The sequence below is a fragment of the Stutzerimonas sp. LR2 genome, assembly GCF_055755175.1.
In genome coordinates this window covers 1-56,300 of sequence record NZ_JBVTRR010000001.1, presented here as the reverse complement: position 1 = coordinate 56,300, position 56,300 = coordinate 1, and the positions used below count along the sequence as shown (strand labels likewise).

Sequence of the window (56,300 nt, the reverse complement as noted above, 5' to 3'; positions counted from 1 at the left end):
TCTGGTTGGCGAATTGGCTCTGTTGCAGCTCGAACGGTTGGTCCGGTAGTGCCTCGGACTTGCAGCGCCCGCAGCGTGGCGCGTCATGTACACGCGCGGCAGGGATGCGGTTGAGGCTGGCGCACTGTGCGCAGGGAACGATCAACGAATCGGTCATGGCGAGGCTCCACGGCGGTATGCCGATAATGTGGAGCCTCGCCGGCGGATATCAAGCCGCGGGCGCTTTCAGCCCCTGGATGCGCTCAGCGCCTGGGCCAGGTCGGCAAGGATGTCGTCGATATGCTCGATGCCGATGGACAGCCGGATCAGATCCTGCGACACACCGGCGCGGGCCAGCTCCTCGGCATTCAGCTGGCGGTGCGTGGTACTCGCCGGATGGCAGGCCAGGGACTTGGCGTCGCCGATGTTGACCAGGCGCACCACAAGCTTGAGTGCATCGATGAACCGTGCGCCGGCCTCCATGCCGCCTTCGATGCCGAAGCAGAGGATCGAGGCCGGCGTACCACCCATGTAGCGGCGTGCCAGTTCGTGTTCGGGATGATCCGGCAGGCCGGCGTACTTGACCCAGGCTACCTGCGGATGGGCCTGGAGGAACTCGGCGACCTTCAGCGCATTCTCGCAATGACGCTCCATGCGCAGCGCCAGGGTTTCCAGCCCCTGCAGGATCAGAAACGAGTTGAACGGGGAAATCGCTGCGCCCATGTTGCGCAGCGGCACCACGCGGCAGCGACCGATGAAGGCGGCCGGGCCGAAGGCCTCGGTGTAGGTGACGCCGTGGTAGGACACATCCGGCGTGTTCAGCAGGGCGAAGCGCTCCTTGTGCTGTGCCCATGGAAATCTGCCGGAGTCGACGACGATGCCGCCGATGCTGGTGCCGTGGCCACCCATGTACTTGGTCAGTGAATGCACGACGATGTCGGCGCCATGCTCGAACGGCCGGCAGAGCATCGGCGTGGCGACTGTGTTGTCGACGATCAGCGGCACACCGTGGCGGTGCGCGGCTTCGGCCAGGGCGGCGAGATCGATGACATTGCCCGCCGGGTTGCCGATGGATTCGCAGAACACCGCCTTGGTGCGATCGTCGATCAGCGCTTCCAGGGCTGCGATGTCATCGTGGGCGGCGAAACGCACCTCGATGCCCTGGCGCGGCAGGGTGTGGGCGAACAGGTTGTAGGTGCCGCCATAGAGTTTGGCCACCGAGACGATGTTGTCGCCCACTTCGGCGATGGTCTGGATGGCGTAGGTAATCGCCGCCATGCCCGAGGCTACGGCCAGTGCAGCCACGCCGCCTTCAAGCGCTGCGACGCGCTGTTCGAGCACGTCGGTGGTGGGATTCATGATGCGCGTGTAGATGTTGCCCGGCACCTTCAGGTCGAACAGGTCGGCGCCGTGCTGGGTGTCATCGAAGGCGTAGGAGGTGGTCTGGTAGATCGGCACCGCCACCGCCCTGGTGGTGGGGTCTGGGCTGTAGCCAGCGTGGATGGCGAGGGTTTCCAGTTTCATGGCGCGCTCCTTTTTCTTGTTCGTCATGGCAAAGGCCCGAGAGCATGAAACTGAACACCTGACCGGTCAATGATCCAGCGCAAGCCTTGCCGTCAAATCGGCGTGAGTGGCCAGAACAGCGGGATCACCAGCGTTCCGACCAGCCAGAGCAGCAGGTTCAGCGGGATGCCGATCTTGAGAAAGTCGGCGAAGCGATAGCCCCCGGCGTTGTAGACGAAGGTATTGGTCTGGTAGCCGATCGGTGTGGCGAAGCTGGCGCTTGCTGCGAACATCACCGCCACCACGAAGGCGCGCGGGTCGACGCCCAGGTGCTGCGCCAGGCCGATGGCGATGGGGGTGATCAGCACCGCCACGGCGTTGTTGGACAGCATCTCGGTGAGCAACGAGGTCAGCAGGTAGATGAACGACAGCATGAACAACGGCCCGGCCCAGGGCGTCACGGTGGTCACGTTCTGTACGATCAGCTGTACCAGACCTACCTTGTCCATGGCGATGCTGATGGCCAGCATGCCGAAGATCAGGCTGAGGATCTTCCAGTCCACGGCCTTGTAGGCGTCCTCGACATCGAGGCAGCGCGTGGCCAGCACCGTGGCGGCGCCGATGATCGCCAGGCCTTCGATCGGCATTACGCCGAAGGCGGCGAGCCCCATCACTGCCAGCGTGGCGATGATGGCGATCGGCGCCTTGTCACGGCGGAACGCGCGTTCCTGTACGGCGTTGAGGCTGATCAGCTCGCCGTTGTCGGCGAAACGCTTGATCTGCGCCGGCGTGCCTTCGACCAGCATGACGTCGCCGAACTGCAGCTGGAAATCATCGAAGTTGCCCTGAATGTTCTCATCCTGGCGGTGCACCGCAAGCACGCTGATGCCATAGCGGGCGGACAGGTCGAGGTCGCGCATCGGCCGGTGGCTGTAGCGCGACCCGCGGCCGACAATGGCTTCGGCGAGAATCACGTCTTCGCTGCTGATGGTCTCGAAGGCATCGCCGCGGTTGAAGGTCAGGTGGCCGCTCTCGCGCAGCTCCACCACATCCTTGACCTGCCCGTGGATCATCAGCAGGTCGCCGGCGCTGAGGACGAAGTCGTGCTCCGGGCGGCTGAACAGCTGGCTGTCGCGGTTCACCTGCAGCACCTGCAGGCCGCTGCCGCCGTTCAGGTTGGCCTCGGCGATGGTCTTGCCGATCACCGGGGAGTTGAGCGGCACGCGCAGTTCGGTCATGAAATTGCGATCCAGGCGCGGGCCGAGCAGTTTGGACAGGGTGTCGCGCTCCGGTAGCAGATGCCTGCCGACCGTCAGCAGGTAGATCATGCCGGCAGCTGCCATGATCAGGCCGGCCGCAGTGATCTCGAACATGCCGAACGGCGCCAGGCCGGCCTTGCGCGCCACGCCATCGACGAGGATGTTGGTGGACGTGCCGATCATGGTTAGCGTGCCGCCGAGAATGGTCGCGTAGGACAACGGAATCAGCAGCTTCGACGGCGTGGTGCCGGCGCGCTTGGCTAGCGAAATCGCCACCGGCGTGAGGATTGCGACCACCGGCGTGTTGTTCAGGCAGGCGGAAATCACCAGCGCGGTGATCGTCAGGCCGAACAGTACGCGGGTAGGGCTGGTGCCAACCAGGTCGCCGAGCCAGGTGCCCAGGGCATCGATACAGCCGGTGCGCTCCAGCGCCGCGGAGATGATGAACATGCAGGCGATCGTCACTGGCGCCGAGTTGGACAGCACGCCGAGCACCTCGCCCGGTGTCAGCAGCTGGGTGGCCAGCAACACCGCCACCGCGATTGCGACGACGATATCCGGGCTCCAGCTCTCCCTGATGAACGCCACCAATACCCAGATCAGCAAGGCGCAGACGAACAACAGCGGCAGCGATTCGGGAAACATGGACATCCTTAAGGTGGCGACGAAGAAGAGCCGAACAGCGGCCCCGCGCGCACGATAGAGAGGTCAGCTTAGAGAGTCCAGAAACCTTTCCTGCTGTTTATATGCGATCTGGTTATTAGCAGGCGGTGGCAGTAGCCGGCACTGCAGCGCGACAGCTGTAGGGCAGACCTGGTGTCCTGCACAAATGAAAAAGCCGCGCAATGCGCGGCTTTGAAGGTGGTGGGCCCACACGGACTCGAACCGTGGACCAAAGGATTATGAGTCCTCTGCTCTAACCAACTGAGCTATAGGCCCCCAGAAGGCCGGCGGATTATAACGGCGGATGACAGTGGCGCCAATCGAAGCGCCCTGTTTGATAGGCATTGGTGAAAAAAGAAACCCCCGGCATGCCGGGGGTTCTGGTCTCACTCGTCGAGGAAGGAGCGCAGGTGCTCGCTTCTCGTCGGGTGGCGGAGCTTGCGCAGCGCCTTGGCTTCGATCTGACGAATGCGCTCGCGGGTGACATCGAACTGCTTGCCGACTTCCTCGAGGGTGTGGTCGGTATTCATGTCGATGCCGAAGCGCATGCGCAGTACCTTGGCTTCACGGGCGGTGAGACCGGACAGTACTTCGCGGGTGGCTTCCTTGAGGCTTTCCACGGTGGCCACGTCGATCGGTGACTGCATGGCCGAATCTTCGATGAAATCGCCCAGGTGCGAGTCTTCGTCGTCACCGATCGGCGTTTCCATGGAGATCGGCTCCTTGGCGATCTTCAGTACCTTGCGGATCTTGTCCTCGGGCATTTCCATGCGCTCGCCAAGCTCTTCGGGCGTGGGCTCGCGGCCCATTTCCTGCAGCATCTGACGGGAGATGCGGTTGAGCTTGTTGATCGTCTCGATCATGTGTACCGGGATGCGGATGGTCCGCGCCTGGTCGGCAATGGAGCGAGTGATCGCCTGGCGAATCCACCAGGTGGCGTAAGTCGAGAACTTGTAGCCGCGGCGGTATTCGAACTTGTCCACCGCCTTCATCAGACCGATGTTGCCTTCCTGGATCAGGTCGAGGAACTGCAGGCCGCGGTTGGTGTACTTCTTGGCGATGGAGATCACCAGGCGCAGGTTGGCCTCGACCATCTCCTTCTTCGCACGGCGGGCCTTGGCCTCACCAATGGACATGCGGCGATTGATGTCCTTGATGTCGGCGATGGCGAGTTCGCACTGCTGTTCCAGTTCGATGAGCTTCTGCTGGCAGCGCTGAATCTCTTCCTTGCGGTTGCCGATGGCTTCGGCGTACTTGCTCTTGCCTGCAGCCAGTTGCTCGGCCCAGTCGAGATTGGTCTCGTTGCTCGGGAACTGACGCAGGAAGTCGGCGCGCGGCATGCGGGCATCACGCACGCACAACTGCATGATGGCGCGTTCCTGAGCACGGATCTGGTTCAGGGCATCACGCACGCGCTCGACCAGGGCATCGTACTGCTTGGGCACGAGCTTGATCGGCATGAACAGGGTGGCGAGGGCTTCGAGCTCCTCGGTGGCCTGCTGGCTGGCGCGGCCGTGCTTCTTAAGGGCCTTGTTGGCTTTCTCAAGCTGTTCGGCGACCGCGCCGAAGCGCACGCGCGCAACTTCCGGATCGGGCCCGCCGTCGCCTTCTTCTTCCTCGGTATCCGACTCTTCTTCTTCGTCGTCGTCCTTGTCGTCGACTACCGGCTTGGCCGTGGTCTGCGGCGTTTCCGGCTCGACTTCCTGCGGTGCGGCAGCACCGTCGTCGTCGGGGTCGATGTAGCCGCTGAGGATGTCGGACAGGCGACCGCCTTCGTTCGTCACGCGCTCGTAGTCGGCGAGGATGCTGTCGACGGTGCCAGGGAAGTGGGCGATCGCGCTCATGACTTCGCGAATGCCTTCCTCGATGCGTTTGGCGATTTCGATCTCGCCTTCGCGGGTCAGCAGTTCGACGGTGCCCATCTCGCGCATGTACATGCGCACTGGGTCGGTGGTGCGGCCGATATCGGTCTCGACCGCGGCGAGTGCGGCTGCGGCCTCTTCGGCTGCGGCTTCATCGGTATCGGCTTCGGCCAACAACAGGGCATCGGCATCCGGAGCGGTCTCGAATACGTTGATGCCCATGTCGTTGATCATGCGAATGATGTCTTCCACCTGTTCCGGATCGGAAATATCCTCCGGCAGGTGGTCGTTGACCTCGGCGTAAGTCAGGTAACCCTGCTCACGGCCACGCTGGATCAACTCTTTGAGGCGGGACTGCTGTTGCGCTTTTCCGGACATATAACCCTATCCACTGAAGGTTCTGGCGGGCTGAAAACAAGCTGAGCATTATAGCCGAGCTAGGACCTCACGCGCCAGTTGAGGTCGGTGTAGCGGGTATTGCGTTGCGGCTCAATAGGTTACGCAGTTGGTCTTTTTCCTCTGCGCTGAGTTCACCCTGGCGAGCCTTGCGCAGCAGGCTTTCGAGGCGCCGTTCCCGCTGTCTGGCGGCAAGGCTATTAATGGTGTCGAAAAACTGCTGTTCAAGGTTATCGGCAGAGATCAGCCATTCTTTCTCTGCAAGTGCGCGTAAAAGTCGTCCCTGATCGGTGCCGTGCCACCTAGCGATCAGCTGCAGGCTGCGCAGCTTGGGGTTTTTCTGCAGGGTGCCGAGCAGCGCTACCAGCAGTTGGGCATAGGTATCGTCTTCTGCGGCGAAATGGCTGACGTCTTCGACCTTTTGCGCCAGCTCCGGGTGGTGCAGCAGGGTGCGCAGGGTGGTCAGTGCCGGAGGCTCGACCGTGGCGGGTGTGCGCGGCCCGCGTGGCATTAAGTCTGGACCCTGGCCGTTTTTTTTCCAGTCCTTTTTCCACTCTTTCTTGCCTGGCTTGCCTGGCTTGCCGTTGCGCGGTTGCGGCTGCACGGGTTCCGGTGGCTCGAAGTGGTCGGGCTCGCCGTAGGCCGGGCTGGCGTCGTAGTAGGTGTAGTCGTCGGAGGTCGGCGTGCTGCTGGGCGCGGATGCGGGCGCGGCGGCCATGTGCTGCAGCGCCTCGCCGTTGAGCCCGGTGATCTCGGCCAGGCGCTGACGCATCAGTGCGCGTAGGTTGTTGCCCGGTATCTTTTCGATGAGCGGTGCGGCCAGTGTCGCCAGATGCGCCTTGCCTTCCAGGGAGCGCGGATCGGCTTCTTCACTCAGCTGCTGGAAGAAATAGTCGGCCAGTGGTTGCGAGTGCTGCTGTATGCGGGCGCGAAAGGCGTCGGTGCCCTCGGCGCGGACCAGGGTGTCCGGATCTTCGCCGTCCGGCAGGAACAGAAAGCGGGCGCGGCGCCCGTCCTGAAGGTTCGGCAATGTAGCCTCCAGTGCGCGCCAGGCAGCCTTGCGTCCGGCGGCGTCCCCGTCGAAGCAGAACAGCACGCTGGGAACGATGCGGAACAGGCGTTTGAGGTGTTCCTCGCTGGTGGCGGTGCCCAGGGTGGCGACGGCATTGCGCAGACCTTGCTGGGCCAGGGCAATGACGTCCATGTAGCCCTCGACCACCATGATCTCGTCGAGATCGCGGTTGGCCTGGCGCGCTTCGTAGAGGCCGTAGAGCTCCTGACCCTTGTGGAATACCGGGGTCTCCGGCGAGTTGAGGTACTTGGGCTTGTCGTCGCCCAGCACCCGACCGCCGAAGGCGATCACCCGACCACGGCTGTCGCGGATGGGAAACATCACGCGGTCGCGAAAGCGGTCGTAGCGCTTGCCGTTCTCGGCGTTCTCGATCAGCAGGCCGGCATCGATCAGCGCCTTCTGCTGAAGGGCGTCGCCGCCGAGGTGCTTCATCAGGTTGTCCCAGCCGGGCGGTGCGAAGCCCAGGCCGAAGTCGCGGGCGATGACGCCGGACAGCCCGCGTCCCTTGAGGTACTCCACCGCGGCCTTGCGCGTCGGATGGCTTTTCAGCGCCTGGCGGTAATAGTCGGCGGCGGCGGCGAGCAGTGGGTAGAGTGGCGAATCGACCGGCTGGCGGGGCTTGTGCTTGCGCCCACTGTCCTCGCGTGGAACTTCCATGCCGGCGCGCTTTGCCAGCTCTTCGACCGCCTGGGGGAAGTCCAGCTGGTCGTGGTCCATGACGAAGCCGAGGGCGTTGCCGCCGGCACCGCAGCCAAAGCAGTAGTAGAACTGTTTGTCCGGGCTGACGCTGAAGGACGGCGTCTTTTCCTTGTGGAACGGGCAAAGGGCGCTGTAGTTCTTGCCGGTCTTCTTCAGCTGGATGCGCGAACCGACCACTTCGACGATGTCGGAGCGGTTGAGCAGGTCATCGATGAACGATTGGGGGATCAGTCCGGCCATAGGGGTATCAGATTACGCTCGCAAAGCATGCGCCGGAAATGAAAAAACTCCGGCCTTTCGCCGGCTGGCGAAGCGGAGTCTGCATGCAATGCAAAACCCGGCCGAAGCCGGGTTTGATGCGACGTCAGCTGTACTGGATCAGTACAGGCGGACGCTACGGCGCTGCTCGCGCTGCACTTTCTTGGCGTGACGCTTGACTGCGGCAGCAGCCTTGCGCTTGCGCTCGGCAGTCGGCTTCTCGTAGAACTCGCGCGAACGGACTTCGGCCAGAACGCCGGCTTTTTCGCAGGAGCGCTTGAAGCGACGCAGTGCTACGTCGAAGGGTTCATTCTCTTTAACTTTGACAGCGGGCATCCAGGACTTACCTTCACTTGATTACCGGTGGCAACGCGCTTCGGCAATGACTCGCAAGCACGCTGGTTTTAAGGGTTGCGGATGTTACCCGCTCCAATGGCGGAATGCAAAGCCCCTGATCGAAAAGCGCTGGTCGGTCGGACGGCCCGACGATTAATATGCACGGCTTCATTCGCCTTCCGGAAGGTTGAACCCATGCTGGTGCTGGGGTTGGAAACGTCCTGCGACGAAACGGGTGTCGCGCTTTATGACAGCGAGCGGGGCCTGCTGGCCGACGCGCTATTCAGCCAGATCGACCTGCATCGCGTCTATGGCGGCGTGGTGCCGGAGCTGGCTTCCCGTGATCACGTGAAACGCATGCTGCCGCTGATCCGTCAGGTGCTGGCCGAGGCCGGCCGCGAGGCGGGGCAGGTCGACGCGGTGGCCTATACGGCCGGCCCAGGCCTGGTCGGTGCCCTGCTGGTCGGTGCGTCCTGTGCTCAGGCGCTGGCGCTGGCCTGGGGCGTGCCGGCGGTCGGCGTGCATCACATGGAAGGTCATCTGCTGGCGCCGATGCTCGAAGCGCAGCCTCCGGCGTTTCCGTTCGTCGCCTTGCTGGTGTCTGGCGGGCATACGCAGCTGGTGCGTGTGGATGGCATCGGCCGCTACGAGCTGCTCGGCGAATCGGTGGACGATGCCGCTGGCGAGGCGTTCGACAAGACCGCCAAGCTCATGGGCCTGCGCTACCCGGGCGGACCGGAGATCGCACGGCTGGCCGAGCAGGGCACGCCGGGACGCTTCGTCTTCCCGCGCCCGATGACCGACCGGCCGGGGCTGGACTTCAGCTTCAGTGGGTTGAAGACCTTCACGCTCAATACCTGGCAGCAGTGCCGCGATGCCGGCGACGACGGCGAGCAGACTCGCTGCGACATCGCGCTGGCCTTCCAGCAGGCGGTGGTGGAGACGCTGACCATCAAGTGCCGACGGGCGCTGAAGCAGACCGGGCTGAAATCGCTGGTCATCGCTGGAGGGGTCAGTGCCAACCAGTCGCTGCGTCAGTCGCTGGAAGCGATGCTTGCCGAACTCAAGGGGCAGGTGTTCTATGCGCGGCCACGTTTCTGCACCGACAACGGCGCAATGATCGCCTACGCTGGCTGTCAACGCCTGCTGGCGGGCCAGCATGATGGGCCGGCGATCGCCGTGCAGCCACGCTGGTCAATGGAGACGCTGCCGGCGATCTGAACGGCATCGACCTAGAAGTGCCTCTCCCGGCCAGCGAACAGATCGCGCACATTGCTGCGGTGACGCCAGACTATCAGCGTTGCCAGCAGGCTCATCGGCAGCAGCGCACCGGGCTGCTGCCAGGCCAGCAGCGGCAGGCAGAGCGGCAGGGCGATCAGGGCTGCCAGCGAGCTGGTGCGGGTCATGCGGAATACCAGGAGCCAGGCGGCGATGGCCAACAGCGCGGCCGGCGGGTAGAGCGCGAGCAGGGCGCCGGCGGCGGTCGCCACGCCCTTGCCGCCGCGAAAACGGAAGTACAACGGATAGAGATGGCCGCATACCGCCGCCAGACCGATCCAGGCCTGCTGCTGGACGCTCATGTCCAGCGAGGCGGCCAGCAGGACGGGCAGCAAGCCCTTGAGCAGATCGCCGAACAGCGTGCAGATCGCCAGGCGCTTGCCTGCCAGACGAAGCATATTGGTGGCGCCGGGATTACCGGAGCCGCCGGCACGTGGGTCGGGTATTCCGGCCAGGCGGCTGAGCAGTATGGCGAATGACAGCGAGCCGATCAGGTACGCGAGCAAGGTCAGCAGCCAGAACATGGAATCCATCCGGGGCAGGGAGTCCCTGAGTCTAACGGCGCGTTTCGAGCTTGTCGTGCCGCAGGAGAACGTTGCGTGGATACAGTCTTCATCGAAGGCCTGGAAGTGGATACGGTGATCGGCGCCTATGATTGGGAGCGCGGCATCCGGCAGTGCCTGCAGTTGGACCTGACGCTGGGCTGGGACATCCGTCCGGCGGCGCGGAACGACGAGCTGGACAAGGCGTTGGACTATGCCAAGGTCGCGGCGGCCATCGATCAGTTCGCCGCCGAGGCGCGCTTCGAGCTGGTCGAGACCTTCGCCGAACGCCTGGCGCAGCGCCTGATGAGCGAGTTCGGCATTCTCTGGCTGCGCCTGCGGGTCACCAAGCCCGGCGTCAATGCGCGCGCCCGTGCGCTGGGCGTGGAGATCGAACGCGGATGTCGCTAACTCCGGTGCTGCTCGGCCTGGGCAGCAATGTCCAGCGTGAGCCCCATCTGCATGCCGGCCTCGATGCGCTGGCCGAGCTGCTGGTGAACATGCGTTGTTCGCCGGTGTTCGAGAGTCTGGCTGTGGGCTACAAGGGCGACAACTTCTACAACCTCGTGGTCGCCGGCGATACCGAGCTGCCGCTGACCGAACTGGACCGGCGGCTCAAGTTCATCGAGGCGGACAACGGGCGTTACGCGCCGGATCGCAAGGGATTGCCACTGGATATCGACGTGCTGCTCTATGGCGAGCTGGTCGGCAATTTCCACGGTTTGCTGCTGCCGCGTGCGGAGATTCTCAAGAACGCCTTCGTGCTCTGGCCGCTGGCGCTGCTGGCCCCGACCGTACGGCACCCGGCCGCGGACGCCAGCTTTGCCGAGCTGTGGGCGCAATCGACCATCGACCAACAGCTCTGGCCGGTGCCCTTCCAGTGGCGCGGCGCGGAGCTCACGCCCCCGGAGCTGGTCCGCGCCCACCCGCCGCGTTGTGCCTGACTAGCCGTTATTCGCGTTCTGCTGGCAATGCCGCCGCAGCGCCTCGAGTCGGGCAGCGGCGAGTGCCTTGCCCAGTTCGGCGCCCTGGTGGCCTTGTTCCAGCAGCGGTTTGATCGCGACGTCACGAGCTGTTTTCGCCGCCGCCCGCAGGTAGTCGACCTGGGGTAAGGGTTGCGCGGCGCCGTCTGCCGGGGCGGTCATTTCGCAGGCCGCGATGAAGTGCTCGAAGCGTTCCGGGCGGCGATAGATATCGAAGTGCTGCAGCATGTCTAGCAATGCCTCTGCGGGCAGCGTGCGTGCATCGAGTGCGTCCTGATGGTAGCGGCCGAACAGCATCGCCAGTTCCTGGCAATCCCGCGGCGCCTTGCAGCGCTGGTTCAGGGCGGCGATGGCCTGCAGGCGTGCCTCCTGGCTGGCGGCTGGTCCGGCGCTGCCGAGCAGCAGGCAGGCCCAGCGTACCGGCAGTGGCTGGGCGTGCTTCGCACAGCGCCGCAGTGCGCCGAGCAATGCTTCGCCATATGCGCTCTGCTCCTCGAAACTGGCAGCCAGTTCGGGGAACAGCTCCGGTAGGGCGTGACAGGCTTGCAGTACCTGAATGAAGACATCCGGGCGCGGCTCCATCAAGGCGCGGGAGATCTCCTTCCAGCTGCGTTCGGCGGTGAGTGCCGACAGCTCGCCGGAGCGCGCCAGCTGACGCATCAGCTCAAGGGTTTCGTCGGCGATGCGGAAGCCGAGCTCGGCGTAACGCGCGGCGAAGCGCGCCACGCGCAGCACTCGCAGCGGGTCTTCGGCGAAGGCCGGCGACACGTGGCGCAGCAGTCGGGCCTGCAGATCACGCTGGCCGCCGTAGGGGTCGATCAATTGCCCCTGCTCGTCTTCGGCAATGGCATTGATGGTGAGGTCGCGTCGCTGCAGATCCTCCTCGAGGGTGACCTCGGGGCTGGCATGGAAGGTGAAGCCGCCATAACCGCGGCCGCTCTTGCGCTCGGTACGGGCCAGGGCGTACTCCTCGCCGCTCTGCGGATGCAGGAACACCGGAAAGTCTGCGCCCACCGGGCGAAAGCCCTGGGCCTGCATTACCTCCGGGGTGGCGCCGACCACCACCCAGTCCACTTCACTGACCGCGCGCCCCAACAGGCGATCACGCACCGCGCCGCCGACTTTGTAGATCTGCATAACCACCTCCGTAGGCGCGGAGGATAAAGGATATCGGCCGTATGGCCACAGATTGGTGCTGAGGAAGGGGCCGCGGGCGTTGCCCGCGACGTCGGTCAGGCGAAGTTCATGCCGGGGAAGCGGCTGTCGGTCTCCGCCTCGTTGCTGGCGCGAGGGGGCATGTGATGGGTGTTGACCAGCTTGTCGTCCTGCATCGATTGCAGGTGCACGTCGAACCCCCACAGCCGGTGCAGATGCTTGAGTACCTCGTCGGTGGATGCGCCCAGCGGCTTGCGGTCATGCTGCATGTGACGCAGGGTCAGCGAGCGATCACCGCGGCGATCGACGTTCCACACCTGCACGTTGGGCTCGCGATTACCGAGGTTGTACTGCGCCGCGAGCAGTTCGCGAATGGTGTGGTAGCCACTTTCGTCGTGGATCGCCGGCACCAGCAGTTCGTCCTTGCGGTCGTCGTCGAGAATGCTGAACAGCTTCAAATCGCGGATCACCTTGGGCGAGAGGAATTGCAGGATGAAGCTCTCGTCCTTGAAGTTGTTCATGGCGAATTTCACCGTGGTCAGCCAGTCGCTGCCGGCGATGTCCGGGAACCAGCGCTTGTCCTCTTCGGTCGGGTTCTCGCAGATCCGGCGGATGTCCTGGTACATGGCGAAGCCCAGGGTGTAAGGGTTGATGCCGCTGTAGTAGGGGCTGTCGAAGCCGGGCTGGTAGATGACGCTGGTGTGCGACTGCAGGAACTCCATCATGAAGCCGTCGGTGACCAGTCCTTCGTCGTAGAGGTCATTGAGCAGGGTGTAGTGCCAGAAGGTAGCCCAGCCCTCGTTCATCACCTGGGTCTGGCGCTGCGGGTAGAAGTACTGCGCGATTTTGCGCACGATGCGCACGATCTCCCGCTGCCAGGGTTCCAGCAGCGGCGCATGCTTCTCGATGAAGTAGAGGATGTTCTCCTGCGGCTCCGCCGGGAAGCGCTGGTTCCCGGCCTGCCCGTCGCCCTTGTCGGCGCCCTTGGGAATGGTTCGCCAGAGATCGTTGATCTGCCGCTGCAGATGCTCCTCGCGGTCCTTCTGCCGGCGCCGTTCTTCCTCGGCAGAGATGGGGTAGGGGCGCTTGTAGCGGTCGACGCCGTAGTTCATCAGCGCGTGGCACGAGTCGAGCAGGTCTTCCACCGCATCGATGCCGTGGCGTTCCTCGCACTGCATGATGTACTGCTTGGCGAACACCAGGTAGTCGATGATCGAGCTGGCGTCGGTCCAGGTGCGGAACAGGTAGTTGCCCTTGAAGAAACTGTTGTGGCCGTAGCTCGCATGGGCAATCACCAGTGCCTGCATGCACATGGTGTTCTCTTCCATGAGGTAGGCAATGCAGGGGTCGGAGTTGATCACGATCTCGTAGGCCAGCCCCATCTGGCCACGCTTGTAGTGCTTTTCGGTATGCAGGAACTGCTTGCCGTAGGACCAGTGGTGATAGCCCAGCGGCATGCCCACCGACGCATAGGCGTCCATCATCTGCTCGGCGGTAATCACCTCGATCTGGTTCGGATAGGTATCCAGCGCGTAGCGTTCGGCGATGCGGCCGATCTCGCGGTCGTACTGCCGGATCAGGTCGAAGGTCCATTCCGAGCCGGTGGAAATGGGCTGTCGTTTCATGCTGCACACCTCAGCTGGTCATGCGCCGCTGGAAGAGTTCGCGGAACACCGGATAGATGTCCGCGGCGCTCACCAGTTGCTGTTGGGCGAACGCATCGGAAAAGGCTTCGGCGACTTGGTTGTATTCGTACCAGAGCGCCTGGTGTTCGCGCGGGGTGATTTCGACGTAGGTGAAGTACTGCACGAACGGCATGATCTGGTTGATCAGGATATCGCGGCACAGCGGCGAATCGTCGTTCCAGTTGTCGCCGTCGGAAGCTTGCGCGGCGTAGATGTTCCATTCGTTGGCCGGATAACGCTCGGCCATGATCTCCTGCATCATCTTCAGCGCGCTGGAAACGATGGTGCCGCCGGTTTCGCGTGAGTAGAAGAACTCTTCCTCGTCCACTTCCTTGGCGCTGGTGTGGTGGCGAATGAATACCACGTCGATCTTGTCGTAGTTCCGCTTGAGGAACAGGTACAACAGGATGAAGAAGCGCTTGGCGATGTCCTTGGTGGACTGGGTCATCGAACCGGAAACGTCCATCAGGCAGAACATCACCGCCTTCGAACTGGGGTTGGGATGCTTGACCAGCAGGTTGTACTTGAGATCGAAGGTGTCCAGAAATGGCACGCGGTTGATGCGCGCCTTGAGCCGTTCGATCTCTTCTTCGGCAGCCTTGATGTCGCCGAAATTGTGCGGCTCCTCCAGGCGCAGCCGTTCCAGCTCGGCCTTCAGCGCCCTGAGCTGGGCACGGCTGCTGCCCGATAGCGCAATGCGGCGGGCATGGGCCGAACGCAGGGTGCGGACGATGTTGATGCGCGACGGGTTGCCTTCGTTGGCGATGCCGGCGCGTACCGTCTTGAAGGTGTCCGTGCCGGTAAGGTGACGCTTGACCAGGTTGGGCAGCTCCAGGTCCTCGAACATGAAGTCGAGAAACTCCTCCTGGGTGATCTGAAAGACGAAGTCGTCCATGCCTTCGCCGCTGTTGCTGGCCTGGCCTGCGCCTTGCCCACCGCCGCCACCCTGCGGCCTTGGGATGCGCTCGCCGGCGACAAACTCTTTGTTGCCGGGGTGGACGATGGTCTGGCGTCCGCCGCGGCCGTGGTGAAGTACCGGCTCATCGATGTCGCGTCCGGGGATGCTGATCTGTTCGCCATGTTCCATATCGGTGATGGAACGACGGCCAACGGCTTCCTCCACCGCTTTCTTGATGTGCCCACGGTACCGCTGCAGGAAGCGCTGGCGGTTCACCGTGCTTTTGTTCTTGCCATTCAGGCGACGGTCGATCACGTAGCTCATAGGCCCTCCGGGCTAGGCTGAAAAGCATAGACCCGAAGCCGGAAGCGGAGCGTTCCGTTCCCGGCTTCAGGCTTCCAGCCGCTTACTGCGATTTACGCACCCGCAGATACCACTCGGAGAGCAGGCGAACCTGCTTCTCGGTATAGCCGCGCTCAACCATGCGCACGACGAAATCGTTGTGCTTCTTCTGGTCTTCCTTGCTGGCCTTGGCGTTGAAGCTGATGACCGGCAGCAGGTCCTCGGTGTTGGAGAACATCTTCTTCTCGATCACCACGCGCAGCTTCTCGTAGGACAGCCACGACGGGTTCTTGCCGTTGTTGTTGGCGCGGGCGCGCAGCACGAAGTTGACGATCTCGTTGCGGAAATCCTTCGGGTTGCTGATGCCGGCTGGCTTCTCGATCTTTTCCAGCTCCTCGTTGAGCGCCACGCGGTTGAGGATTTCGCCGGTCTCCGGATCGCGGTATTCCTGATCCTGAATCCAGAAGTCGGCGTACAGCACGTAGCGATCAAAGATGTTCTGCCCGTACTCGCTGTACGACTCGAGGTAGGCGGTCTGGATCTCTTTGCCGATGAACTCGATGTAGCGCGGCGCCAGGTACTCCTTGATGAAGCGCAGGTAGCGCTCGCGCACCTCGGCGGGGAACTGTTCCTGCTCGATCTGCTGCTCCAGCACGTAGAGCAGGTGCACCGGGTTCGCGGCGATCTCGTGGGGGTCGAAGTTGAACACCTTGGAAAGAATCTTGAAGGCGAAACGGGTGGAAAGCCCGTTCATGCCCTCGTCGACGCCGGCGGCATCGCGGTATTCCTGGATCGACTTGGCCTTGGGATCGGTGTCCTTGAGGTTCTCGCCGTCATAGACGCGCATCTTTGAATAGATGTTGGAGTTCTCTGGCTCCTTCAGGCGCGACAGCACCGAGAACTGCGCCAGCATCTTCAGCGTGTCCGGCGCGCAATGAGCTCTGGACAGCGAGCTATTGGCCAGCAGCTTGTCGTAGATCTTGATCTCATCCGAGACGCGCAGGCAGTACGGCACCTTGACGATGTAGATGCGGTCGATGAAGGCCTCGTTGTTCTTGTTGTTGCGGAAGCTGTGCCACTCCGACTCGTTGGAGTGGGCCAGCAGGATGCCGCTGTAGGGAATCGCGCCCAGGCCCTCGGTGCTGTTGTAGTTGCCCTCCTGAGTCGCGGTCAGCAGCGGGTGCAAGACCTTGATCGGCGCCTTGAACATCTCGACGAATTCCATAAGGCCCTGGTTGGCCCGGCACAGCGCGCCCGAGTAGCTGTAGGCGTCGGCATCGTTCTGCGGGAATTCCTCGAGCTTGCGGATATCCACCTTGCCCACCAGCGAAGAGATGTCCTGGTTGTTCTCGTCACCCGGCTCGGTCTTGGCCACGGCGATCTGGTTGAGTATCGACGGGTAGAGCTTGACCACGCGGAACTTGGAAATGTCGCCGCCGAATTCCTGCAGGCGCTTGGTGGCCCAAGGCGACATGATCGAGTTCAGGTAGCGCGGCGGGATGCCGTAGTCCTCCTCGAGGATCTGCGCGTCCTCCACCGGGTTGAACAGCCCCAACGGCGATTCAAAGACCGGCGAGCCCTTGATGGCGTAGAAGGGCACGCGTTCCATCAGTTGCTTGAGCTTTTCGGCCAGCGACGACTTGCCGCCGCCCACCGGGCCGAGGAGATAGAGGATCTGCTTCTTCTCTTCCAGGCCCTGTGCGGCGTGGCGGAAGTAGGAGACGATCTGGTCGATGCATTCCTCCATGCCATGGAAGTCCTCGAAGGCCGGATAACGGCGGATCACCTTGTTGGAGAAGATGCGCGACAGTCGTGGGTCGGTGGAAGTGTCCACCAGTTCGGGCTCGCCGATCGCCATCAGCAGGCGCTCGGCCGCGCTGGCGTAGGTTCGTGGGTCCGCCTTGCACAGATCGAGGTATTCCTGGAGTGAATATTCCTCCTGGCGGGTCGCTTCGAAACGTTGCTGGAAGTGGCTGAAAATGCTCATGACTTCACCTCGATCGATGCACGAATAGGCGCGTCATCAGGCACTCTGGAGCACGGCCGAAGTGGCGGCCAGTGGAGTTCCCCCGAACACCTAATGGTCGAAACCCTGAATTCCGTCAGCCGTTTCCCGGCTTCATTTATTTGGATGGCCTGAACTCAAGGATAGTTCGGATTCGGCAAGGTCAAGGTGCGCGAGGGGTTTTCGGCGCTGCCGTTCGGCTGACAACAGCGTCTGGGCCGCGGATGACGCGGCGTTGAGGCGAAATAATTTTTTACTGTTGTTCGTCGTGCTCGACGTCGCTGGGGTAGGTATGGCGCCAGAGCTCGAAGCCACCGTCTAGGCTGTAGACCTCGGAGAAGCCCTGGTTGACCAGGTAGGCGGCGGCGCTCTGGCTGGAGTGGCCGTGATAGCAGGTAACGATCAGTGGATGGTCGAGGTCGGCCGCAGCGATGAAGTCCGGCAGCGAATGGTTGTCCAGGTGCCGCGAGCCGCTGATATGGCCGTTGGCAAAGCTGTGCGGGTCGCGGATATCGACGATGACCGCGCCTGCATTGCGCATGGCGTGGGCCTGTTCCGGCGGGATGCGTTTGAAGTCGGTCATGCGGGTTTCCCGTGTTCGCATTCGCAGCGATGCATTTCGCCGCTGTCGAGGTTCATCAGGGTCATGGCGTTGCCCCAGACGCAGCCGGTGTCCAGCGCGAAGACGTTCGGCTCGTCGCAATGGCCTTCCAGGGCGGCCCAGTGGCCGAAGATCAGCTTGACGTTGCGGGTCTTGCGGCTGGCGTGACTGAACCAGGGCGCGTAGCCGGCTGGCGCGCTGTCGGCACCTTCCTTGGCGTCCAGGTCGAGCGTGCCGTCGGCCTTGCAGAAGCGCATGCGGGTGAAGTAGTTCGTGATCAGGCGCAGGCGCGGCACTCCGTGCAGCTCCTTGTTCCACTTCGCCGGCTGGTTGCCATACATGCCGTCGAGGAAGGGCAGCAGCAATGCATCGTCCTGCAGCGCCTGCTCAACCTCGGCGGCGCGACGCAGGGCCTTTTCCAGCGACCACTGCGGCGGGATGCCGGCGTGCACCATGGCGGTATGCCGCTCGGCGTCATGGTGAATGAGTTTCTGCTGGCGCAACCAGTCAATCAGGTCGGCGCGATCCGGAGCGTCGAGGATCGCCTGCAGGGTGTCGGACTTGCGCATGCGCTCGATGTTATGGGCCACCGCCAGCAGGTGCAGGTCGTGGTTGCCCAGCACGGTGATCGCGGAGGATTCGAGGTCGCGCACGAAACGCAGGGCTTCCAGCGACTGCGGGCCGCGGTTGACCAGATCACCGGCCAGCCACAGGCAATCCCGCGAGGGGCTGAAGTCGACCCGCTCCAGAAGGCAGGTCAGGGGTTCGAGGCAACCCTGCAGGTCGCCGACGGCATAGGTGGTCAATGCAATGCTCCGGGTACGGCAAGGCGGAACGGTGCGATGACGGCATCGAAGCTGTGACCGTCCTCGGCCACCATCTGATAGCTGCCCTGCATGCTGCCGACACAGGTCGGCAGCAACGTTCCGCTGGTGTAGACGTGGTGCTCGCCCGGTGCGATCAACGGTTGTTCGCCGATGACGCCGGCGCCACGCACTTCCTGCACGTGGCCGTCGCCGTCGGTGATGATCCAGTGTCGCGACAGCAGCTGCGCCGCCACCTCGCCTTTGTTCTCGATGGTTACGGTGTAGGCAAAGGCATAGCGGTTTTGTTCCGGCTCGGATTGCGCGGCCAGATAGCGGGGCGTGACGCTGACGTCGATGCGGTAGCGTGGGTCTTCGGTCATGGTCAGCTCGCGGGAGGCGCCAGGGCGGATGCCCTAGCTGCGCTCGGTCAGTTGATCGGAAAGGCGGACGAAGGCCGCCAGGTCCAGCTGTTCGGGGCGCAGACTGCCATCTACGCCCGCTGCCTCGATGGCTTCGGCATCCAGCAGGCCCTTGAGGGTGTTGCGCAGGGTCTTGCGCCGTTGATTGAACGCCTCGCGAACGACGCGCTCAAGCTGGCGGTGATCGCGCGCCGGATGAGGCAGCGTCTCGTGCGGCACCAGGCGAACGATCGCCGAATCGACCTTCGGTGCCGGGTTGAAGGCACCCGGGCCGACGTTGAACAGATGCTCCACCCGGCAGTGATACTGCACCATGATCGACAGCCGCCCCCAATCACCCCCGCCAGGTTGCGCGGCCAATCGCTCGACCACTTCCTTCTGCAGCATGAAGTGCATGTCACGGATCAGCTGGGCGTGTTCGAGCAGGTGGAAGATCAGCGGGGTCGAGATGTTGTAGGGCAGGTTGCCGACGATGCGCAGGCTGGCCGGCTCCTGGCTGAGCCGGCTGAAGTCGAACTTCAGGGCGTCGCCCTGGTTCAGGTTGAAGTTCTCGCGCCCGGCGAACTTGGCCTGAAGGATGGGGATCAGGTCCAGGTCGAGCTCGACGACATCCAGCTGGGCGCCGCTGTCGAGCAGCCCTTCGGTGAGGGCACCTTGCCCGGGACCGATCTCCACCAGTCGCTCACCCGGCTTGGCGTGGATCGCCCGCAGAATGCGGTGGATCACGCCGGCGTCGTGCAGGAAGTTCTGGCCGAAGCGTTTGCGCGCGCGGTGTTGGTAGTCGGACATGAAGGCAGCTCCAGGCTTCAAGCCGCAAGCGTCAAGCAAGAGCGTAAAGCGAAAAATGAAAGGAGCGAAGCTTACCAGCTGACTCGCCGGGCCGGCACCCATTGCGAGACGGATGCCGGGGTGGACCGCCTTCCTAAGCGGCGCCTGACATCTGATAGGCCGTTTCCAGCGCGACCTGCAGGCTGCCGATGTCGACGCGGCCGGTCCCGGCCAGGTCCAGCGCGGTGCCGTGGTCCACCGAGGTGCGTACGATCGGCAGGCCGAGGGTGACGTTGACCGCTGCGCCGAAGCCCTTGTACTTGAGCACCGGCAGGCCCTGATCGTGATACATCGCCAGCACTGCATCGCAGTGTTCGAGGTGCTTGGGGGTGAACAACGTGTCGGCGGGCAGTGGGCCGATCAGCTCGATGCCCTCCTCGCGCAGACCCGCCAGCGTCGGCTCGATGACTTCGATTTCCTCGCGCCCCAGGTGGCCGCCTTCCCCGGCATGGGGATTCAGGCCACAGACCAGAATGCGCGGGCGGGCGATGCCGAACTTGCTCACCAGGTCCGCGTGCAGGATGCGCGTGACCCGCTGCAGACGCTCGGCGGTGATCGCATCGGCGACATCCCTGAGCGGCAGGTGGGTGGTCACCAGCGCCACACGCAGGCCGCGCGTGGCGAGCATCATCACCACCTGTTCGGTGTGGGTCAGCTCGGCGAGAAATTCGGTGTGTCCCGAGAAGGGAATGCCGGCTTCGTTGATCACGCCCTTATGCACCGGGGCGGTAATCATGCCCGCGAAACTGCCGTCCAGGCAGCCGCGTCCGGCGCGGGTCAACGTCTCCAGTACATAGTGAGCGTTGCGCGGGTCGAGCTGGCCTGCCGTCACCGCTGTGGCGAGCGGTGTGTCCCAGACGTACAGACAGTTGGCTGGCGCGGGCTCGCCGGGCCAGTCCTGCGGTCCGGCATCGCGCAATTCGATGATCAGCCCCAGCTGTTCGGCGCGCTGGGCCAGCAGCGCGCGGCTGGCGATCGCCACCAGTGGCCGCGGTTGCGCCTGGCGTGCCAGCAACAGGCACAGATCCGGGCCGACGCCGGCCGGTTCGCCGGGCGTCAGAACGAAGGGGCGGGACGTGGGCATCGAGATTCTCCGCTAGGCATCGGGCGGTGATCCGCCGGAAATGAAAACGGGGTGGCGACCCTTTGGCCATCACCCCGCATTGCTGTTGCGTGTAGGTACCGCGTGCAGCTTAGAGCTTGACCTCGACGTAGGCCTCGTCACGGATCTGGCGCAGCCAGGCCTGCAGCTCTTCATCGTACTTGCGGTTGCGCAGCAGGCTCAGCGCCTGTTGCTCGCGGAACTGCTCGCTGGCATCGGTGGCGCGGCGGCCGAGCACCTCGAGGATGTGCCAACCATAGGGCGACTTGAATACCTGGGACAGCTCGCCACTGGGGGTGTTGGCCATGACTTCACGGAACTCGGGCACCAGCGAGGCCGGATCGATCCAGTTCAGGTCGCCACCGTTGAGAGCCGAACCCGGGTCCTCGGAGAAGCTCCTGGCCAGCTGAGCGAAATCTTCGCCGGCATTGATGCGGTCACGCAGACGCTGCACCAGCAGACGGGCTTCTTCGTCGCTGCGGATCGCGCTGGGCTTGATCAGGATGTGACGCACATGCACTTCGTCGCGCACCTGCGTCTCGCCACCACGCTTGTCCAGCAGCTTGAGCATGATGAAGCCCGGCGGCGTACGCACCGGCTGGGTCACTTCGCCGACCGACAGCTCGCGTACTTCTGTGTCGAACGGTGGCGGCAGCTGGGCGGCCTTGCGCCAACCCATGTCGCCACCTTCCAGCGCGTTCTCGCTGCCTGAGCGGGACACGGCCAGGCGGGCGAAGTCCGCGCCCTGCTGTAGCTGTTGATAGGTGTCCATGGCCGTCCGCTCGGCAGCCTGGATGGTGGCCGAGTCGGCACCTTCCGGCACGGCGATGAGGATATTGGCCAGGTGGTATTCCTCGGACAGCTGCAGCTTGCCGAGATCCGACGCGAGGAAGTTCTGCACCTCCTGATTGGACACCTGGATACGCTCGGCGACGCGGCGCTGACGCACACGGCTGATGACCATCTCGCGGCGGATCTGCTCGCGGGCGGTTTCCAGACTCAGGCCGTCACGGGCCAGCGCCTCGCGGAACTGCTCCAGCGACATGTTGTTGCGCTGGGCGATGGTGCCCATGGCCTGGTTGAGTTCTTCGTCGGAGATGCGGATGCCGGAGCGCTCACCGATCTGCAGCTGCAGATTCTCGGTGATCAGGCGCTCGAGCACCTGTTGTTGCAGCACGTCGGTCGGCGGCGCATCGGCGCCGCGCTTCTCGATGGTCTGCTGGACCTCGCGCATGCGCTGATTCAACTGGCTCTGCATGATGACGTCGTTATCGACGATCGCCACCACGCGATCCAGTGGTTGAATCTGGGCGAGGGCCGCAGGCGCGAGGGTCGCACCGCTCAGCAGCAGTGCGCCGAGCGCGAGCGGGCGCAGTACTTCAGAAAGCTTGGTCTTCACGTTCACGGTAGCCTTGGATGCCTTCGTCGAGGAAAGTTTCGGTCGCATTGCCGACTACGCCGCCGAGTCCCTTGAGGACGATCTGCAGGAAGATGCCGCGGTCCGGCTCGTCGTTGCGGTCGGGGTTGAGGCTGGTCTCGTCGTAGTCGATCCAGTAGCGATTGATCAGGCGCAGCTTCCAGCAGCAACTGTCGTACTCGAAGCCACCGAAGGCTTCCAGGGTGCGGCTGCGGCTGTAGTCATGCTGCCAGCGGGCGATGACGCTCCATTGCGGGACCACCGGCCAGATGACCGAGAAGTCGTGCTGGTTGATCTTGTAGTAGTCCTTGATGTACTCCGGCGTGCCCGGGGTGCCGTAGTCGCCGCCATAGGTCCATTCACCGGTCGCCTGGTCGAAGCGCATGGTGTCGTTGCGATAGCGATAACCGAGATTGACGATCTTGCCCGGGTTGTCGGCCGGCTGGTAATGCCACATGGCACTGCCGGAGCGGGTGCTGTGGCTGTCCGGATCCCAGTTGAAGGTCGAGGTGAAGCGCCAGTCTTGGTTGTAGCGGTACATGTACTCCAGCGCATACGGCGATACGTCGGCGGTGGCACTGGAGCGCGTGCGGTAATCGATGCCGCGCAGTTGAACCTTGCGGTCTTCGAAGTAGAACGCCTGGCCAATGCTGAAGCGCTGGCGCTCGAAACCGTTGGGTTCGACCCAGCGGCTGGTGACGCCGAGCGAAACCTGATTGGCATCGCCGATGCGGTCCTTGCCGGAGAAACGGTTCTCGCGCCAGAGCGAGGAATAGCTGAAGCTGCTCTCGCCGGTATCGAAGATCGGAATATCGTCCTGATCCTCCTCCGGCACATAGAGATAGAACAGGCGTGGCTCGAGGGTCTGACGATAGTCCTTGCCGAACCACTGGGTGTTGCGATCGAGATACAGGCCGCTGTCGACGCTGAAAATCGGCACGCTGCGGTTCTGGCTGCTGTCGAAGGATTCGTAGCTCGCCAGCGTGCTCTGGCCGCGGCCATCCAGGTCCAGGTCGTACTGGGTGTAGGCGTACTTGAGCGACGGCTTGAGGAAGCCCCACGACCAGTTCAGCGGGAGGCTGACCCCAGGTTCCAGATGGAGGCGTTCGCCCTCGGCACGGGTCAGGCCGCGCAGGCGATCGTCATACCACTGCTCCGGATTGCCGTCTTCATTGATGAAGTTGCCGCTGCGCAGGCTGCGCTGGAAGCTGACGAACTCGGTCTTGTAAGCGAAGTTCAGGCCGCCCGGCTGGAAAGGCAGGCGCCCGTCCAGGGTCAGCTGTGGCAGGCGCTCGTAAGGCGTGATGTCGGCCACCGTGGCGCGCTCGTAGGCATGCATGTTCAGGCGCGCGGTGTAGGTGTTGCCGCGGTACGTGAGCGTGCCGCGCTGATCGAGATGATCGGGCTGGTTGATGTTGAGGTTGGTATCCAGATCCTGGAAGTAGTAGGGATCGCTGATATCGGTGTAGTCCACCTCGGCGAGCCAGCGCGAATCCAGGCCGGTACGGTTCTGCCAGCTGTACATCCAGCGCTGGTCCTCGTACTCGGACTGCAGTTTGCGGTCGTCGTTGCTGTCATCCAGGTATGCGGCGCCGAATTGGCCCTCGCTGCTGCGCGTCAGGTAGCGGAATTCGCCTTCCATCAGCAGGCCGCGGTCGGTCATCAGGTGCGGATACAGCGTGGCGTCGAAATTCGGCGCCAGGTTGATGTAGTAGGGCGTCTGTACCGAAAAGCCGTTGTCGCTGGACGAACCGATGCTCGGTGCGAGGAAGCCCGACTGGCGACGGTCATCGATTGGGAAGTGGATATAAGGTGTGTAGAACACCGGAATATCCTTGACCCGCAGCGTGACGTTGGTTGCCGAACCGAAGCCGGTGGCCGGGTTCAGCGTGACGTTGTTGCCTTTCAGGTGCCAGGTATTTTCGCCCGGTTCGCAGCTGGTGTAGGTGCCATCCTTGAGGCGGATGATCGCGGTCTCTTCGCGCTTGGCGTACTGCGCGCTGCCGCGGACCTTGCCGGAGTGCACGACATATTCGGCGTTCTCCACCTTGGCTTCGCCGCTGTCGAGGAAGATCTCGGCGCGGTCGCCGACCAGCAATGCATCGCGGTCGCGGAAGCGGACGTTGCCGGTCAGCTCGCCGCGGTTCTCCAGCTGGTGCAGGCTGGCTTCATCCGCCTCGACCTGGATGCTGCCCTGGCGCAGAACCACATCGCCAGCGAGGGTGGCGATTTCCTGCTCCTGCTCGTAGCGGGTGGCCTTGGCCGACACGTAGGTTGGCGCTTCGCTCATCGGCGTGGTGTCGAATTTGCCGGGACGGTCAGGCTCGATATAGGTGCCTGCGCAGTACGGGCCGGTTTCGGCGAGCTGAGCGGGTGTCAGCTGATCACGCGGCACCCAGTCCAGATGGCTGTAGTCGGCACTGCGTGAGGCCAGCGCGCGGCCCTTGCTTTCGGTGACCAGTTTGGTCGTGGCTGTCGGCTGCTGCGCCTGGGCAGTGCCTGGCTTGGCAGTGGCCACAGTGCTCACGGCGCTGCCGCTATGGGCCGGGCGCGGAGGCAGAGCGGGGCTGGCCGCGTTGGAGGCGCAGTTCCAGCCCCCGGATGCGTCTGGCTGGCAGGCGAACTGTTCGGCGGCGAAAACAAAAGGAACAGCTACCGGTTGCAATGCGAGCAGACCGCCAGTAACCAATAGAGGGAATTTTTTACGAAACGCGGGGTATTTGACTGCCATCTTGTTTTTTGGTCCGTGCTTGCGGCGAGCCATCGGCCGGCTGGGCCGCACGCCTCTCGATGGGCTGAGAAAGATGCAGGATAATAAAGCATGACCCGCCTATCGGCTAGCGCCGTGGAGACCCCCTGGATGCCGCATCAAGATCAACGTCTGCTGGACCTCAGCGCCTGGCTGGACCAGCAACTACCGGAACTCTTCGCCCGTTGCGGCTGGGGCGAAGTACCGACCGCGGAGCTCACCGCGGCGAGCAGCGATGCCAGTTTTCGTCGTTACTTCCGCTGGCAAGGCGGCGAGCGCAGCCTGATCGTGATGGACGCGCCGCCACCCCAGGAAGACTGCCGTCCCTTCGTCAAGGTGGCGCAGATGCTGGACGAAGCCGGTGTGCATGTACCGCAGGTGCTGGCTGCTGACCTGCAGCGTGGCTTTTTGCTGCTGACCGACCTCGGACGTCAGACCTATCTGGACGTGATCGACGCGGGTAACGCCGATCAGCTGTTCGATGATGCCATCGAGGCGCTGCTCAAGTTCCAGCTGCAGCCGGTCGCGCAGGCAATGCCGGCCTATGATGAGGCCTTGCTGCGGCGCGAACTGCAGCTGTTTCCCGAATGGTACGTGCAGCGCCACCTGGGCCATGCGCTCAGCGAAGCGCAGCAGGGCGCGTGGGAGCGCATCTGCCGGCTGCTGATCGACTCGGCCCTGGCGCAACCACGGGTTCTGGTGCATCGCGACTACATGCCGCGCAACCTGATGATCAGTGAGCCCAACCCTGGGGTCCTGGACTTTCAGGACGCGGTGCTCGGCCCGGTCAGCTACGACATCACCTCGCTGTTCAAGGACGCCTTCCTCAGCTGGCCCGAGCCGCAGGTACGGGCGTGGCTGGAGGTCTATTGGGGCCGTGCCCGTGCGGCGGGCGTGGCGCTGCCCGAGTCGTTCGAGGAATTCCTGCGCGCCAGTGATCTGATGGGGGTGCAACGTCACCTCAAGGTGATCGGCATCTTCGCGCGAATCTGCCACCGCGACGGCAAACCCCGTTATCTCGCCGATGTGCCGCGTTTCTTCGCCTATATCGAGGCCGTGCTGGCGCGGCGGCCGGAGCTGGGCGAGTTGCGGCAGCTGATCGCCGAGCTGCCAAAGGCGCCGCAGGCATGAAGGCCATGATCCTCGCCGCGGGCAAGGGCGAGCGCCTGCGCCCCTTGACCCTGCACACGCCCAAGCCGCTGGTGCGCGCCGCCGGCGTGCCGCTGATCGAGTATCACGTTCGTGCCCTGGCGACCGCCGGCTTCGACGAGCTGGTGATCAACCATGCCTGGCTCGGGCAGCAGATCGAGGACTATCTCGGCGATGGCAGCCGCTTCGGCGTGGCGATCCGCTATTCGGCCGAAGGCGAGCCGCTGGAGACCGGCGGCGGAATCCACCGGGCCCTGGGCCTGCTTGGCGATGAGCCATTCCTGGTGGTCAACGGCGATATCTGGACCGACTACGATTTCGCCCGGCTACGCAAACCGCTCGATGGGCTGGCCCACCTGGTGCTGGTCGACAATCCGCCTCACAACCCCGGCGGCGATTTCCGCCTGGCCGCCGAGCGTGTCGTGACAGTCGAAGGAGAAGGCGACGCGCTGACCTACAGCGGCATCTCGGTGCTGCATCCTGCCTTGTTCGAAGGCTGTCAGGCCGGTGCCTTCAAGCTCGCACCCCTGTTGCGGCGTGCCATGGCCGACCAGCAGGTGAGCGGCGAGCGTTTCGCAGGCATCTGGATCGACGTCGGTACCCACGAACGGCTGGCGGAAGTCGAACGGATACTCGAGGCGCGGCGCTGAGATGTTCTGGCCCATTACCCTGCTGGGGCTGTTGATCGGCTGGTTGCTCGCCAGCATTCCCGGTGCCCTGCTCGGCGGTCTGCTGGGCCAGGTGCTGGATCGCCGTCTGGGGCTCGACTCATGGGCCAGCCTGCGCGAGCGGCTGGCCGGCAAGCCGGCGCTGAAGGGCAACGAGCTGCTGTTCTTCTTGCTAGGTCGCCTGGCCAAGAGCGGCGGGCGTGTCAGTCCTGCTCATATCCAGGCAGCACGCGAGGAGATGCGCCGCCAGGGCCTCGATGCAGCGGCGCAGCAGCTGGCCATCGCCGCGTTCAATCGCGGCAAGGCCAGCGGCGACGGCTTGCGTGTGACCCTGCAGCGGCTCCGCGGTCAGCGTGAAGAAGGCCGCCGCCTGATCCAGGCCTGCTGGCGCATGGCGCGGGCACAGGGAAGCATGGGCGCCCGGGAGCATGAGCTGGTGTTGCTCTGGGGCAAGTGGCTGGGTTGGGATGCTGCGGAGGTGGCGGCGCTCGATCAGGGCGCAGCGCGGCGCAACGAGGCGCCGGCCGGGCGAGGAGGAGCCTACGAGCAGGCCCTGCAGCTACTGGGCGTGCGTCAGGACAGCGACCCGCAGCTGATCAAACGGGCGTATCGCCGGCTGCTGAGCAAGCATCACCCGGACAAGCAGGCTGGCGCGGGAGCGAGCCCGGCGCAGGTTCGCGAAGCGACCGAGCGCACCCGCGAGCTGCACAGCGCTTACGCACTGATCCGCGAGCGCCGCGGCTTTCGCTGAGGCGCTCAGCGCACCGGCTTGCGCTCGAGCCAGCCGCGCACCCGGCGCACCAGCTGCTCCTGATCGCCGTAGCGATCACCTTCCAGGTTCGGCAGGGCAACCTGTCGATAATCCGGATGTCCGGCGCGGCGCATGGCGTTGCGTCGCTGCATGGCCTGCCGCTGGGCAACCGGGCGGTCGCCAGTGTGGAAGTCGCCGATGCCGACCGCCAGCTTCGCCAGATCATCATCCAGGCCTTTCTCGGCGTCTGCCGGCGCGCGCGGATCGACCAGGACCAGCTGGGCGATCTCCTTCGACGGTGTCTGCGCGAGATAGCGGGCAGCCCAGTAAGCTCCCGTACCATGGCCGAGCAGGGTGATCGTCGGTGCCTGCAAGGTCCGGGCATGTTCGATGGCGGCCGCCAGTCGCGCCTGCATGCGCTCGGCGTGGCTGGGCCGCGGCGCATCCTGCTCGGCTGCAGTCGCGTCAGGCTCGTCACTGTCCGCCGGGGCTGTCTGTTCGGGTAGATAGCCAGCCGAATCGGGCGGCGCAGCAGGCTGTTCGGTCTCGCTGTCGCTGTCCCCGGTGGGCCTATCGGCCGCAGCCGATGGCTCGGGTGGCGGCAGGCGCGGGCCGGGACTCAGCTCCGGATCGTCGGGCGTCAGGCTGAGGGTATGCCAGCCATGTGCCGCCAGGCCCCGTCTAAGCGGGCCGACCGCCCGCGGCCAGTCGGCCGTCTCGCCTTCGCCCGGCACGATGACCACCACCCCGCGGGGCTTGGCGGTATTGGCTGGCTGCCAGAGTGCAAGAAACCTGTCGTCGCCGCCCAGCTCGATCTGCGCCGCCGTCTCGAGCTGCCGCTGCAGCCCGGCAGCCAATGCCTCGCCGCGGGTCTGCGGGGCCGGACGCGGGCGGGAGGCTGGCTCATCCGCCGGCGTCTGCTCGGCGGCTTCCGGCTCCTGAGCCTGAGCAACAGACGGCAGGCTGCCACCGAGCGCAACGCTGAGCAGGAGCACGATAGCGGGCAGGCGGCACATGGGCTCTCTCCGGATAGCGGCCGGCACCACGCTGGCGCCGGCAGGGGTTATGCATTACAACAGCGTGTCGGCACGCCCATCAATCGCGTGAATATATGTTCGCTCTATCCCTGCGCCTCTTTCTTCTGCTCAGCCTGGCCACGCCGTTTGCCGCTGGCGCCGTGTCGCTGGATGCCGCCAGTCGTGCCTGGCTCGAACAGCATGCCGAATGGCGGGTGGGCGTGGTGATGGGCGCGCCGTATGCCGAATATGACCAGCGTCAGCGGCGCCTGTCCGGATTCCATGTGCAGCTGATGGAACAGCTTGCCGCCGAACTCGGCGTGCGGCTGCAATGGCGCCGCTTCAACGACGAGGCGGCACTGCAGGAGGCGGCGCTGGAAGGCAGGATCGACGTGGCACCCGGGCTGCGCCAGACGCCGGCCGGGTTGCGCCTGTGGCGCTACAGTGATCCTTTCCTGCGCATCCCGCGGCTGATCGTCGGTGATCGCGGTGGTCCACGCGCCGTCGACCTGGAATACCTGCATCCCAGCGAGCTGGTTGCCGCGGCGGGGCCGGGGCCGGTCAGCGAGTTCCTTGCCAGCAACTACCCCAATATCACCGTGCTCACCGCGGCGAGCCAGGCCGATGCCTTGCGCCAGGTACTGGAGGGCAAGGCCAGCTACGCGGTCGTCGACGAGCCGCTGTTCGCTCGTCTGTCGCAACAGCTCGAATACGACGCCCTGGCAGTGGTCGGCGACCTGGGCAACCCGCAGCTGCTGCGGATCGCTTCGCGGCGCGACAGCCCCGAGCTCGCCGCGGTGCTCGACGCCGCGCTGCGGCAGTTCCCGGCTCGGGAGTTCGGCCAGCTGCAGGAACAATGGCTCAAGCCTCGCAGCATCGACCTTGGGCGCGAGGTCGGCTACTGGCGAAGCCTGGCCTTGCTGCTGGGCGTATTGCTGCTGGCCTGCCTGTTGATGCTGGCCTGGCAGCGACGTCAGCATGGCCTGCTGGAAAGTCGGCTGAAGACCGCACGCCGCGACATCGAGCTGCGCGAGGCGGCCGAGGAAGCGCAGCGGCTGACGCAGTTCTGTCTCGATCACAGCACTGTCGGCATCCTCTGGCTCAACTGGGACAGCCGAGTGCGCTACGCCAATCAGGCCGCCGAACTGCTGCTCGGGCATTCGTCCGGTGGCTTGCTCGACCTGCCGCTGGAAACCTTCGACTCGGCGCTGGGCATGGATGCCTGGCTGGCGCGTTGGCGGGCCGCGCGCACGGGCGAAGACGACCGCCAGGTGCATGAATGCGAGTGGCAGCGCGCCGACGGCCAGCGCTTTCCGGCGGCGGTCACCTACAGCTTCCTGCGATTCGGCAGCCGCGAATACCTGGTGGTCTTTCTCGCCGACATCACCGAGCGCCGCCGCGCCAGCGCCCAACTGCAGGAGAGCGAGGCGCGCCTGAAGGCCATGGCGGGCAACGTGCCGGGCTTGGTGTTTCGCCTGGAGCGCGACGGGCCGCAGGCGCCGGTACGGGTCGCCTATATCAGTGAAGCCAGCCAGCGCCTGGTGGGCTACTCTGCCGAGCGCCTGTTGCAGCCGGGGCAGGGCATCCGCAGCCTGGTGCACGCCGATGACGAGGCCGGCTACTGGGCCAGCCAGCAGCTGGCGCTGGAGAAAAGCCAGGACTGGCGCTGGCAGGGGCGCATTCTCAATCGCGATGGCGACGTGCGTTGGGCCGATATCCGCGCTTCCGTACGCGGCCAGCCGGATGGCCGCCAGGTGTGGGACGGTATCGTCTGGGACATCACCGAGAACAAGCGCATCGAGCTGGAGCTGGATGCCTCGCGCGCGCAATTGCGCCAGCTGGCCGCGCACCTGGAGACGGTGCGCGAGGAGGAGAAGGCGCACATCGCGCGCGAGGTGCATGACGAGCTGGGCCAGGTGCTGACCGCGCTGAAGCTCGAGACCTCGATGTGCGAGCTGGGCTTCGCCGAGCTCGATCCGGCGCTGGCGCAGCGGCTGGACAGCATGAAGCGGCTGATCGCCCAGCTGTTCCAGCGGGTGCGCGACGTGGCCACGGCGCTACGCCCGCCGATCCTCGACGCCGGCATCGCTTCGGCGGTGGAGTGGCAGGCGCGGCGCTTCGAGGAACGCAGCGGCGTGGCCTGCCTGGTCGAGGTGCCCGAGTGCCCGCCCGCGCTGGGCAATGCCAAGGCCATCGGCCTGTTCCGTATCCTTCAGGAGTCGTTGACCAACGTGATGCGCCATGCCCGCGCACAAACGGTCAGCGTGCAGCTGCAGCTCGAGGGCGACATGCTCTGCCTGCGCGTCAGCGATGACGGCTGTGGCTTCGCCGACGCGGCGCGCAGCGCGGGCAGCTCGTTCGGTCTGGTGGGCATGCGCGAGCGCATCCAGATGCTCGGCGGCCAGCTCTGCATCGACAGTCAGCCCGGCGAGGGCACTACCATCACGGCACGGGTCCCGCTGGACCCGCTGCCACTTCCTTCACCTGCAAGCACTGGAGCACTGCCGTCATGATCAGGGTCATGGTCGCCGAGGATCACACCATCGTCCGTGAGGGCATCAAACAGTTGATCGGTATGGCGCGCGACATGCAGGTGGTCGGCGAGGCCGCCAACGGCCAGCAGTTGCTCGACCAGCTGCGCCAGGTCAGCTGCGACGTGGTGCTGCTGGACCTTTCCATGCCCGGCGTCAACGGCCTCGAGGCGATCCCACGGATTCGCGCGCTGAGCCAGCCGCCGGCGGTGCTGGTGCTGTCGATGCACGACGAAGCGCAGATGGCGGCGCGGGCACTGAAGATAGGTGCCGCCGGCTACGCGACCAAGGACAGCGAGCCGGCGCTGCTGTTGACTGCCTTGCGCAAGGTGGCCGGTGGCGGGCGCTACATCGATCCGGCACTGGCCGACCGCATGGTCTTCGAGGTCGGTCTGACCGATTCGCGGCCGCCCCATGCATTGCTTTCCGAGCGCGAGTACTCGGTGTTCGAACGCCTGGTGCAGGGCGATTCGGTAAACGACATCGCCGGCAAGCTGGCCCTGAGCAGCAAGACCATCAGCACCCACAAGGCCCGCCTGATGCAGAAGCTGGCCGCGCATTCCGTGGCCGACCTGGTGCGCTACGCCATGGAGCACAAGCTGGTCTGAGCTCCCGCCCGCCGACCCGTCTGTAGGGCGTTCCCTACACGCGACTCTCCTGCACGCCTAGGGCAATCGCTCCGCTGCACCGATTTTTCCGCCGCCGCTGCGCTTCTACGCTGTGGCCACGGTTCAACGGTTAGGCAGGTGCAGCAGCATGGTCGAGTCAACGACGAACGATATCCTGGTGAGCTTTCGCGGCGTCCAGAAGAGTTATGACGGCGAGTCGCTGATCGTCAGGGATCTGAACCTGGACATCCGCCGCGGCGAATTCCTCACCCTGCTCGGGCCGTCCGGCTCGGGCAAGACCACCAGCCTGATGATGCTGGCCGGTTTCGAGACGCCCACCGCGGGGGAGATTCTCCTCAATGGCCGGGCGATCAACAACGTGCCGCCGCACAAGCGCGACATGGGCATGGTGTTTCAGAACTACGCGCTGTTCCCGCACATGACCGTGTCGGAAAACCTGGCGTTTCCCCTCAGCGTGCGCGGCATGGCCAAGCCGGACATCAAGGAGCGGGTCAAGCGCGCGCTGGCGATGGTCCAGCTGGAGGGCTTTCGCAACCGCTATCCGGCGCAGCTTTCCGGTGGCCAGCAACAGCGCGTGGCGCTGGCCCGCGCGCTGGTGTTCGAGCCGCAGCTGGTGCTGATGGACGAACCGCTGGGCGCACTGGACAAGCAGCTGCGCGAGCAGATGCAGATGGAGATCAAGCATCTGCACGAGCGCCTCGGCGTCACCGTGGTGTACGTCACCCACGACCAGGGTGAGGCGCTGACCATGTCCGATCGGGTGGCGGTGTTCCATCAGGGCCAGATCCAGCAGATCGAAGACCCGCGCACCCTGTACGAAAAGCCGTTGAACACCTTCGTCGCCAACTTTCTCGGCGAAAACAACCGGCTGCCGGCGCACCTGCTGGAGCGGCGTGGCGAGAGCTGCACGGTCAAGCTCGGCCGCGGCGAAACCGTCGAGGCGCTGGCGGTCAATGTCGGTGCGACGGGGGAGCCGGTCAGCCTGTCGATCCGTCCGGAGCGGGTGCTGCTCAACGGTGCCAGTGCCAGCTGCCCGAACCGCTTCACCGGGCGCGTTGCCGAGTTCATCTACCTGGGCGACCACATCCGCATCCGTCTCGAGGTCTGCGGCGTCAGCGATTTCTTCGTCAAGCAGCCGATCGCCGAGTTCGACCAAGCCCTGCGCGTGGGCGACGTGGTGCCGATCGGCTGGCACGTCGAGCACGTCCGCGCGCTCGACCCGCTGCAGGCGGCCTGAGCCACTCCCGCAGCACCCCCAAACAACTGCATCAAGGAGCGAACTGTCATGAGCAACTACCTGAAACTGTCCGCGCTGGCGCTCGGGCTCGTCTGTGCCGGGCACGCGGTTGCCGAGAACCTCACTGCGGTGAGCTTCGGCGGCGCCAACAAGCAGGCCCAGGTGAAGGCCTTCTATCAGCCGTGGGAAGCCGCCGGTCACGGCCGCATCGTCGCCGGCGAATACAACGGCGAAATGGCCAAGGTCAAGGCGATGGTCGACACCAACAGTGTGTCGTGGAACCTGGTGGAGGTGGAGTCGCCTGAGCTGGCGCGCGGTTGTGACGAGGGGCTGTTCGAGGAGCTCGATCCGGGCGTCGTCGGCAATCCGGACGATTTCGTCGAGGGTGCGATACAGCCCTGCGGCGTTGGCTTCTTCGTCTGGTCGACGGTACTCGCCTATAACGCCGACAAGCTCAAGAGCGCGCCGTCCGGCTGGGCGGACTTCTGGGATACCGAGAAATTCCCGGGCAAGCGCGGCCTGCGCAAGGGTGCCAAGTACACCCTGGAATTTGCGCTGATGGCCGATGGTGTGCCGGCCAAGGAGGTCTATCAGGTGCTGGCCACCAAGGACGGCCAGAACCGCGCCTTCAGGAAGCTCGATCAGCTCAAGCCGCATATCCAGTGGTGGGAAGCCGGCGCGCAGCCGCCGCAGTTCCTCGCCTCCGGCGACGTGGTGATGAGCAGCGCCTACAACGGCCGCATCGCTGCCGTGCAGAACGAGAGCAACTTGCAGATCGTCTGGAACGGCGGCATCTACGACTTCGATTCCTGGGCCATCCCCAAGGGTGCCAAGAGTCAGGAGCAGGCACGCAAGTTCATCGCCTTCACCGTCGAGCCGCAGCAGCAGAAGGCCTACGCCGAGAACATCGCCTATGGCCCGGCGAACACTCAGGCCGTGTCGCTGCTGGATGAAAAGCGCCTGGCGCAGATGCCCACCGCGCCGGAGAACATTGCCGACCAGGTGGCGATGGACGTGACCTTCTGGGCCGACTACGGCGAACAGCTCGAACAGCGTTTCAACGCCTGGGCAGCACGCTGACCCTGGAGCCCCGCCGCACTGGCGGGGCCGGTCCCAGCCATCGGAACGAATCTCGGAGTCTTCATGGCCACAGCAATATCCCTGCCGGCGAACCAGATCGCCGAGCCCAATCTGAAACAGCGACTGGCACGGGCCGAACGGGTGAACAAGCTCAAGTCGCAGGCGCTGATTCTGCCGCTGCTGCTGTTCGTGTTGCTGACCTTCCTGGTGCCCATCGCCTCGCTGCTCTGGCGCAGTGTCGAGAATCCGGAGGTGGTGAACACGTTGCCGCGCACGCTGGAGGCGCTGGCCGCATGGGATGGTCGCGGACTGCCGGCGGAACCCGCCTACCAGGCGTTGGCCGAGGACCTCTATCAGGCGCGTCGCGAGCAAACCCTGGGCGATCTGTCCAAGCGCCTGAACATGGAGCTGGCCGGCTACCGCAGCCTGCTGACCAAGACCGCGCGAGCGCTGCCGTTCCGCGAGACGCCCGCGTCGTATCAGGAGGCGCTGGAGTCGCTCGACGAGCGCTGGGGCGATCCGGCGTTCTGGCAGATCATCCAGCGTAACGACAGTGCGGTGACCGGTTATTACCTGCTGGCGGCGCTGGATCACCGCATCGACGAGCTGGGTGAACTGGCCAAGGTCTCGCCGGATCAGGCGGTGTATCTGGACATCTTTGCCCGCACGTTCTGGATGGGCCTGGTGATCACGGTGATCTGCCTGCTGCTGGCCTATCCGCTGGCCTATCTGTTGGCCAACCTGCCGGCGCGGCAGAGCAACCTGCTGATGATCCTGGTGCTGCTGCCGTTCTGGACCTCGATTCTGGTGCGCGTCGCCGCGTGGATCGTGCTGCTGCAGTCGGGCGGGCTGATCAACGGCGCGCTGCTCAAGATGGGCCTGATCGACGAGCCGCTGCAGCTGGTGTTCAACCGCACCGGTGTGTACATCGCCATGGTGCACATTCTGCTGCCGTTCATGATCCTGCCGATCTACAGCGTGATGAAGAACATCTCGCCGAGCTACATGCGTGCGGCGGTCTCGCTGGGCTGTCATCCGTTCGCCAGCTTCTGGCGGGTGTACTTCCCGCAGACGCTGGCCGGGGTCGGTGCCGGCAGCCTGCTGGTGTTCATCATCGCCATCGGCTACTACATCACCCCGGCGCTGCTCGGCAGCCCGAACGACCAGATGGTCAGCTATTTCGTCGCCTTCTATACCAACACCACCATCAACTGGGGCATGGCCACGGCGCTGGGCGGCCTGCTGCTGCTCGCCACCATGCTGCTGTACGTCATCTACAGCTGGCTGGTCGGTGCCAGCCGTCTGCGGCTGGGTTGAGATGAGCCACGTCGCGGCGCGGCCGCCTTTTCAGAGTCTTCATGCCGGGCAGGAGAACCGTTCATGCTGAGCCCCTACATGTCGCCCGTCGAACGGGCCTGGTACTACGCGCTGCGCATCCTCTGCGCGCTGGTGCTGCTGTTTCTGATCGTGCCGGTGCTGGTCATCGTGCCGCTGTCGTTCAACTCCGGCTCGTTCCTGGTCTATCCGCTGCAGGGGTTCTCGTTGCGCTGGTACGAGGCGCTGTTCACCTCGGCGGACTGGATGCGCTCGCTGAAGAACAGTCTGCTCATCGCCCCGGCTGCGACCTTGCTCGCCGTGGTCCTTGGCACGCTGGCGGCGGTCGGCCTGACTCGCGCGGAGTTCCGCGGCAAGGCGCTGCTGATGACGGTGCTGATCTCGCCGATGGTGGTGCCGGTGGTGATCATCGGTGTCGCCAGCTACTTGTTCTTCGCCCCGCTGGGCATGGGCAACAGCTACCTGTCGCTGATCCTGGTGCACGCGGTGCTCGGCGTGCCCTTCGTGATCATCACGGTGTCGGCGACGCTGCAGGGCTTCAACTACAACCTGGTGCGCGCCGCGGCCAGCCTTGGCGCCTCGCCGCTGACCGCGTTCTTCCGGGTAACCCTGCCGCTGATCGCACCGGGGGTTATTTCCGGCGCGCTGTTCGCCTTCGCCACCTCGTTCGATGAAGTGGTGGTGACGCTGTTCCTCGCCGGCCCCGAGCAGATCACCCTGCCGCGGCAGATGTTCAGCGGCATCCGCGAGAACCTCAGTCCGACCATCGCCGCCGCGGCGACGTTGCTGATCGGCTTCTCCATCGCTCTGCTGCTGACCCTGGAGTGGCTGCGAGGCCGCGCCGAGAAGCTGCGCACCCAACAACCTGCCTGACGGAATACGCACATGACTCTGCAACTTGGGCAACCCGATCTGTTGCGCCAAACGGCCTATCTCAACGGTGAATGGTGCGAGGCCGACAGTGGCGCGCGCACCGAGATCTTCAACCCGGCCACCGGCGAGCTGATCGGCGTCGTGCCGAACATGGGCCGTGGTGAAACCCGCCGCGCCATCGAAGCCGCGCAGGCAGCCCAGCCGGCCTGGCGCGCGCTGACCGCGAAGGAGCGCGCTGAGCGCCTGCGGCGCTGGTACGAACTGATGCTGGAGAATCAGGAAGACCTGGCGCGGATCATGACCGCCGAACAGGGCAAGCCGCTGGCCGAGGCACGCGGCGAAGTGGCCTACGCCGCATCCTTCCTCGAATGGTTCGCCGAGGAAGGCAAGCGCCTGTACGGCGACGTGATCCCGGCTCACGCGGGCGACAAGCGCATCCTGGTGCAGAAGGAGCCGGTCGGTGTCACCGCGGCAATCACGCCGTGGAATTTCCCCAGCGCGATGATCACCCGCAAGGCCGGCCCGGCCCTCGCCGCGGGCTGTGCCATGGTGCTCAAGCCGGCACCGCAGACACCATTCTCGGCGCTGGCACTGGCCGCACTGGCCGAGCGTGCGGGCATCCCGGCGGGGCTGTTCAGCGTGATCACCGCCGATGCCGCCACGTCCCGCGAAGTGGGCGCCGAGCTCTGTGAACACCCGGTGGTGCGCAAGCTCTCGTTCACCGGCTCGACGGCGGTGGGCATCAAGCTGATGCAGCAGTGCGCGCCGACGCTCAAGAAGCTCTCGCTGGAGCTGGGCGGCAACGCACCCTTTATCGTCTTCGACGACGCCGATCTGGACGCGGCGGTCGAGGGCGCGATGATCTCCAAGTACCGCAACGCCGGGCAGACCTGCGTATGTGCCAATCGCATCTACGTGCAGGACGGCATCTACGACGCCTTCGTCGACAAATTCTCCGCGGCGGTCGCGCGGCTGAAGGTCGGCAACGGAGCGGAGGAGGGCGTGACCACCGGTCCGCTGATCGACGCCGCAGCCGTGGCCAAGGTGCAGCGCCATCTGCAGGACGCGCTCGCCAAGGGTGCCACCCTGCTGGCCGGTGGCAAACCCCATGCGTTGGGTGGCAACTTCTTCGAACCGACGCTGGTGGGCGGCGTCACTGCCGAGATGGCCGTGGCGCGCGAGGAAACCTTCGGCCCGCTGGCGCCGCTGTTCCGCTTCCGCGATGAGGCCGAGGTGATCCGCCAGGCCAACGACACCGAGTTCGGCCTTGCTGCCTACTTCTATGCACGCGACCTGAGCCGCGTGTTCCGTGTCGCCGAGGCGCTGGAGTACGGCATGGTGGGCATCAACACCGGGGTGATATCCACCGAGGTGGCGCCGTTCGGTGGCATGAAGGCATCGGGCCTCGGTCGTGAGGGCTCGAAGTACGGCCTGGATGAATACGTGGAAATCAAATACCTGTGCCTGGGCGGCATCTGACCAAGCGGCTCAAATCAGGCGTGCAAAATAATGCACGGAGTTTTACTGTAATCCGAACGCTCCGGATGGTGCGGCAGTCGATCATCGTATGCTGCCGCGTCCGCTTCCTGGCGTTCTTTCCGACCCGTGCCGACGATGAGCGGCTACCGAGGAGCTTATGAGCAAGACCAACGAATCCCTGATGCAACGCCGTGTCGCCGCCGTTCCCCGTGGCGTCGGCCAGATCCACCCGATCTTTGCCGACCACGCGAAGAACAGCAGCGTGGTGGATGTGGAGGGCCGCGAGTTCATCGATTTCGCCGGCGGCATCGCAGTGCTGAATACCGGCCACCTGCACCCGAAGATCGTCAAGGCGGTGGAAGACCAGCTGCACAAGCTCACCCACACCTGCTTCCAGGTGCTGGCCTACGAGCCGTACGTCGAGCTGTGCGAGAAGATCAACGCCCGGGTGCCGGGTGATTTCGCCAAGAAGACTCTGCTGGTCACCACCGGCTCCGAGGCCGTGGAGAACGCGGTGAAGATCGCCCGCGCCGCCACCGGCCGTGCCGGCGTGATTGCCTTCACCGGCGCCTATCACGGCCGCACCATGATGACCCTCGGTCTGACCGGCAAGGTCGCCCCGTACTCCGCCGGCATGGGCCTGATGCCGGGCGGGATCTTCCGTGCGCAGTATCCCTGCGCGATCCATGGTGTCAGCGTCGATGACTCGATCGCGAGCATCGAGCGCATCTTCAAGAACGACGCCGAGCCGCGCGACATCGCCGCGATCATCGTCGAACCGGTGCAGGGCGAGGGCGGCTTCAATGTCGCGCCGAAGGATTTCATGGCCCGCCTGCGCGCGCTCTGCGACGAGCACGGCATCCTGCTGATCGCCGACGAGGTGCAGACCGGCGCCGGACGCACCGGCACCTTCTTCGCCATGGAGCAGATGGGCGTGGTTGCCGACCTGACCACCTTCGCCAAATCCGTCGGTGGTGGTTTCCCGATTGCTGGTGTCTGTGGCAAGGCCGAGATCATGGATGCCATCGCACCCGGCGGGCTGGGCGGCACCTATGCCGGCAACCCGTTGTCCTGCGCGGCGGCGCTGGCGGTCATGGAAATCTTCGAGGAGGAGCATCTGCTCGACCGCTGCAAGGCCGTGGCGGAGAAGCTCACCGCCGGCCTCAAGGCGATCCAGGCCAAGCACAAGGAGATCGGCGAGGTGCGCGGCCTCGGCGCGATGATCGCCATCGAGCTGTTCGAGGAGGGCGACCTGGCGCGACCGGCCGCGGCGCTGACGTCGCAGATCGTCGCCCGGGCGCGGGAGAAGGGCTTGATCCTGCTGTCCTGCGGTACCTACTACAACGTGCTGCGCGTGCTGGTGCCGCTGACCGTCGAGGACGAGCTGCTCGAGCGCGGCCTGGCCATCCTCGGCGAGTGTTTCGACGAGCTGACCTGATCCGACCTGGCGCGCCGGCATTCGTGGGCGGATGTCAGGCGCGCCGCAACCCTGACCCCTCGGGTACAATGCGCGGCATCTTGCCGTGCTACCCGAGGTCGTCATGCAGCCGTTCGCCATCGCCCCTTCGATTCTTTCCGCCAATTTCGCCCGCCTGGGCGAGGAAGTGGACAACGTGCTGGCCGCCGGCGCCGACATCGTCCATTTCGACGTGATGGACAACCACTACGTGCCCAACCTGACCATCGGCCCGATGGTCTGCTCGGCGCTGCGCAAGCATGGCGTCACCGCGCCCATCGACGTGCACCTGATGGTCAAGCCGGTGGATCGCATGATCGGCGACTTCCTTGAGGCCGGCGCGACTTACATCACCTTCCACCCGGAAGCCTCGGAGCACATCGACCGTTCGCTGCAGCTGATCAAGGACGGCGGTGCCAAGGCCGGTCTGGTGTTCAACCCGGCGACATCGCTGGACGTGCTCAAGTACGTCATGGATAAGATCGACATGGTTCTGCTGATGAGCGTCAACCCCGGCTTTGGCGGGCAGAAGTTCATTCCCGGCACGCTGGACAAGCTGCGCGAGGCGCGCGCCCTGATCGACGCCAGCGGCCGTGAGATTCGCCTGGAGATCGATGGCGGCGTCAATCCGAAGAACATCCGCGAGATCGCCGCAGCAGGCGCCGACACCTTCGTCGCCGGCTCGGCCATCTTCAACCAGCCGGACTACAAGGCGGTGATCGACCAGATGCGCGCCGAGCTGGCGCTGGCCCGCCCATGACTCGCCTGGAGCAACTGTTCGACGGCACGCTGCCACGGCTGGTGATGTTCGATCTGGACGGCACCCTGATGGACTCGGTACCGGACCTGGCCGCCGCGGTGGACAAGATGCTGATGCTGCTCGGTCGCGAGCCCGCCGGCATCGAGCGGGTACGCGACTGGGTCGGCAATGGCTCGCGGGTGCTGGTGCGTCGCGCCTTGGCCGGGCAGCTGGACCATGACGGTGTGGGCGACGAGCTGGCTGACGAGGCGCTGGCGCTGTTCATGCAGGCCTACGCCGGCGGCCACGAGCTGACCGCTGTCTATCCGGGCGTTCGTGACTGTCTGGACTGGCTGCGCGAGCGTAGGGTGAAACTGGCAATCATCACCAACAAGCCGGCGCAGTTCATCGAACCGCTGCTGGAGGAGAAGGGGCTGGCCGGTTACTTCGATTGGCTGGTCGGTGGCGATACCTTGCCGCAGCAGAAACCCGATCCGGCGGCGCTGTTCTGGGTGATGGACAAGGCGGGCGTTGCGCCCAGCGAATCGCTGTTCGTTGGGGACTCACGCAACGACGTACGGGCTGCCAAGGCCGCGACAGTACGCTGTGTCGCGCTTACCTACGGCTACAACCACGGCGAGCCCATTGCGGATGAGCAGCCGGCGCTGGTGCTCGACGACCTGCGCGAGCTGGTTGCTTCGGCTTCGGGCCTGCGCTAGTGTGGCCGGACTCTTTTTGACCCACCGAAGAGATCAGCTCGTGGTGCTCACCCGCAGACAATGGATGAAAGTCATCAAGGCCCTGGCCCGTTGGCGCTGGCGCGCCTGACTTTTTCCTGCCGGCCAGGCCGGCGCGTTTGCCGTTGTTCGTTCGAACCCTCCTCAGACCACGAGGCTGACATGACCCGCGAAGAATTCCTGCGTTTGGCCGCCGAAGGCCATAACCGCATCCCCCTGTCGTTCGAAACCCTTGCCGACTTCGACACGCCGCTGTCGCTATACCTGAAACTGGCCGATGCGCCGAACTCCTATCTGCTCGAATCCGTTCAGGGCGGCGAGAAGTGGGGGCGCTATTCGATCATCGGCCTGCCATGCCGCACCGTGCTGCGCGTGCAGGACCACCGCATCAGCGTGACTACCGATGGCGTCGAGACCGAGGCCTGCGAGGTCGAGGACCCGCTGGCCTTCGTCGAGTCCTTCCAGCAGCGCTACCGCGTCGCGCCGGTCGAAGGCCTGCCGCGCTTCAATGGCGGGCTGGTCGGCTACTTCGGCTACGACAGCGTGCGCTATGTCGAGCGCAAACTGGGCAGTTGCCCCAACCCGGATCCGCTGGGCACACCGGATATCCTGCTGATGGTTTCCGACGCCGTGGTCGTGTTCGACAACCTCGCCGGCAAGCTGCACTGCATCGTGCTGGTCGACCCGTCGCAGCCGGAAGCCTATGAGGCAGGTCAGGCCCGCCTGCAGGCGCTGCGGGCGAAGCTGCGCCAGTCGATCACCCCGCGCCTGGGCCTGGATTTCGAAAGGAGCAACGGTGCCGAGCCGACCTTCCGCTCCAGCTTCAGCCGCGAGGATTACGAGCAGGCGGTCAATCGCATCAAGGACTACATCCTCGCCGGCGACTGCATGCAGGTGGTGATTTCCCAGCGCATGTCGATCCCGTTCAAGGCTGCGCCGATCGATCTCTACCGCGCACTGCGCTGCTTCAACCCGACGCCCTACATGTACTTCTTCAACTTCGGCGACTTCCACGTGGTGGGGTCGTCGCCGGAAGTGCTGGTGCGCGTCGAGGAAGGTCTGGTCACGGTCCGCCCCATCGCCGGCACCCGTCCACGCGGCGCCAACGAAGAAGCTGATCTGGCGCTGGAGCAGGACCTGCTCAGCGATGCCAAGGAGCTTGCCGAACACCTGATGCTGATCGACCTGGGGCGCAACGACGTCGGTCGTGTCGCCCAGACCGGCACGGTGCGGCTGACCGAGAAGATGGTCATCGAGCGCTATTCGAATGTCATGCACATCGTTTCCAACGTCACCGGCCAGCTCAAGGCGCCCCTGACGGCGATGGACGCGCTGCGCGCGATCCTTCCGGCCGGCACGCTCTCGGGTGCACCGAAGATTCGCGCCATGGAAATCATCGACGAGCTCGAGCCGGTCAAGCGTGGTGTGTACGGCGGCGCCGTCGGCTATCTCGCCTGGAACGGCAACATGGATACCGCCATCGCCATCCGTACCGCGGTGATCAAGGACGGCGAGCTGCATGTGCAGGCCGGTGCCGGCATCGTTGCCGACTCGCAGCCGGCCCTTGAATGGGAAGAGACGCTGAACAAGCGCCGCGCCATGTTCCGCGCGGTAGCCCTCGCCGAGCGCGACGAGCAGGAGAACTGATCATGCTGCTGATGTTGGATAACTACGATTCCTTTACCTACAACGTCGTGCAGTACCTCGGCGAGCTGGGCGCTGACGTCAAAGTGGTGCGCAACGACGAACTGAGCGTAGCCGAAATCGAAGCGCTGAATCCGGAGCGTATCGTCGTCTCGCCCGGCCCGTGCACGCCGAACGAGGCCGGTGTGTCGCTGGAGCTGATTAGTCATTTCGCCGGCAAGTTGCCGATTCTCGGCGTCTGCCTCGGCCACCAGAGCATCGGTCAGGCCTTCGGTGGCGATGTGGTGCGCGCCCGTCAGGCCATGCACGGCAAGACCAGTCCGGTGTTTCACCATGATCAGGGTGTGTTCGCCGGGCTCAATAATCCGCTGACCGTCACCCGTTACCACTCGCTGGTGGTCAAGCGCGAAACGCTACCCGATTGCCTGGAGATCACCGCCTGGACTCAGTTCGCTGACGGTTCGGTGGACGAGATCATGGGGCTGCGACACAAGACGCTGAACATCGAGGGCGTGCAGTTCCACCCCGAGTCGATCCTTACCGACCAGGGCCATGAGCTGTTCGCGAATTTTCTGAAGCAGACCGGAGGTGTGCGCTGATGGATATCAAGGAAGCCCTCAACCGCATCGTCGGTCAGCTGGATCTGACCACCGAGGAAATGCAGGCGGTGATGCGCCAGATCATGACCGGTCAGTGCACAGACGCGCAGGTCGGCGCGTTTCTCATGGGCATGCGCATGAAGAGCGAAACCATCGACGAGATCGTCGGCGCCGTGCAGGTCATGCGCGAGCTGGCCGCTCCGGTGCGTTTCGACACCGACAAGCTGGTCGACACCTGTGGCACCGGTGGCGACGGGATGAATATCTTCAACGTGTCCACCGCTGCCTCGTTCGTCGTTGCGGCTGCTGGCGGCAAGGTGGCCAAGCACGGTAATCGTGCGGTATCCGGCAAGAGCGGCAGTGCCGATCTGCTCGAGGCGGCAGGGGTCTTCCTCGACCTGACGCCCGAGCAGGTGGCGCGCAGTGTCGATACCGTCGGTGTCGGTTTCATGTTCGCACCGGCCCATCATGGCGCCATGAAGTACGCGGCCGGGCCGCGCCGCGAACTCGGGTTGCGTACCCTGTTCAACATCCTCGGGCCGATGGCGAACCCGGCGGGTGTCCGGCATCAGGTGCTCGGCGTGTTCAGCAAGGCGTTGTGCCGGCCGATGGCCGAAGTGTTGTCTCGGTTGGGCAGCAAGCATGTGCTGGTGGTGCACGCGCAGGATGGGTTGGATGAAATCAGCCTGGCGGCGCCGACGCATGTCGCCGAGCTGAAGGACGGCGAGATCCGTGAGTACAGCATCCAGCCCGAGGATTTCGGTATCAAGAGTCAGAGCCTGATCGGCCTCAATGTCGAGGACGCCCAGGGCTCGCTGGCACTGATCCGTGATGCGCTGGGCCGGCGCAAGAGCGAGAACGGGCAGAAGGCTGCCGACATGATCGTGCTTAACGCCGGGGCCGCGCTTTATGCCGCCGATGTAGCGACCACGCTGAAACAGGGCGTGGAAATGGCCCATGACGCGCTGTGCTCGGGTATCGCCCGCGACAAGCTGGAAGAGCTGGTGTCCTTCACCGCGGTGTTCAAGCAGGAGAATCAGAAATGAGTGTGCCGACCGTGCTGGAGAAGATCATCGCGCGCAAGCTCGAGGAGGTTGCCGAGCGCAGCCGTCGAATCGGCCTGGCAGAGCTGGAGCAGCAGGCCGCGATCGCCGACCCGGTGCGCGGCTTCGCGGCGGCGCTCGAGCAGCGCGTGAACGCCAAGGAGCCAGCGGTGATCGCCGAAGTGAAGAAGGCCTCGCCGAGCAAGGGCGTCATTCGCGACCCGTTCCTGCCTGCCGAGATCGCGGCCGGTTACGAGGCCGGCGGAGCTGCCTGTCTGTCGGTGCTGACCGACATCGATTTCTTCCAGGGTGCCGATGCCTATCTGCAGCAAGCCCGTGCGGCCTGTTCGCTGCCGGTGATTCGCAAGGACTTCATGATCGATCCCTATCAGGTGGTCGAGGCGCGCGCACTTGGCGCCGACTGCATCCTGCTGATCGTGGCGGCATTGGATGATGCGCGGATGCATGAGCTGGCGGCGGTGGCCAAGGCTCACGGCCTGGACGTTCTGGTCGAGGTGCACGATGGCGACGAACTGGAGCGGGCGCTGCGCCTGGAGACTCCTCTGGTCGGCATCAACAACCGCAACCTGCACACGTTCGAGGTCAGTCTGGAGACTACGCTGGACCTGCTGCCGCGGGTGCCGAAGGATCGTCTGGTGATAACCGAGAGCGGGATTCTCAATCGGGCTGACGTCGAGCTGATGGAAATCAATCAGGTCTACGCGTTTCTGGTAGGCGAGGCTTTCATGCGCGCCGAGCAGCCGGGCGTCGAGTTGCAGCGGTTGTTCTTTCCCGACCGGGCTCGAAGCCGCGGTGTGGTCGCCGATCCGGAATGACCGCCTGCCCGCGTGACGCGGACAGGCGGCGAGTCTGACGGGTCAGCGGGTGCCGAACACCACCATGGTCTTGCCTTTGACGTAGACGAGGCCCTGCGACTCCAGGCTCTTCAGCACGCGGCCGACCATTTCGCGGGAGCAACCAACAATGCGACCGATTTCCTGACGGGTGATCTTGATCTGCATGCCGTCCGGATGGGTCATCGCGTCGGGCTGCTTGCACAGATCCAGCAGCGTGCGCGCGACGCGGCCGGTAACGTCGAGAAAGGCCAGGTCTCCGACCTTGCGCGTGGTGTTGCGCAGGCGTTCGGCCATCTGGCTGCCGAGGGCATAGAGAATGTCCGGATCCTGCTGGGTCAGCTCGCGGAATTTCGCGTAGCTCAGCTCGGCCACTTCGCACTCGGTTTTTGCGCGGACCCAAGCGCTACGTTCCTTGTCCGAACCTTCCTTTTCGAAAAGCCCCATCTCTCCGAAAAAGTCGCCCGCGTTCAGGTAAGCGATGATCATCTCGCGGCCGTCATCATCCTCGATAAGGATGGTGACCGAGCCTTTGACGATGAAAAAAAGCGACTCGCAACGGTCGCCAGCGTAAATGATCGTGCTTTTTGCCGTGTACCGCCGTCTATGGCAGTGCGCGAGCAACTTGTCGATATTCTTTATCTTGGGCGTAAGTGAGATAGCTACCATGCTGTGGGTCCCGGATAAGTATTCAATAAAGACGGATTATTGTTATTTGTGGCTGTCATTCAGCTTTCGTCAGCTTAACAGACGAAGGTGGACCGGTAGCAAAGTTGCGACACCGGAAACGTGCGGGTCAACGCACCTTTAGTCGTGTGTGTTGTCGCTGACGACTTGAAAGCCCATGTTAAGCTATTTGTTCTGGTCTTTATGGAGTTGGCGATGAAAGCGCGCATTCAATGGGTCGACGGCGCAATGTTCCTGGGTGAGTCCGGAAGCGGTCATGTCGTTGTCATGGACGGGCCACCCGAGAACGGTGGGCGAAACCTCGGTGTACGCCCCATGGAGATGCTGCTGCTCGGCCTGGGTGGTTGCAGCAATTTCGACGTGGTCAGCATCCTGAAAAAGTCGCGACAGGCGGTCGATAGCTGCGAAGCCTTCGTGGAGGCCGAACGCGCATCGGAAGACCCCAAGGTATTTACCCGTATCCACCTGCGTTTCGTCGTCAAGGGCCGCGGGCTGAAGGAGGCTCAGGTCAAGCGCGCCGTCGAGCTGTCGGCCGAGAAGTACTGCTCCGCTTCCATCATGCTCGGTAGAGCTGGCGTCGAGATCACCCACGCCTACGAAATCGTCGAACTGGACTGATCGTGGCCGTGCAGGTCCGGCCAGGCTCAATAACCTGACCAAGGCATCGAACTCCGATATATATGGCTCTGCATGCCGAGACGTGTGAGATCAACTGGCGTATGTACAACGCATGGACGACGCGTACGACGCCGAATGGCTCATCAGATTCTTAGCGATGTGATCGATCACAAGTGCAAATATCTCGACATTGCCGTGATCCCGCCGCTGAAGGCACTCTTTGCTGATCGAAGATTCGATCGAACATCGTCACCTTCGGCTTTTCGCGCGGGCTCATTCGGATCGAGGGAACGAACACATCGCATCGAGCATGAATTCAATTGTGTCTTCGCGGATACATGCCCGGCGTATCAGATGATCGACATAAACAAGAAAGGGCGCCGCTGCGCCCTTTCTTGTGCCCACTCGCCTATTCAGATGCGGTAGGTGGCCTTGGTCATGACTTTGGAAACCAGGCTCATGCCGAACTTAACGGGTGCCGGGAAGCGCAGCCCGCCGGCTTCGATCGCCGCCGTGGAATGCTGTGCTTCGTCGTCGCGCATCTGCTCGAGGATGGCTCGGGATTTCTCATCCCCGGCTGGCAACTGGCCGAGGTGATCGTCCAGATGCTTGCAGACCTGGTCTTCGGTCGCCGCGACAAAGCCGAGACTGATGCGGTCGCTGATCAACCCGGCCGAGGCCCCGATGCCGAAGGAAAGGCCATAGAAAATCGGGTTGAGCACACTGGTGTGGCTGCCCAGCTGGCGGATGCGCTGCTCACACCAGGCCAGATGATCGATCTCCTCATCCGCAGCCTGCTCCATCGCCTGGCGCACCTGCGGCAGGCGAGCCGTCAGTGCCTGCCCCTGGTAAAGCGCCTGGGCGCAGACTTCACCGGTGTGGTTGATGCGCATCAACCCGGCAACATGGCGGGTTTCACTCTCGCTGAGCTCCGTCTCGGTCTTCAGCAGTGCCGGCGAAGGGCGAGAGGGTTGGCCGCTGAACGGGAGCAGCGTCCGTAATGCCGCATCGGCCTGCATGAGCAGTCGGTCGGCAGGGGAGTAGTGGCGTTGGCTGGGCATATGTCCTCCGGAAAAAGATGAGGTCGCTAGCAAGGCATCATTCGCGGTGCGGGGATCGCGCTGCCGTCAGCCGGGCGGCCAGTGCATCTGGCGTTGTCCGAGTACGTGCATATGAATGTGATAGACCGTCTGCCCGCCAAGGTCGTTGCAGTTCATTACGACTCGAAAGCCATCCTGGCAGCCCTGTTCTTCGGCCAGGCGCTGCGCCGTGAAGAGGATGTGCCCGGCGAGCACCTTGTCGTCCTTCTCGCTCAAATCATGCAGCGTGGCAATGTGCTTTTTCGGAATGACCAGAAAGTGGACGGGAGCCTGAGCGCCAATGTCGTGGAAGGCAATGACCTGATCGTCCTCATAAAGCTTGCGCGCCGGGATTTCCCCGGCCACGATCTTGCAAAACAGGCAATCCATGACGGTTCTCCGATTGCGTCGGCCGTACAGTGTATCAGGGCGGTCCAGCCAGGGTGAGCCTGCACAGGGAGGTGAGGTGAAGAACGATATCCATGATCTGGGCCTTGTGCTCGAATCGCGCGTCAAACTCGTGCTGGTCGAGTCGTGGGACGAGCGGCGGGTGCTCGAAACCCTGACGGGGCTGGCCGTACGGCAAGGCCTGGGTTTTTACGTTTGGTCTGCCACCGAAGGGCTGCGGCATCTGGGTTTCGGGGGTGAGCTGCAAGGCGGCGATGAGAGCTGTTCGCCGGAGGTGGCGCTCAAGCGGGTGAAGCAGGACGTTCGGGCGAACCTCTATGTGTTCTGCGACCTGCATCCATACCTGGACGAGCCAAAGCTGGTGCGCTTGCTCAAGGATATTGCACTGAGCGAAGCGCCCATGGCGCCCACCATCGTCCTGGTGTCGCATGCGCTCAAGCTGCCGCCCGAGGTGCAACGCCTCGCTGCACGATTCAGCCTGTCCTTGCCTGCCGAAGAGGAGCTGATCGCGATCGTTCGTGAGGAAGCCACTCGCTGGAGCGAGCGCAATCGAGGTGCGAGGGTTCGCACCGACAATCGAACCCTGCAGCAGGTCGTGAAGAATCTGCGCGGCCTAAGCCACGCCGAGGCGCGAGCCCTCGCGCGCAATGTCATCTGCGATGACGGCGCCATCACGCAAGATGACCTGCCCGAACTCAACCGGGCCAAGTTCCGGCTGCTGGATCTCGACGGCGTGCTGGGCTTCGAATACGAAACCGCGCGCTTTGCGGAAGTCGGAGGGCTGGCGAATTTCAAGCGCTGGCTGGCTGAGCGTCAGGGCGCATTCCTCGGCGGTCAGGGTGACGACCTGCCACGCGGAGTGATGCTGGTCGGGGTCCAGGGTGGCGGCAAGAGCCTCGCTGCGAAGGCGGTTGCCGGTTTATGGGGGCTGCCCCTGCTGCGCCTTGACTTCGCCTGCCTGTACAACAAGTACTTCGGCGAAACCGAGCGCAATCTGCGGGAGGCTCTGGCGCTGGCCGAACAGATGGCGCCTTGTGTGCTGTGGATGGACGAGATCGAGAAAGGCCTGGCAACCGGCGACATGGACGGCGGTGTCAGCCAGCGGGTATTGGGGACGTTGCTGACCTGGATGGCTGAGCGCACCGCCCCGGTGTTCATGGTGGCCACGGCGAACGCGATTGATCGGCTGCCGCCTGAGCTGCTGCGCAAAGGGCGCTTTGACGAACTGTTCTTCGTCGACCTGCCCGACCTGGCGACGCGCGCGGAGATTTTCCGAATTCACCTTGCTCGCCGTGAAATGGAGCCGGACGGTCTCGGGCTCATGGCGCTAGCCGAGGCCAGTGAAGGATTCTCTGGTGCGGAAATCGAGCAGGTGGTGGTCAGCGCCGTCTATGCCGCCCAAGCCCAGCAAAGACCGGTCGATCAGGCGATGCTGCTCGAAAGCCTGCGAGCGACCGCGCCATTGTCGGTGGTCATGTCCGAGCATCTATCGGCCCTGCGTGCCTGGGCGCAGGGCCGTACGGTGCGTGCTGATTGACTGCTGACCTCAGAAGGCATTCTGGCGCAGATCGACCAGCGTCGGGACGGTCAATGCTGCCGCGACGCCAATCAGGATGACCAGCAGCCAGAGGGTCGCGAGTATCTTTACCGACAGGCTGTTGGGGGGCGGTGGCGAGCCGTATCGATTGACGTCTTTGCTTCCCGGCACGAGCATCATGACGAAGGGGAAGATCGTGCCGACGACTGGCACCAGGTTCAGCAGGAGCAGCCAGCCAGACCAACCAAAATCGTGCAGGCGCTGCACGCCGATCTGTACGTTGACCACCAGCATGCCGATGAAGATCAGGCCCATGCAGATCACGCCGGCAATGCTGGAGATGGCCATGATGATTCCGGCGATGCCGAACAGCCCCGCTGACGCGAGCACGACGACCAGTGACCAGGCCAGATAGCGAAGTCGACCGATCCGTCCGCTGACGGAGAAGGGCTTGAGTTCCCCGTGCATCGGCATGACCTCGCCTACGAGGGACGAGGGAGGCGCGTACGGGGAAGGCCCTGCGCTTGCGCTGCGAGGCTTGGTCTCCTCGCGCAGCTGCGCCTGGCGTGCGAGGTACTTGTCGATGATGATGCCGCAGGCGCTGCATTCGCTGGACTGGCTTTGCACGTGGCCGCATTTGGGGCAGGTCATCGGAGCGGCGCTGGGCTCATGAACGCGTGCAGCAGCCAGTTCTTCCTCGGTCTGGACCAGACTCAACGAGGGTGCCATGCGCTCGGGCTCCTTGTATGCCCTGGCCCCCGCCCGGTGCAGCGCGCCGAGGTACTTGTCGGCCTCATTGCTGCTGAGCTTGCTCTTGATGATGGCAGCCTCGCCACTGAACAGGCGTTCCACCTTGCCGAGGTCGGTCTTGAATAGCGCTGCGAGATTGGTCTTCACTGCCTCGAGAGGCATGTCTGGCATCAATTCGCCGTTGAAGACAATCCTGAATTGAGCTTCTTGCATGTGGCGTCCGTGTCACAGATGGGTGGTGGGGCAAGAGTAGAGAGCTTGCTCAGTGGAAACAACACGGTTCAGCCAAGACTTCGAGCTGTATGCCACAAAGCCGGCCGCCGGGCCGGCTTTGATCGGAGCTTTCAGAACGGCTTGATGACCACCAGAATGACGATGGCGATCAGAAAGAGCACGGGAATCTCGTTGAACCAGCGATAGAAAACGTGGCCCCGCATGTTCTCGTCACGTGCAAAGCGCTTCATCTGCGCACCGCACATGTGGTGATAGCCGATCAGCAGAAGCACCAGGGTCAGCTTCGCGTGGAGCCATCCTCCGGTGCTGAACAATCCGGGGTTGAGCATTACCATCCATACTCCGAAAACCAGGGTGGCGATCATCGACGGCAGCATGATGCCGCGGTACAGCTTCCTTTCCATGATCTTGAAGCGTTCCCGGCTAGGTTGATCGTCACTCATCGCGTGATAGACGAACAGGCGCGGCAGGTAGAACAAGCCGGCAAACCAGCAAACGATGGCGATGATGTGCAGCGCTTTGAGCCAGAGGTAAAGCATCGGATTGAATCCTTCGAAGGCGGACGCGTCGATAGTAGTGGCTGGGGTCGCGCCCGTCATCCCGACGGTTGGCCCGCGATCAAAGCAGCTTTATCATCGCGCCTTTACGTTTTCAGCTCGAGGGCAGGTCATGATCAAGGTCGGTATCGTAGGCGGCACAGGCTATACGGGCGTCGAATTGTTGCGCCTGCTCGCTCAGCATCCGCAGGCCGAAGTGGTGGTGATCACCTCCCGCTCTGAGGATGGAGTGAAGGTCACCGACATGTTCCCGAACCTGCGCGGGCATTACGATGGCCTCGCATTCAGCGTGCCCGATGCAGCCACGCTGGGCGCCTGCGATGTCGTGTTCTTCGCTACTCCGCATGGTGTTGCTCACGCACTGGCCGGAGAGCTGCTGGCCGCGGGAACGCGGGTGATCGACCTGTCGGCGGATTTCCGGTTGCAGGATGCCGATGAGTGGGCCAAGTGGTACGGCCAGGCTCATGGCGCTCCCGAGCTGCTGCCCGAAGCGGTTTACGGCCTGCCGGAGGTCAATCGCGATCAGATCAGGAAGGCTCGCCTGATCGCGGTACCTGGCTGCTATCCAACCGCGACCCAGTTGGGTTTTCTGCCTTTGCTGGAGAACGGACTGGCCGATGCGTCGCGCTTGATCGCCGACTGCAAGTCCGGTGTCAGTGGTGCCGGACGCGCCGCAAAGATCGGATCGCTGTTCACCGAGGCTGGCGAAAGCATGATGGCGTACGCCGTCAAAGGGCACCGTCATCTGCCTGAAATCAGCCAAGGGCTGCGCCGGGCAGCTCAGGGTGACATTGGCCTGACCTTCGTCCCGCATCTGACCCCGATGATTCGCGGCATCCATGCGACACTGTACGCTACGGTTGCGGATACTTCGGTGGATCTGCAGCGCCTGTATGAGCATCGCTATGCCGATGAGCCTTTTGTGGACGTCATGCCCGCGGGCAGCCACCCTGAGACCCGTAGCGTGCGTGGCGCCAACGTCTGCCGTATCGCTGTGCACCGCCCTCAGGGTGGCGATCTGGTCGTGATCCTGTCGGTCATCGACAATCTGGTGAAGGGTGCCTCTGGTCAGGCCGTCCAGAACATGAACATCCTTTTTGATCTGGACGAGCGCATGGGGCTGGGCAATGCGGCGCTGCTGCCGTGATGGAGTCGCATGACGTAGCTCGACCGGGCAATGGTGAATAGTTGACCGGTTTTGTCAGGCAAGCCGATAATGCAACGTCAACGCAGTAGGGCGTTTCACGCCAGGAGAACCCAATGAGTGTCGAATCCTTCACGCCCACCGCCATCCAGTTCAGTCAGGGGGCTGCGAGCAAGGTGAAGAGCCTCGTCGATGAGGAAGGCAATCCGCGCCTGAAGCTGCGCGTCTTCGTCACGGGTGGCGGGTGCTCGGGTTTCCAGTATGGCTTCACGTTCGATGAGGATGTGGCCGATGACGATACGGTTATCGAGCGCGAGGGCGTCAGTCTCGTGGTGGACCCGATGAGCTATCAGTACCTGGCAGGTGCTGAGGTTGACTATCAGGAAGGTCTGGAAGGCTCGCGCTTTGTCATCAAGAATCCGAACGCCACGACCACCTGCGGTTGCGGACAGTCGTTTTCAATCTGACCCATCGTTGAACCGAAAAACGCCGTGCTTATGCGCGGCGTTTTTGTTTACGCGGCTTGCTATGCGGGATAGATGGCGCCGAGGATGCGCTCGCCTCTTGCCCCGGTCACGCTGGGGCGGTTGGCAGGGATGCGCTCCAGGCAGCAATGCGCGAGCCAGGCGAACGCCATCGCTTCCACCCAATCCGGCGGCACGCCTTCGCTTTCCGTGCTTCTGACATCTATGGCGGGGAGTAGCGCTTGTAAACGCCGCATCAGCACCAGGTTATGCGCGCCGCCGCCGCAAACGAGCAGGTCCTGGGTATCGGGTTGGCTCCCAACAAGTGATTCGGCAATGCTTCTGGCGGTTAGCTCGAGCAGTGTTGCCTGGACTGCTTCGGGCTTCAGGTGCTCGCGTCCTGCCAGCAATCTTTCCAGCCACTCGAGATTGAATCGCTCGCGTCCGGTGCTCTTTGGCCCACGGGTCGTGAAGAAGCTGTCGCGCAGCATGTCGCCAAGCAGGCCTTGATCTGTCGTGCCGCTGGCCGCCCAGTCGCCGTTACGGTCGTACGGTTGGCTCAAGTGGCGCTGAATCCACGCATCCATCAGGGCATTGCCCGGGCCGCAGTCGAAACCATGGGTGGGCTTACCGGGACATAGAAGACTGAGATTACTGAAGCCGCCGATGTTAAGCACCGCGCGCACTCGATCAGTCCTGCCAAAGACCGACTCATGGAAGGCCGGCACAAGCGGCGCGCCCTGGCCGCCAGCGGCCACATCGCGACGGCGGAAGTCGCTGACGACGGTGATGCCGGTCAGCTCTGCCAGCAGCGCTGGATTGCCGATCTGAATGGTGAAACCGCGCTGGGGTTCGTGACGCACCGTTTGGCCGTGGCTGCCGATGGAGCGTACGGATTCCGGCGAGAGGTGCTGCTCGGCGAGTAGCTGGTTGGCCATGCCGGCCACGAGCTTCGCCCAATGCTGCTCCGCTATGGCCGCCCGCGCCAGCTCATCCCCAGAGGATGAGCACAACGCCAACAGCTCCTGGCGGAGCTGGTCAGGCATCGCCTGGTAGCGGGTGGCAAGCAGGCGAGTGTGGTCGGTCTGCTCTACAAGAGCGAGGTCCACACCATCCAGGCTGGTGCCAGACATCACTCCCAGATAGAGGGGCACGATTACTGCCGGTTGAGGGCCAGCATGGTGGCCCTTTCTTCATCCATGCGCGCCATCAAGGGTTGGCTCTGCTGCATGAAACGTGGCATCTCGCTCTTGGCGATCGGGTCGGCCATTGGCAGTTTCAGTCCGAGTGGGTCGACGTGGACACCGTCTACCTGGAACTCGTAATGCAGGTGCGGTCCGGTGGAAAGTCCGGTGGTCCCGATATACCCGATGATCTGGCCCTGCTTCACGGTGGAACCGTTGCGTACGCCTTTGGCGAAGCCCTGCATGTGCGCGTAAAGGGTCCGATAGCGCTGGCCGTGCTGGATGATCACGGTATTGCCGTAGCCCCCCTTGCGGCCTGCCAGCAGGACCTTGCCATCTCCCGCGCTCTTGATCGGCGTGCCGTGTGGAGCGGCGTAATCCACGCCTTTGTGTGCACGAATCTTGTTCAGAATGGGATGCTTGCGGCCATTGGAGAAGCGCGAGCTGATTCTGGCGAAGTCCACCGGCGTACGGATAAACGCTTTGCGCATGCTGGTGCCGTCGGCGTTGTAGTAGCTGGTGGTGCCATCCTTGCTGGTGTAACGAACCGCAGAATAGGTCTTGCCACGGTTGGTGAAGCGGGCAGCCAGGATATTGCCGGTACCTACGCGCTGACCTTCCACAGTCTTCTCTTCATAAATGACCTCGAAGCTGTCGCCCTTGCGGATGTCGAGCGCGAAATCGATGTCATATCCGAAGACATTGGCCAGATCCATCGTCAGGTTGTGGCTGAGGCCGGCGCGCTTGGCTGCGAGGAACAGGCTGCTATCGATCTCGCCGCGGGCGTAGACGGTACTGACCTCCGGCTTCACCTGCTCTTTCTTGAATACGTATCCCTTGGGGGTTTGTTCCAGCGCGAGGGTTTCGAGACTGTTGAGCTTGCTTCGCAGGCTCGCCAGCTCACCTTGTTCGGTCAGCTGGAATTCGAGCGTTTGACCGATCTTCAGGCGGGAAAGCTGCTTGGCATCCGGACTGCTCGCCAGGACTGCATGCATGACGGCTGGCGACAGGCCAACCTTGGCAAATACGGTCGATAGCGTATCTCCATTGGCTACCACTACGCTTTTTGCCAGAGGACCAGTTTCGGCAACAGGCTCGCCAGTCTGGTCTTCTGGTTTGTCCTCGTCACTGCTCGCCTGCTCGGATGTCTGCATGTCGGAAGCGTAGGTGAACGGAGAATCTGCGGGGCTTTGCGCGGTGGCATCAGGCTCGGCAATGATCTGTCCGGAGGACTCGAGCTTGAGGTCGAGGAAGGTTTTCTTCGCTTCGACTTCACGGGATGGGAATACGAGCAGCGCCAGGCTCAGCAGCGCGGCTACACCACTAGCAGCCAGAAGATGGCTCTTGGGGTAGTTCGGAGCTTTTGATTTGGAAGGCATCATTGGGCTTCTGGCATTTTTTGTGCGGGAAATAACTGTCTAAAATATAAGCAAAGCCTTGCTGAGGCAACCCTTGCGGCTAGTTAACTGCCGGCCGGTGCAGGCCTCGAGGTTTGTAAACGGCCTGCGATATTGTAAGGTTGTCGCCCTTTATAATGGATGGTGCGGGGCATTGCCATGAAGTCGGTTCAAGAGCAGTTGTCGGTGATCAAGAGGGGCGCTGATGAGGTGCTCGTCGAGTCTGAGCTGGTTGCCAAGCTTGAGCGAGGCGAGCCGCTGCGCGTCAAGGCTGGATTCGATCCGACGGCTCCCGACCTTCATCTCGGTCACACGGTGCTGATCAACAAGATGCGCCAGCTTCAGGAGCTCGGGCATCAGGTAGTCTTCCTTATAGGTGATTTCACCGGGATGATTGGTGACCCAAGTGGCAAAAGTGCCACAAGGCCGCCGCTGACGCGGGATCAGGTGCTGGAGAACGCCGAGACCTACAAGGCTCAGGTGTTCAAGATTCTGGATCCGGCAAGAACCGAAGTGGCATTCAACTCCACCTGGATGGACCAGCTGTCGCCTGCAGACTTCATTCGCCTGGCTTCCCAGTACACAGTTGCGCGAATGCTCGAGCGTGACGACTTCAGTAAGCGTTACTCGACCAACCAACCGATCGCCATTCACGAATTCCTGTATCCGCTGGTTCAAGGCTATGACTCCGTGGCGCTGAAAGCTGATATCGAGCTCGGCGGGACGGATCAGAAATTCAACCTGCTCATGGGGCGTGAGCTGCAGCGGGCGTACGGCCAGCCTTCCCAGTGCGTGGTGACCATGCCGTTGCTTGAAGGGCTCGATGGCATCAAGAAGATGTCCAAATCCCTTGGGAATTACGTCGGGATCCAGGAAGCGCCTGGAGTGATGTATAGCAAGCTGGTGTCGATTCCTGATTCGCTCATGTGGCGGTATTTCGAGCTGCTTAGCTTCCGCTCTGAGGAGGAGATTGCCGAGTTTCGATCCGACGTGTCGCGCGGTGCCAATCCGCGCGACATCAAGATCAAGTTGGCTGAGGAAATCGTTGCGCGATTCCATGGTGACGAGGCCGCTGCGACGGCTCATCGCTCGGCAGGTAATAGAATGAAGGATGGCGAGCTTCCAGAGGACCTGCCTCAGATTGACTTGGTTTCCGAGCAGGACATGCCTATTGCCTCTGTGCTTAATAAAGCGGGCCTCGTTAAGAACGCTGCCATGGCGCGCGATCTGCTCGGCTCTGGCGGGGTGCGTGTTGACGGGAAGGTCGTGGATCGCGACTTCGTGTTTGAGCTGGGCGCGACGCATGTCTGTCAGGCGGGCAAGAAGTCGTTCGCTCGCGTTTCGCTAAAGTCGGGTTAAAAACTGAAATAAACGGTTGACGGCTGTTTTCAGGTGCCTATAATGCGCACCACTTCCGGCGCAGTCCTCAAGCAAAACCTCTTGTAAATCAAAAGGTTAGCTAAATAAAAGGGTTGCACTGGTGGCGGATTCGAGTAGAATGCGCCGCGCTGACAGGGTGGTGGTTGAGTCCTGTTGGTGGCTTCGGTCGGATTGATCGAAAGCGGTTGAAAGAGGTGGTTGACA

At 63.6% G+C, this 56,300-nt stretch carries 51 protein-coding genes, 1 tRNA gene and 1 pseudogene (1 of these 53 running past the window's edge); 25 read left to right on the top strand and 28 right to left on the bottom strand.

The features are described 5' to 3' along the window. From trxC to rpsU, 7 genes are all read right to left on the bottom strand, one after another. Window positions 1-157: the beginning of a thioredoxin TrxC gene (gene trxC, locus ACVRRC_RS00265; protein WP_472996483.1), read on the bottom strand. 281 nt of this gene lie to the left of the window's left edge; the window shows 157 of its 438 coding nt (coding positions 1-157); its start codon is at window positions 155-157; the stop codon falls past the left edge of the window. A 68-nt stretch (window positions 158-225) separates the two neighbouring features. Beyond that, complete coding sequence (locus ACVRRC_RS00260; protein WP_079328128.1) at window positions 226-1,503, bottom strand: bifunctional O-acetylhomoserine aminocarboxypropyltransferase/cysteine synthase; 1,278 nt, start codon at window positions 1,501-1,503, stop codon at window positions 226-228. A 92-nt stretch (window positions 1,504-1,595) separates the two neighbouring features. Further along, window positions 1,596-3,386: an SLC13 family permease gene (locus ACVRRC_RS00255; RefSeq protein ID WP_013981665.1), complete on the bottom strand. Its 1,791-nt coding sequence runs from the start codon at window positions 3,384-3,386 to the stop codon at window positions 1,596-1,598. A gap of 217 nt (window positions 3,387-3,603) precedes the next feature. Beyond that, a tRNA-Ile gene (locus ACVRRC_RS00250) sits at window positions 3,604-3,680 on the bottom strand. 110 nt (window positions 3,681-3,790) lie between these two features. Further along, a complete protein-coding gene (gene rpoD / locus ACVRRC_RS00245) occupies window positions 3,791-5,644 on the bottom strand; it encodes an RNA polymerase sigma factor RpoD (RefSeq protein WP_472996482.1) in 1,854 nt (617 codons plus the stop codon). 67 nt (window positions 5,645-5,711) lie between these two features. Further along, window positions 5,712-7,673 carry a DNA primase gene (dnaG, locus tag ACVRRC_RS00240; protein WP_472996481.1) on the bottom strand — a complete coding sequence of 654 codons (1,962 nt, stop codon included), beginning with the start codon at window positions 7,671-7,673 and terminating at the stop codon, window positions 5,712-5,714. A 138-nt stretch (window positions 7,674-7,811) separates the two neighbouring features. Further along, a complete protein-coding gene (gene rpsU / locus ACVRRC_RS00235) occupies window positions 7,812-8,027 on the bottom strand; it encodes a 30S ribosomal protein S21 (RefSeq protein ID WP_003290642.1) in 216 nt (71 codons plus the stop codon). Window positions 8,028-8,222: 195 nt separating this feature from the next. On the opposite strand from rpsU, the gene tsaD reads away from it, so the two are divergent. Further along, the gene (gene tsaD, locus ACVRRC_RS00230) at window positions 8,223-9,248 is read left to right on the top strand and encodes a tRNA (adenosine(37)-N6)-threonylcarbamoyltransferase complex transferase subunit TsaD (protein ID WP_095461301.1); all 1,026 of its coding nucleotides are present in this window, start codon (window positions 8,223-8,225) and stop codon (window positions 9,246-9,248) included. 11 nt (window positions 9,249-9,259) lie between these two features. Here tsaD and plsY read toward each other — a convergent pair whose 3' ends face one another. Further along, complete coding sequence (gene plsY / locus ACVRRC_RS00225; protein ID WP_013981669.1) at window positions 9,260-9,829, bottom strand: glycerol-3-phosphate 1-O-acyltransferase PlsY; 570 nt, start codon at window positions 9,827-9,829, stop codon at window positions 9,260-9,262. 75 nt (window positions 9,830-9,904) lie between these two features. Here plsY and folB point away from each other — a divergent pair, with 75 nt between their 5' ends. Together folB and folK are read left to right on the top strand one after the other, a co-directional pair. Then, window positions 9,905-10,258, top strand: coding sequence for a dihydroneopterin aldolase (gene folB, locus ACVRRC_RS00220; RefSeq protein ID WP_013981670.1), 354 nt, complete (start codon window positions 9,905-9,907; stop codon window positions 10,256-10,258). Then, entirely contained in the window at window positions 10,249-10,791 is a 543-nt protein-coding gene (gene folK / locus ACVRRC_RS00215; protein ID WP_013981671.1) for a 2-amino-4-hydroxy-6-hydroxymethyldihydropteridine diphosphokinase, read from the top strand. The genes folB and folK overlap by 10 nt, the downstream gene beginning before the upstream one ends. Here folK and ACVRRC_RS00210 read toward each other — a convergent pair whose 3' ends face one another. The 11 genes from ACVRRC_RS00210 to ACVRRC_RS00160 form a co-directional block, all read right to left on the bottom strand. Beyond that, window positions 10,792-11,967 carry a multifunctional CCA addition/repair protein gene (locus tag ACVRRC_RS00210; RefSeq protein WP_472996480.1) on the bottom strand — a complete coding sequence of 392 codons (1,176 nt, stop codon included), beginning with the start codon at window positions 11,965-11,967 and terminating at the stop codon, window positions 10,792-10,794. Between the two features lie 95 nt (window positions 11,968-12,062). Beyond that, entirely contained in the window at window positions 12,063-13,610 is a 1,548-nt protein-coding gene (locus ACVRRC_RS00205) for a SpoVR family protein (protein WP_017244307.1), read from the bottom strand. A gap of 10 nt (window positions 13,611-13,620) precedes the next feature. Beyond that, the gene (locus ACVRRC_RS00200; RefSeq protein WP_011911933.1) at window positions 13,621-14,892 is read right to left on the bottom strand and encodes a YeaH/YhbH family protein; all 1,272 of its coding nucleotides are present in this window, start codon (window positions 14,890-14,892) and stop codon (window positions 13,621-13,623) included. Between the two features lie 82 nt (window positions 14,893-14,974). After that, window positions 14,975-16,897, bottom strand: a complete 1,923-nt coding sequence (locus ACVRRC_RS00195; protein ID WP_013981674.1) for a PrkA family serine protein kinase — start codon at window positions 16,895-16,897, stop codon at window positions 14,975-14,977. Window positions 16,898-17,168: 271 nt separating this feature from the next. Further along, the gene (glpE, locus tag ACVRRC_RS00190) at window positions 17,169-17,498 is read right to left on the bottom strand and encodes a thiosulfate sulfurtransferase GlpE (protein ID WP_011911935.1); all 330 of its coding nucleotides are present in this window, start codon (window positions 17,496-17,498) and stop codon (window positions 17,169-17,171) included. Then, a complete protein-coding gene (locus tag ACVRRC_RS00185; protein WP_049340792.1) occupies window positions 17,495-18,322 on the bottom strand; it encodes a symmetrical bis(5'-nucleosyl)-tetraphosphatase in 828 nt (275 codons plus the stop codon). Before ACVRRC_RS00185 ends, glpE begins: the two co-directional genes overlap by 4 nt. Beyond that, a complete protein-coding gene (gene apaG, locus ACVRRC_RS00180; protein WP_013981676.1) occupies window positions 18,319-18,702 on the bottom strand; it encodes a Co2+/Mg2+ efflux protein ApaG in 384 nt (127 codons plus the stop codon). Before apaG ends, ACVRRC_RS00185 begins: the two co-directional genes overlap by 4 nt. A gap of 33 nt (window positions 18,703-18,735) precedes the next feature. Next, entirely contained in the window at window positions 18,736-19,530 is a 795-nt protein-coding gene (gene rsmA / locus ACVRRC_RS00175) for a 16S rRNA (adenine(1518)-N(6)/adenine(1519)-N(6))-dimethyltransferase RsmA (RefSeq protein WP_013981677.1), read from the bottom strand. 133 nt (window positions 19,531-19,663) lie between these two features. Next, on the bottom strand, window positions 19,664-20,653 hold the full coding sequence (gene pdxA, locus ACVRRC_RS00170; protein ID WP_472996477.1) for a 4-hydroxythreonine-4-phosphate dehydrogenase PdxA: 990 nt from the start codon (window positions 20,651-20,653) through the stop codon (window positions 19,664-19,666). A gap of 109 nt (window positions 20,654-20,762) precedes the next feature. Further along, window positions 20,763-22,070: a peptidylprolyl isomerase gene (locus ACVRRC_RS00165; RefSeq protein WP_061373903.1), complete on the bottom strand. Its 1,308-nt coding sequence runs from the start codon at window positions 22,068-22,070 to the stop codon at window positions 20,763-20,765. Beyond that, window positions 22,051-24,819 carry an LPS-assembly protein LptD gene (locus ACVRRC_RS00160; RefSeq protein WP_472996475.1) on the bottom strand — a complete coding sequence of 923 codons (2,769 nt, stop codon included), beginning with the start codon at window positions 24,817-24,819 and terminating at the stop codon, window positions 22,051-22,053. Before ACVRRC_RS00160 ends, ACVRRC_RS00165 begins: the two co-directional genes overlap by 20 nt. Window positions 24,820-24,948: 129 nt before the next feature. Here ACVRRC_RS00160 and ACVRRC_RS00155 point away from each other — a divergent pair, with 129 nt between their 5' ends. Genes ACVRRC_RS00155 through ACVRRC_RS00145 form a run of 3 tightly spaced genes read left to right on the top strand, consistent with a single transcriptional unit; the run spans window position 24,949 to window position 27,405 of the window. Next, a complete protein-coding gene (locus ACVRRC_RS00155; RefSeq protein WP_017244313.1) occupies window positions 24,949-25,968 on the top strand; it encodes an aminoglycoside phosphotransferase family protein in 1,020 nt (339 codons plus the stop codon). Next, entirely contained in the window at window positions 25,965-26,636 is a 672-nt protein-coding gene (gene murU / locus ACVRRC_RS00150) for an N-acetylmuramate alpha-1-phosphate uridylyltransferase MurU (protein WP_472996473.1), read from the top strand. The genes ACVRRC_RS00155 and murU overlap by 4 nt, the downstream gene beginning before the upstream one ends. Before the next feature lies 1 nt (window position 26,637). Then, window positions 26,638-27,405, top strand: a complete 768-nt coding sequence (locus ACVRRC_RS00145; protein WP_011911944.1) for a TerB family tellurite resistance protein — start codon at window positions 26,638-26,640, stop codon at window positions 27,403-27,405. 5 nt (window positions 27,406-27,410) lie between these two features. On the opposite strand, the gene ACVRRC_RS00140 is transcribed toward ACVRRC_RS00145, so the two are convergent. Further along, window positions 27,411-28,421, bottom strand: a complete 1,011-nt coding sequence (locus ACVRRC_RS00140; RefSeq protein WP_472996471.1) for an alpha/beta hydrolase family protein — start codon at window positions 28,419-28,421, stop codon at window positions 27,411-27,413. Between the two features lie 95 nt (window positions 28,422-28,516). On the opposite strand from ACVRRC_RS00140, the gene ACVRRC_RS00135 reads away from it, so the two are divergent. From ACVRRC_RS00135 to trpC, 14 genes are all read left to right on the top strand, one after another. Continuing rightward, a complete protein-coding gene (locus ACVRRC_RS00135) occupies window positions 28,517-30,934 on the top strand; it encodes a PAS domain-containing sensor histidine kinase (RefSeq protein ID WP_472996470.1) in 2,418 nt (805 codons plus the stop codon). Then, window positions 30,931-31,560 carry a response regulator gene (locus tag ACVRRC_RS00130; protein ID WP_011911947.1) on the top strand — a complete coding sequence of 210 codons (630 nt, stop codon included), beginning with the start codon at window positions 30,931-30,933 and terminating at the stop codon, window positions 31,558-31,560. Before ACVRRC_RS00135 ends, ACVRRC_RS00130 begins: the two co-directional genes overlap by 4 nt. 148 nt (window positions 31,561-31,708) lie before the next feature. Next, window positions 31,709-32,818 carry an ABC transporter ATP-binding protein gene (locus ACVRRC_RS00125; protein WP_472996468.1) on the top strand — a complete coding sequence of 370 codons (1,110 nt, stop codon included), beginning with the start codon at window positions 31,709-31,711 and terminating at the stop codon, window positions 32,816-32,818. Window positions 32,819-32,866: 48 nt separating this feature from the next. Continuing rightward, window positions 32,867-33,898, top strand: coding sequence for an ABC transporter substrate-binding protein (locus tag ACVRRC_RS00120; RefSeq protein WP_125843169.1), 1,032 nt, complete (start codon window positions 32,867-32,869; stop codon window positions 33,896-33,898). 63 nt (window positions 33,899-33,961) lie between these two features. After that, window positions 33,962-35,215, top strand: coding sequence for an ABC transporter permease (locus ACVRRC_RS00115; protein WP_079328149.1), 1,254 nt, complete (start codon window positions 33,962-33,964; stop codon window positions 35,213-35,215). Window positions 35,216-35,278: 63 nt separating this feature from the next. Then, window positions 35,279-36,106 (top strand): ABC transporter permease, encoded by an 828-nt coding sequence (locus tag ACVRRC_RS00110; protein ID WP_011911951.1) that lies wholly within the window; start codon window positions 35,279-35,281, stop codon window positions 36,104-36,106. Window positions 36,107-36,124: 18 nt separating this feature from the next. Next, on the top strand, window positions 36,125-37,585 hold the full coding sequence (gabD, locus tag ACVRRC_RS00105; RefSeq protein WP_472996754.1) for an NADP-dependent succinate-semialdehyde dehydrogenase: 1,461 nt from the start codon (window positions 36,125-36,127) through the stop codon (window positions 37,583-37,585). A gap of 157 nt (window positions 37,586-37,742) precedes the next feature. Further along, window positions 37,743-39,023, top strand: a complete 1,281-nt coding sequence (gabT, locus tag ACVRRC_RS00100) for a 4-aminobutyrate--2-oxoglutarate transaminase (protein ID WP_019405636.1) — start codon at window positions 37,743-37,745, stop codon at window positions 39,021-39,023. Between the two features lie 103 nt (window positions 39,024-39,126). Beyond that, complete coding sequence (rpe, locus tag ACVRRC_RS00095) at window positions 39,127-39,801, top strand: ribulose-phosphate 3-epimerase (RefSeq protein ID WP_472996466.1); 675 nt, start codon at window positions 39,127-39,129, stop codon at window positions 39,799-39,801. Beyond that, on the top strand, window positions 39,798-40,499 hold the full coding sequence (locus tag ACVRRC_RS00090) for a phosphoglycolate phosphatase (protein ID WP_192475516.1): 702 nt from the start codon (window positions 39,798-39,800) through the stop codon (window positions 40,497-40,499). The genes rpe and ACVRRC_RS00090 overlap by 4 nt, the downstream gene beginning before the upstream one ends. Before the next feature lie 180 nt (window positions 40,500-40,679). Further along, window positions 40,680-42,164, top strand: a complete 1,485-nt coding sequence (gene trpE, locus ACVRRC_RS00085) for an anthranilate synthase component I (protein ID WP_020307794.1) — start codon at window positions 40,680-40,682, stop codon at window positions 42,162-42,164. 2 nt (window positions 42,165-42,166) lie between these two features. Continuing rightward, a complete protein-coding gene (locus ACVRRC_RS00080) occupies window positions 42,167-42,760 on the top strand; it encodes an aminodeoxychorismate/anthranilate synthase component II (RefSeq protein ID WP_279649218.1) in 594 nt (197 codons plus the stop codon). After that, complete coding sequence (gene trpD, locus ACVRRC_RS00075) at window positions 42,760-43,806, top strand: anthranilate phosphoribosyltransferase (RefSeq protein WP_011911958.1); 1,047 nt, start codon at window positions 42,760-42,762, stop codon at window positions 43,804-43,806. The genes ACVRRC_RS00080 and trpD overlap by 1 nt, the downstream gene beginning before the upstream one ends. Next, a complete protein-coding gene (gene trpC / locus ACVRRC_RS00070; protein WP_011911959.1) occupies window positions 43,803-44,639 on the top strand; it encodes an indole-3-glycerol phosphate synthase TrpC in 837 nt (278 codons plus the stop codon). The genes trpD and trpC overlap by 4 nt, the downstream gene beginning before the upstream one ends. Before the next feature lie 42 nt (window positions 44,640-44,681). Here trpC and crp read toward each other — a convergent pair whose 3' ends face one another. Next, a complete protein-coding gene (gene crp, locus ACVRRC_RS00065; RefSeq protein ID WP_026006489.1) occupies window positions 44,682-45,326 on the bottom strand; it encodes a cAMP-activated global transcriptional regulator CRP in 645 nt (214 codons plus the stop codon). Window positions 45,327-45,539: 213 nt separating this feature from the next. Between crp and ACVRRC_RS00060 the strand changes: the two genes are divergently transcribed. Then, a complete protein-coding gene (locus tag ACVRRC_RS00060; protein WP_013981698.1) occupies window positions 45,540-45,962 on the top strand; it encodes an OsmC family protein in 423 nt (140 codons plus the stop codon). A 413-nt stretch (window positions 45,963-46,375) separates the two neighbouring features. Here the strand turns inward: ACVRRC_RS00060 and coq7 are convergent, their stop codons facing one another. Next, window positions 46,376-47,023 (bottom strand): 2-polyprenyl-3-methyl-6-methoxy-1,4-benzoquinone monooxygenase, encoded by a 648-nt coding sequence (gene coq7 / locus ACVRRC_RS00055; protein WP_014595766.1) that lies wholly within the window; start codon window positions 47,021-47,023, stop codon window positions 46,376-46,378. Window positions 47,024-47,089: 66 nt separating this feature from the next. Then, a complete protein-coding gene (locus ACVRRC_RS00050; protein ID WP_014595767.1) occupies window positions 47,090-47,431 on the bottom strand; it encodes a histidine triad nucleotide-binding protein in 342 nt (113 codons plus the stop codon). A 76-nt stretch (window positions 47,432-47,507) separates the two neighbouring features. Here ACVRRC_RS00050 and ACVRRC_RS00045 point away from each other — a divergent pair, with 76 nt between their 5' ends. Next, the gene (locus ACVRRC_RS00045; protein ID WP_045159407.1) at window positions 47,508-48,986 is read left to right on the top strand and encodes an AAA family ATPase; all 1,479 of its coding nucleotides are present in this window, start codon (window positions 47,508-47,510) and stop codon (window positions 48,984-48,986) included. A gap of 9 nt (window positions 48,987-48,995) precedes the next feature. Here the strand turns inward: ACVRRC_RS00045 and ACVRRC_RS00040 are convergent, their stop codons facing one another. Together ACVRRC_RS00040 and hemJ are read right to left on the bottom strand one after the other, a co-directional pair. Continuing rightward, a complete protein-coding gene (locus ACVRRC_RS00040; protein ID WP_472996465.1) occupies window positions 48,996-49,949 on the bottom strand; it encodes a DUF805 domain-containing protein in 954 nt (317 codons plus the stop codon). Window positions 49,950-50,080: 131 nt separating this feature from the next. After that, window positions 50,081-50,509 (bottom strand): protoporphyrinogen oxidase HemJ, encoded by a 429-nt coding sequence (gene hemJ, locus ACVRRC_RS00035; RefSeq protein WP_013981703.1) that lies wholly within the window; start codon window positions 50,507-50,509, stop codon window positions 50,081-50,083. Window positions 50,510-50,639: 130 nt separating this feature from the next. Here hemJ and argC point away from each other — a divergent pair, with 130 nt between their 5' ends. Beyond that, entirely contained in the window at window positions 50,640-51,674 is a 1,035-nt protein-coding gene (gene argC, locus ACVRRC_RS00030; protein WP_013981704.1) for an N-acetyl-gamma-glutamyl-phosphate reductase, read from the top strand. Window positions 51,675-51,787: 113 nt separating this feature from the next. Continuing rightward, window positions 51,788-52,138 (top strand): iron-sulfur cluster insertion protein ErpA, encoded by a 351-nt coding sequence (erpA, locus tag ACVRRC_RS00025; protein WP_011911967.1) that lies wholly within the window; start codon window positions 51,788-51,790, stop codon window positions 52,136-52,138. Window positions 52,139-52,197: 59 nt separating this feature from the next. Here erpA and ACVRRC_RS00020 read toward each other — a convergent pair whose 3' ends face one another. Next, entirely contained in the window at window positions 52,198-53,289 is a 1,092-nt protein-coding gene (locus ACVRRC_RS00020; RefSeq protein WP_472996464.1) for an anhydro-N-acetylmuramic acid kinase, read from the bottom strand. A 2-nt stretch (window positions 53,290-53,291) separates the two neighbouring features. Then, a complete protein-coding gene (locus ACVRRC_RS00015; RefSeq protein ID WP_472996463.1) occupies window positions 53,292-54,701 on the bottom strand; it encodes a peptidoglycan DD-metalloendopeptidase family protein in 1,410 nt (469 codons plus the stop codon). 174 nt (window positions 54,702-54,875) lie between these two features. On the opposite strand from ACVRRC_RS00015, the gene tyrS reads away from it, so the two are divergent. Further along, window positions 54,876-56,075 carry a tyrosine--tRNA ligase gene (gene tyrS / locus ACVRRC_RS00010; RefSeq protein WP_049325884.1) on the top strand — a complete coding sequence of 400 codons (1,200 nt, stop codon included), beginning with the start codon at window positions 54,876-54,878 and terminating at the stop codon, window positions 56,073-56,075. Between the two features lie 29 nt (window positions 56,076-56,104). Here the strand turns inward: tyrS and ACVRRC_RS00005 are convergent. Next, window positions 56,105-56,300 (bottom strand): annotated as a pseudogene (locus ACVRRC_RS00005) (hypothetical protein); the annotation flags it as partial.

What these genes read in the sequence shown, in the direction of transcription:
- glpE (WP_011911935.1), bottom strand. Translation starts at nt 17,498, where the DNA reads ATGACCGACTTCAAACGCATCCCGCCGGAACAGGCCCACGCCATGCGC.
- ACVRRC_RS00080 (WP_279649218.1), top strand. Translation starts at nt 42,167, where the DNA reads ATGCTGCTGATGTTGGATAACTACGATTCCTTTACCTACAACGTCGTG.
- trpD (WP_011911958.1), top strand. Translation starts at nt 42,760, where the DNA reads ATGGATATCAAGGAAGCCCTCAACCGCATCGTCGGTCAGCTGGATCTG.
- plsY (WP_013981669.1), bottom strand. Translation starts at nt 9,829, where the DNA reads ATGTTCTGGCTGCTGACCTTGCTCGCGTACCTGATCGGCTCGCTGTCA.
- ACVRRC_RS00195 (WP_013981674.1), bottom strand. Translation starts at nt 16,897, where the DNA reads ATGAGCATTTTCAGCCACTTCCAGCAACGTTTCGAAGCGACCCGCCAG.
- ACVRRC_RS00145 (WP_011911944.1), top strand. Translation starts at nt 26,638, where the DNA reads ATGTTCTGGCCCATTACCCTGCTGGGGCTGTTGATCGGCTGGTTGCTC.
- murU (WP_472996473.1), top strand. Translation starts at nt 25,965, where the DNA reads ATGAAGGCCATGATCCTCGCCGCGGGCAAGGGCGAGCGCCTGCGCCCC.
- ACVRRC_RS00205 (WP_017244307.1), bottom strand. Translation starts at nt 13,610, where the DNA reads ATGAAACGACAGCCCATTTCCACCGGCTCGGAATGGACCTTCGACCTG.
- pdxA (WP_472996477.1), bottom strand. Translation starts at nt 20,653, where the DNA reads ATGCCCACGTCCCGCCCCTTCGTTCTGACGCCCGGCGAACCGGCCGGC.
- ACVRRC_RS00200 (WP_011911933.1), bottom strand. Translation starts at nt 14,892, where the DNA reads ATGAGCTACGTGATCGACCGTCGCCTGAATGGCAAGAACAAAAGCACG.
- ACVRRC_RS00135 (WP_472996470.1), top strand. Translation starts at nt 28,517, where the DNA reads ATGTTCGCTCTATCCCTGCGCCTCTTTCTTCTGCTCAGCCTGGCCACG.
- crp (WP_026006489.1), bottom strand. Translation starts at nt 45,326, where the DNA reads ATGGTAGCTATCTCACTTACGCCCAAGATAAAGAATATCGACAAGTTG.
- ACVRRC_RS00115 (WP_079328149.1), top strand. Translation starts at nt 33,962, where the DNA reads ATGGCCACAGCAATATCCCTGCCGGCGAACCAGATCGCCGAGCCCAAT.
- ACVRRC_RS00060 (WP_013981698.1), top strand. Translation starts at nt 45,540, where the DNA reads ATGAAAGCGCGCATTCAATGGGTCGACGGCGCAATGTTCCTGGGTGAG.
- hemJ (WP_013981703.1), bottom strand. Translation starts at nt 50,509, where the DNA reads ATGCTTTACCTCTGGCTCAAAGCGCTGCACATCATCGCCATCGTTTGC.
- rpsU (WP_003290642.1), bottom strand. Translation starts at nt 8,027, where the DNA reads ATGCCCGCTGTCAAAGTTAAAGAGAATGAACCCTTCGACGTAGCACTG.
- trpE (WP_020307794.1), top strand. Translation starts at nt 40,680, where the DNA reads ATGACCCGCGAAGAATTCCTGCGTTTGGCCGCCGAAGGCCATAACCGC.
- argC (WP_013981704.1), top strand. Translation starts at nt 50,640, where the DNA reads ATGATCAAGGTCGGTATCGTAGGCGGCACAGGCTATACGGGCGTCGAA.
- ACVRRC_RS00130 (WP_011911947.1), top strand. Translation starts at nt 30,931, where the DNA reads ATGATCAGGGTCATGGTCGCCGAGGATCACACCATCGTCCGTGAGGGC.
- apaG (WP_013981676.1), bottom strand. Translation starts at nt 18,702, where the DNA reads ATGACCGAAGACCCACGCTACCGCATCGACGTCAGCGTCACGCCCCGC.
- ACVRRC_RS00260 (WP_079328128.1), bottom strand. Translation starts at nt 1,503, where the DNA reads ATGAAACTGGAAACCCTCGCCATCCACGCTGGCTACAGCCCAGACCCC.
- ACVRRC_RS00155 (WP_017244313.1), top strand. Translation starts at nt 24,949, where the DNA reads ATGCCGCATCAAGATCAACGTCTGCTGGACCTCAGCGCCTGGCTGGAC.
- trpC (WP_011911959.1), top strand. Translation starts at nt 43,803, where the DNA reads ATGAGTGTGCCGACCGTGCTGGAGAAGATCATCGCGCGCAAGCTCGAG.
- ACVRRC_RS00110 (WP_011911951.1), top strand. Translation starts at nt 35,279, where the DNA reads ATGCTGAGCCCCTACATGTCGCCCGTCGAACGGGCCTGGTACTACGCG.
- tsaD (WP_095461301.1), top strand. Translation starts at nt 8,223, where the DNA reads ATGCTGGTGCTGGGGTTGGAAACGTCCTGCGACGAAACGGGTGTCGCG.
- coq7 (WP_014595766.1), bottom strand. Translation starts at nt 47,023, where the DNA reads ATGCCCAGCCAACGCCACTACTCCCCTGCCGACCGACTGCTCATGCAG.
- ACVRRC_RS00160 (WP_472996475.1), bottom strand. Translation starts at nt 24,819, where the DNA reads ATGGCAGTCAAATACCCCGCGTTTCGTAAAAAATTCCCTCTATTGGTT.
- ACVRRC_RS00255 (WP_013981665.1), bottom strand. Translation starts at nt 3,386, where the DNA reads ATGTTTCCCGAATCGCTGCCGCTGTTGTTCGTCTGCGCCTTGCTGATC.
- tyrS (WP_049325884.1), top strand. Translation starts at nt 54,876, where the DNA reads ATGAAGTCGGTTCAAGAGCAGTTGTCGGTGATCAAGAGGGGCGCTGAT.
- ACVRRC_RS00090 (WP_192475516.1), top strand. Translation starts at nt 39,798, where the DNA reads ATGACTCGCCTGGAGCAACTGTTCGACGGCACGCTGCCACGGCTGGTG.
- ACVRRC_RS00140 (WP_472996471.1), bottom strand. Translation starts at nt 28,421, where the DNA reads ATGTGCCGCCTGCCCGCTATCGTGCTCCTGCTCAGCGTTGCGCTCGGT.
- rsmA (WP_013981677.1), bottom strand. Translation starts at nt 19,530, where the DNA reads ATGTCCGACTACCAACACCGCGCGCGCAAACGCTTCGGCCAGAACTTC.
- ACVRRC_RS00040 (WP_472996465.1), bottom strand. Translation starts at nt 49,949, where the DNA reads ATGCAAGAAGCTCAATTCAGGATTGTCTTCAACGGCGAATTGATGCCA.
- rpe (WP_472996466.1), top strand. Translation starts at nt 39,127, where the DNA reads ATGCAGCCGTTCGCCATCGCCCCTTCGATTCTTTCCGCCAATTTCGCC.
- ACVRRC_RS00120 (WP_125843169.1), top strand. Translation starts at nt 32,867, where the DNA reads ATGAGCAACTACCTGAAACTGTCCGCGCTGGCGCTCGGGCTCGTCTGT.
- ACVRRC_RS00210 (WP_472996480.1), bottom strand. Translation starts at nt 11,967, where the DNA reads ATGCAGATCTACAAAGTCGGCGGCGCGGTGCGTGATCGCCTGTTGGGG.
- ACVRRC_RS00050 (WP_014595767.1), bottom strand. Translation starts at nt 47,431, where the DNA reads ATGGATTGCCTGTTTTGCAAGATCGTGGCCGGGGAAATCCCGGCGCGC.
- ACVRRC_RS00015 (WP_472996463.1), bottom strand. Translation starts at nt 54,701, where the DNA reads ATGATGCCTTCCAAATCAAAAGCTCCGAACTACCCCAAGAGCCATCTT.
- gabT (WP_019405636.1), top strand. Translation starts at nt 37,743, where the DNA reads ATGAGCAAGACCAACGAATCCCTGATGCAACGCCGTGTCGCCGCCGTT.
- dnaG (WP_472996481.1), bottom strand. Translation starts at nt 7,673, where the DNA reads ATGGCCGGACTGATCCCCCAATCGTTCATCGATGACCTGCTCAACCGC.
- erpA (WP_011911967.1), top strand. Translation starts at nt 51,788, where the DNA reads ATGAGTGTCGAATCCTTCACGCCCACCGCCATCCAGTTCAGTCAGGGG.
- folK (WP_013981671.1), top strand. Translation starts at nt 10,249, where the DNA reads ATGTCGCTAACTCCGGTGCTGCTCGGCCTGGGCAGCAATGTCCAGCGT.
- rpoD (WP_472996482.1), bottom strand. Translation starts at nt 5,644, where the DNA reads ATGTCCGGAAAAGCGCAACAGCAGTCCCGCCTCAAAGAGTTGATCCAG.
- ACVRRC_RS00125 (WP_472996468.1), top strand. Translation starts at nt 31,709, where the DNA reads ATGGTCGAGTCAACGACGAACGATATCCTGGTGAGCTTTCGCGGCGTC.